The organism is Enterococcus sp. AMC1623, assembly GCF_058216495.1.
Genome location: NZ_CM177096.1, coordinates 3203358 through 3261028, shown reverse-complemented (window position 1 = coordinate 3261028; position 57671 = coordinate 3203358). Strand labels below are relative to the sequence as shown.

General features: G+C 37.3%; 59 protein-coding genes and 1 other annotated feature (1 of these 60 only partly in view). Of the genes, 19 read left to right on the top strand and 40 right to left on the bottom strand.

Features of this window, described 5'->3' with window-relative positions:
- Positions 1-67: 67 nt before the first annotated feature.
- A complete protein-coding gene (gene nrdD, locus AC4BC7_RS16000) occupies positions 68-2257 on the top strand; it encodes an anaerobic ribonucleoside-triphosphate reductase (RefSeq protein ID WP_490503377.1) in 2190 nt (729 codons plus the stop codon).
- A gap of 12 nt (positions 2258-2269) precedes the next feature.
- Complete coding sequence (gene nrdG, locus AC4BC7_RS15995) at positions 2270-2872, top strand: anaerobic ribonucleoside-triphosphate reductase activating protein (protein WP_490503376.1); 603 nt, start codon at positions 2270-2272, stop codon at positions 2870-2872.
- On the opposite strand, the gene dinB is transcribed toward nrdG, so the two are convergent.
- From dinB to dnaX, 10 genes are all read right to left on the bottom strand, one after another.
- Complete coding sequence (gene dinB / locus AC4BC7_RS15990) at positions 2869-4008, bottom strand: DNA polymerase IV (RefSeq protein WP_490503375.1); 1140 nt, start codon at positions 4006-4008, stop codon at positions 2869-2871. The two genes, nrdG and dinB, sit on opposite strands and share 4 nt — an antisense overlap.
- A gap of 95 nt (positions 4009-4103) precedes the next feature.
- Positions 4104-4973: a 16S rRNA (cytidine(1402)-2'-O)-methyltransferase gene (rsmI, locus tag AC4BC7_RS15985; RefSeq protein ID WP_490503374.1), complete on the bottom strand. Its 870-nt coding sequence runs from the start codon at positions 4971-4973 to the stop codon at positions 4104-4106.
- Between the two features lie 56 nt (positions 4974-5029).
- On the bottom strand, positions 5030-5389 hold the full coding sequence (locus AC4BC7_RS15980; RefSeq protein ID WP_490504445.1) for a DNA replication initiation control protein YabA: 360 nt from the start codon (positions 5387-5389) through the stop codon (positions 5030-5032).
- Positions 5382-6212, bottom strand: coding sequence for a PSP1 domain-containing protein (locus AC4BC7_RS15975; protein WP_207941651.1), 831 nt, complete (start codon positions 6210-6212; stop codon positions 5382-5384). Before AC4BC7_RS15975 ends, AC4BC7_RS15980 begins: the two co-directional genes overlap by 8 nt.
- Positions 6213-6240: 28 nt before the next feature.
- Positions 6241-7173, bottom strand: a complete 933-nt coding sequence (holB, locus tag AC4BC7_RS15970) for a DNA polymerase III subunit delta' (RefSeq protein WP_490503373.1) — start codon at positions 7171-7173, stop codon at positions 6241-6243.
- 11 nt (positions 7174-7184) lie between these two features.
- Positions 7185-7514, bottom strand: a complete 330-nt coding sequence (darA, locus tag AC4BC7_RS15965) for a cyclic di-AMP receptor DarA (protein ID WP_207941649.1) — start codon at positions 7512-7514, stop codon at positions 7185-7187.
- A 28-nt stretch (positions 7515-7542) separates the two neighbouring features.
- Positions 7543-8181 carry a dTMP kinase gene (gene tmk, locus AC4BC7_RS15960; protein WP_490503372.1) on the bottom strand — a complete coding sequence of 213 codons (639 nt, stop codon included), beginning with the start codon at positions 8179-8181 and terminating at the stop codon, positions 7543-7545.
- A 40-nt stretch (positions 8182-8221) separates the two neighbouring features.
- On the bottom strand, positions 8222-8818 hold the full coding sequence (gene recR / locus AC4BC7_RS15955; protein WP_207941647.1) for a recombination mediator RecR: 597 nt from the start codon (positions 8816-8818) through the stop codon (positions 8222-8224).
- Positions 8819-8835: 17 nt separating this feature from the next.
- Positions 8836-9150 carry a YbaB/EbfC family nucleoid-associated protein gene (locus AC4BC7_RS15950; RefSeq protein WP_207941646.1) on the bottom strand — a complete coding sequence of 105 codons (315 nt, stop codon included), beginning with the start codon at positions 9148-9150 and terminating at the stop codon, positions 8836-8838.
- A gap of 21 nt (positions 9151-9171) precedes the next feature.
- Positions 9172-10893, bottom strand: coding sequence for a DNA polymerase III subunit gamma/tau (gene dnaX, locus AC4BC7_RS15945; RefSeq protein WP_490503371.1), 1722 nt, complete (start codon positions 10891-10893; stop codon positions 9172-9174).
- 193 nt (positions 10894-11086) lie between these two features.
- Between dnaX and AC4BC7_RS15940 the strand changes: the two genes are divergently transcribed.
- From AC4BC7_RS15940 to AC4BC7_RS15915, 6 genes are all read left to right on the top strand, one after another.
- Entirely contained in the window at positions 11087-12304 is a 1218-nt protein-coding gene (locus AC4BC7_RS15940) for an SPFH domain-containing protein (protein WP_490503370.1), read from the top strand.
- Positions 12305-12322: 18 nt separating this feature from the next.
- Positions 12323-13411: a TFIIB-type zinc ribbon-containing protein gene (locus AC4BC7_RS15935; RefSeq protein ID WP_490503369.1), complete on the top strand. Its 1089-nt coding sequence runs from the start codon at positions 12323-12325 to the stop codon at positions 13409-13411.
- Complete coding sequence (locus AC4BC7_RS15930; RefSeq protein ID WP_207941642.1) at positions 13408-14214, top strand: TPM domain-containing protein; 807 nt, start codon at positions 13408-13410, stop codon at positions 14212-14214. Before AC4BC7_RS15935 ends, AC4BC7_RS15930 begins: the two co-directional genes overlap by 4 nt.
- Positions 14215-14408: 194 nt before the next feature.
- Entirely contained in the window at positions 14409-15422 is a 1014-nt protein-coding gene (locus tag AC4BC7_RS15925) for a branched-chain amino acid aminotransferase (RefSeq protein ID WP_490503368.1), read from the top strand.
- A gap of 99 nt (positions 15423-15521) precedes the next feature.
- Positions 15522-16913: a glycoside hydrolase family 1 protein gene (locus tag AC4BC7_RS15920; protein ID WP_490503367.1), complete on the top strand. Its 1392-nt coding sequence runs from the start codon at positions 15522-15524 to the stop codon at positions 16911-16913.
- 15 nt (positions 16914-16928) lie between these two features.
- A complete protein-coding gene (locus tag AC4BC7_RS15915) occupies positions 16929-18260 on the top strand; it encodes a PTS transporter subunit EIIC (protein WP_490503366.1) in 1332 nt (443 codons plus the stop codon).
- A gap of 9 nt (positions 18261-18269) precedes the next feature.
- On the opposite strand, the gene AC4BC7_RS15910 is transcribed toward AC4BC7_RS15915, so the two are convergent.
- Entirely contained in the window at positions 18270-18902 is a 633-nt protein-coding gene (locus AC4BC7_RS15910; RefSeq protein WP_207941638.1) for an SDR family oxidoreductase, read from the bottom strand.
- Between the two features lie 136 nt (positions 18903-19038).
- Here AC4BC7_RS15910 and AC4BC7_RS15905 point away from each other — a divergent pair, with 136 nt between their 5' ends.
- Entirely contained in the window at positions 19039-19365 is a 327-nt protein-coding gene (locus AC4BC7_RS15905; protein ID WP_490503365.1) for a winged helix-turn-helix transcriptional regulator, read from the top strand.
- Positions 19366-19373: 8 nt separating this feature from the next.
- Here AC4BC7_RS15905 and AC4BC7_RS15900 read toward each other — a convergent pair whose 3' ends face one another.
- On the bottom strand, positions 19374-20000 hold the full coding sequence (locus AC4BC7_RS15900; protein ID WP_490503364.1) for a response regulator transcription factor: 627 nt from the start codon (positions 19998-20000) through the stop codon (positions 19374-19376).
- Complete coding sequence (locus tag AC4BC7_RS15895) at positions 19997-21079, bottom strand: sensor histidine kinase (RefSeq protein WP_207941635.1); 1083 nt, start codon at positions 21077-21079, stop codon at positions 19997-19999. Before AC4BC7_RS15895 ends, AC4BC7_RS15900 begins: the two co-directional genes overlap by 4 nt.
- A 110-nt stretch (positions 21080-21189) precedes the next feature.
- Here AC4BC7_RS15895 and AC4BC7_RS15890 point away from each other — a divergent pair, with 110 nt between their 5' ends.
- The 3 genes from AC4BC7_RS15890 to AC4BC7_RS15880 are packed head-to-tail and all read left to right on the top strand — an operon-like array spanning position 21190 to position 24430.
- Positions 21190-22122: an ABC transporter ATP-binding protein gene (locus tag AC4BC7_RS15890; RefSeq protein WP_207941634.1), complete on the top strand. Its 933-nt coding sequence runs from the start codon at positions 21190-21192 to the stop codon at positions 22120-22122.
- A gap of 12 nt (positions 22123-22134) precedes the next feature.
- Complete coding sequence (locus tag AC4BC7_RS15885; protein ID WP_490503363.1) at positions 22135-23262, top strand: ABC transporter permease; 1128 nt, start codon at positions 22135-22137, stop codon at positions 23260-23262.
- Positions 23249-24430 (top strand): ABC transporter permease, encoded by a 1182-nt coding sequence (locus tag AC4BC7_RS15880; RefSeq protein WP_207941632.1) that lies wholly within the window; start codon positions 23249-23251, stop codon positions 24428-24430. The genes AC4BC7_RS15885 and AC4BC7_RS15880 overlap by 14 nt, the downstream gene beginning before the upstream one ends.
- Positions 24431-24540: 110 nt before the next feature.
- On the opposite strand, the gene ilvD is transcribed toward AC4BC7_RS15880, so the two are convergent.
- A complete protein-coding gene (gene ilvD / locus AC4BC7_RS15875) occupies positions 24541-26187 on the bottom strand; it encodes a dihydroxy-acid dehydratase (RefSeq protein WP_243430637.1) in 1647 nt (548 codons plus the stop codon).
- Between the two features lie 228 nt (positions 26188-26415).
- On the opposite strand from ilvD, the gene AC4BC7_RS15870 reads away from it, so the two are divergent.
- Positions 26416-26757 carry a metal-sulfur cluster assembly factor gene (locus AC4BC7_RS15870; protein WP_490503362.1) on the top strand — a complete coding sequence of 114 codons (342 nt, stop codon included), beginning with the start codon at positions 26416-26418 and terminating at the stop codon, positions 26755-26757.
- Between the two features lie 34 nt (positions 26758-26791).
- Here the strand turns inward: AC4BC7_RS15870 and AC4BC7_RS15865 are convergent, their stop codons facing one another.
- The 5 genes from AC4BC7_RS15865 to rplK form a co-directional block, all read right to left on the bottom strand.
- Entirely contained in the window at positions 26792-27214 is a 423-nt protein-coding gene (locus AC4BC7_RS15865) for a DUF1810 domain-containing protein (protein ID WP_490503361.1), read from the bottom strand.
- 83 nt (positions 27215-27297) lie between these two features.
- Positions 27298-27663 carry a 50S ribosomal protein L7/L12 gene (rplL, locus tag AC4BC7_RS15860; RefSeq protein ID WP_207941628.1) on the bottom strand — a complete coding sequence of 122 codons (366 nt, stop codon included), beginning with the start codon at positions 27661-27663 and terminating at the stop codon, positions 27298-27300.
- 61 nt (positions 27664-27724) lie between these two features.
- The gene (gene rplJ / locus AC4BC7_RS15855) at positions 27725-28228 is read right to left on the bottom strand and encodes a 50S ribosomal protein L10 (RefSeq protein WP_016175755.1); all 504 of its coding nucleotides are present in this window, start codon (positions 28226-28228) and stop codon (positions 27725-27727) included.
- A 45-nt stretch (positions 28229-28273) separates the two neighbouring features.
- Positions 28274-28398 (bottom strand) — a sequence feature (ribosomal protein L10 leader region).
- A 61-nt stretch (positions 28399-28459) separates the two neighbouring features.
- Positions 28460-29149: a 50S ribosomal protein L1 gene (gene rplA, locus AC4BC7_RS15850; RefSeq protein ID WP_207941627.1), complete on the bottom strand. Its 690-nt coding sequence runs from the start codon at positions 29147-29149 to the stop codon at positions 28460-28462.
- A gap of 109 nt (positions 29150-29258) precedes the next feature.
- Positions 29259-29681 carry a 50S ribosomal protein L11 gene (gene rplK, locus AC4BC7_RS15845; RefSeq protein ID WP_207941626.1) on the bottom strand — a complete coding sequence of 141 codons (423 nt, stop codon included), beginning with the start codon at positions 29679-29681 and terminating at the stop codon, positions 29259-29261.
- A gap of 222 nt (positions 29682-29903) precedes the next feature.
- On the opposite strand from rplK, the gene AC4BC7_RS15840 reads away from it, so the two are divergent.
- On the top strand, positions 29904-30749 hold the full coding sequence (locus AC4BC7_RS15840; RefSeq protein ID WP_490503360.1) for an alpha/beta fold hydrolase: 846 nt from the start codon (positions 29904-29906) through the stop codon (positions 30747-30749).
- 17 nt (positions 30750-30766) lie between these two features.
- The gene (locus AC4BC7_RS15835; protein ID WP_490503359.1) at positions 30767-31657 is read left to right on the top strand and encodes a ribokinase; all 891 of its coding nucleotides are present in this window, start codon (positions 30767-30769) and stop codon (positions 31655-31657) included.
- Positions 31658-31844: 187 nt separating this feature from the next.
- Here the strand turns inward: AC4BC7_RS15835 and sdaAA are convergent, their stop codons facing one another.
- The 8 genes from sdaAA to rpmG form a co-directional block, all read right to left on the bottom strand.
- The gene (sdaAA, locus tag AC4BC7_RS15830) at positions 31845-32717 is read right to left on the bottom strand and encodes an L-serine ammonia-lyase, iron-sulfur-dependent, subunit alpha (RefSeq protein ID WP_207941623.1); all 873 of its coding nucleotides are present in this window, start codon (positions 32715-32717) and stop codon (positions 31845-31847) included.
- A gap of 12 nt (positions 32718-32729) precedes the next feature.
- On the bottom strand, positions 32730-33395 hold the full coding sequence (gene sdaAB / locus AC4BC7_RS15825) for an L-serine ammonia-lyase, iron-sulfur-dependent subunit beta (protein WP_207941622.1): 666 nt from the start codon (positions 33393-33395) through the stop codon (positions 32730-32732).
- 44 nt (positions 33396-33439) lie between these two features.
- Entirely contained in the window at positions 33440-34873 is a 1434-nt protein-coding gene (locus tag AC4BC7_RS15820) for an amidohydrolase (RefSeq protein ID WP_207941621.1), read from the bottom strand.
- Positions 34873-36081 carry an MFS transporter gene (locus AC4BC7_RS15815; RefSeq protein ID WP_490503358.1) on the bottom strand — a complete coding sequence of 403 codons (1209 nt, stop codon included), beginning with the start codon at positions 36079-36081 and terminating at the stop codon, positions 34873-34875. Before AC4BC7_RS15815 ends, AC4BC7_RS15820 begins: the two co-directional genes overlap by 1 nt.
- Positions 36082-36226: 145 nt before the next feature.
- Positions 36227-38494, bottom strand: coding sequence for a helix-turn-helix domain-containing protein (locus AC4BC7_RS15810; protein WP_490503357.1), 2268 nt, complete (start codon positions 38492-38494; stop codon positions 36227-36229).
- A gap of 87 nt (positions 38495-38581) precedes the next feature.
- Complete coding sequence (nusG, locus tag AC4BC7_RS15805; RefSeq protein WP_207941619.1) at positions 38582-39127, bottom strand: transcription termination/antitermination protein NusG; 546 nt, start codon at positions 39125-39127, stop codon at positions 38582-38584.
- Positions 39128-39323: 196 nt separating this feature from the next.
- Complete coding sequence (secE, locus tag AC4BC7_RS15800; RefSeq protein ID WP_207941618.1) at positions 39324-39494, bottom strand: preprotein translocase subunit SecE; 171 nt, start codon at positions 39492-39494, stop codon at positions 39324-39326.
- Between the two features lie 10 nt (positions 39495-39504).
- Positions 39505-39657: a 50S ribosomal protein L33 gene (gene rpmG, locus AC4BC7_RS15795; RefSeq protein WP_207941617.1), complete on the bottom strand. Its 153-nt coding sequence runs from the start codon at positions 39655-39657 to the stop codon at positions 39505-39507.
- Between the two features lie 145 nt (positions 39658-39802).
- Between rpmG and cbpA the strand changes: the two genes are divergently transcribed.
- The gene (cbpA, locus tag AC4BC7_RS15790) at positions 39803-40438 is read left to right on the top strand and encodes a cyclic di-AMP binding protein CbpA (RefSeq protein ID WP_207941616.1); all 636 of its coding nucleotides are present in this window, start codon (positions 39803-39805) and stop codon (positions 40436-40438) included.
- Between the two features lie 154 nt (positions 40439-40592).
- Positions 40593-41090, top strand: a complete 498-nt coding sequence (locus tag AC4BC7_RS15785) for a QueT transporter family protein (RefSeq protein ID WP_490503356.1) — start codon at positions 40593-40595, stop codon at positions 41088-41090.
- A 54-nt stretch (positions 41091-41144) separates the two neighbouring features.
- Here the strand turns inward: AC4BC7_RS15785 and AC4BC7_RS15780 are convergent, their stop codons facing one another.
- Positions 41145-41393: a hypothetical protein gene (locus AC4BC7_RS15780; RefSeq protein WP_207941614.1), complete on the bottom strand. Its 249-nt coding sequence runs from the start codon at positions 41391-41393 to the stop codon at positions 41145-41147.
- Positions 41394-41850: 457 nt separating this feature from the next.
- Here AC4BC7_RS15780 and AC4BC7_RS15775 point away from each other — a divergent pair, with 457 nt between their 5' ends.
- Positions 41851-42810 carry a diacylglycerol/lipid kinase family protein gene (locus tag AC4BC7_RS15775; RefSeq protein WP_490503355.1) on the top strand — a complete coding sequence of 320 codons (960 nt, stop codon included), beginning with the start codon at positions 41851-41853 and terminating at the stop codon, positions 42808-42810.
- Positions 42811-42871: 61 nt separating this feature from the next.
- Here the strand turns inward: AC4BC7_RS15775 and recD2 are convergent, their stop codons facing one another.
- The 5 genes from recD2 to AC4BC7_RS15750 form a co-directional block, all read right to left on the bottom strand.
- Positions 42872-45382, bottom strand: a complete 2511-nt coding sequence (gene recD2 / locus AC4BC7_RS15770; RefSeq protein WP_490503354.1) for an SF1B family DNA helicase RecD2 — start codon at positions 45380-45382, stop codon at positions 42872-42874.
- A 24-nt stretch (positions 45383-45406) separates the two neighbouring features.
- A complete protein-coding gene (locus AC4BC7_RS15765; RefSeq protein ID WP_490503353.1) occupies positions 45407-46030 on the bottom strand; it encodes a histidine phosphatase family protein in 624 nt (207 codons plus the stop codon).
- Positions 46031-46039: 9 nt separating this feature from the next.
- A complete protein-coding gene (trmL, locus tag AC4BC7_RS15760; RefSeq protein ID WP_490503352.1) occupies positions 46040-46543 on the bottom strand; it encodes a tRNA (uridine(34)/cytosine(34)/5-carboxymethylaminomethyluridine(34)-2'-O)-methyltransferase TrmL in 504 nt (167 codons plus the stop codon).
- A gap of 128 nt (positions 46544-46671) precedes the next feature.
- Positions 46672-48699, bottom strand: a complete 2028-nt coding sequence (locus AC4BC7_RS15755; RefSeq protein ID WP_490503351.1) for an Ig-like domain-containing protein — start codon at positions 48697-48699, stop codon at positions 46672-46674.
- 272 nt (positions 48700-48971) lie between these two features.
- Positions 48972-49814: a methyltransferase domain-containing protein gene (locus AC4BC7_RS15750; protein ID WP_207941608.1), complete on the bottom strand. Its 843-nt coding sequence runs from the start codon at positions 49812-49814 to the stop codon at positions 48972-48974.
- A gap of 83 nt (positions 49815-49897) precedes the next feature.
- On the opposite strand from AC4BC7_RS15750, the gene AC4BC7_RS15745 reads away from it, so the two are divergent.
- Complete coding sequence (locus AC4BC7_RS15745) at positions 49898-50536, top strand: copper homeostasis protein CutC (protein WP_207941607.1); 639 nt, start codon at positions 49898-49900, stop codon at positions 50534-50536.
- A 156-nt stretch (positions 50537-50692) separates the two neighbouring features.
- Here AC4BC7_RS15745 and AC4BC7_RS15740 read toward each other — a convergent pair whose 3' ends face one another.
- The 7 genes from AC4BC7_RS15740 to AC4BC7_RS15710 form a co-directional block, all read right to left on the bottom strand.
- A complete protein-coding gene (locus AC4BC7_RS15740) occupies positions 50693-51637 on the bottom strand; it encodes a glycosylasparaginase (protein ID WP_490503350.1) in 945 nt (314 codons plus the stop codon).
- A gap of 12 nt (positions 51638-51649) precedes the next feature.
- Positions 51650-52981, bottom strand: coding sequence for a beta-N-acetylhexosaminidase (locus AC4BC7_RS15735; protein ID WP_490503349.1), 1332 nt, complete (start codon positions 52979-52981; stop codon positions 51650-51652).
- On the bottom strand, positions 52981-54372 hold the full coding sequence (locus tag AC4BC7_RS15730) for a glycoside hydrolase family 1 protein (protein ID WP_207941605.1): 1392 nt from the start codon (positions 54370-54372) through the stop codon (positions 52981-52983). Before AC4BC7_RS15730 ends, AC4BC7_RS15735 begins: the two co-directional genes overlap by 1 nt.
- A 92-nt stretch (positions 54373-54464) precedes the next feature.
- Positions 54465-55079, bottom strand: coding sequence for a YitT family protein (locus tag AC4BC7_RS15725; RefSeq protein ID WP_490503348.1), 615 nt, complete (start codon positions 55077-55079; stop codon positions 54465-54467).
- On the bottom strand, positions 55076-56389 hold the full coding sequence (locus tag AC4BC7_RS15720) for an alpha-L-fucosidase (protein ID WP_490503347.1): 1314 nt from the start codon (positions 56387-56389) through the stop codon (positions 55076-55078). The genes AC4BC7_RS15725 and AC4BC7_RS15720 overlap by 4 nt, the downstream gene beginning before the upstream one ends.
- On the bottom strand, positions 56353-57282 hold the full coding sequence (locus tag AC4BC7_RS15715; protein WP_490503346.1) for a metallophosphoesterase: 930 nt from the start codon (positions 57280-57282) through the stop codon (positions 56353-56355). Before AC4BC7_RS15715 ends, AC4BC7_RS15720 begins: the two co-directional genes overlap by 37 nt.
- A gap of 11 nt (positions 57283-57293) precedes the next feature.
- On the bottom strand, positions 57294-57671 hold the end of the coding sequence (locus AC4BC7_RS15710) for a DUF7916 family protein (protein WP_490503345.1). Its footprint extends 567 nt past the window's final position; the window shows 378 of its 945 coding nt (coding positions 568-945); its start codon lies beyond the right edge, outside the window — the gene reads right to left on this strand; it ends in the stop codon at positions 57294-57296.

Here is a 57671-nt window from a genome sequence, read left to right as displayed (position 1 = left end):
TATATAGTTGAAATCCTTCTTTTTTTATTTTATTATAGAGAAGAAGCAAACAAAGGAGTGACACAAAATGACGGCAACTAAATTAAAAGATGAACAATATTTCTCACCAGCAACTACGGTTGAAATACAAGTCATTAAACGCGATGGACGGACCGTAACGTTTGACGATCAAAAAATTTATAACGCCTTGGTCAAAGCCAAACAACAAGTGCAAGGGACTCTTTCACCCATGGACCATCAGCAAGTACATTATCTTGTAACTAAAATCAATCATGAAATTGAGGCGCGTTTTCAAAAAACGGTTAAAATTTATGAAATCCAAAATATCGTTGAACATATTCTGTTACAACAACATGATTATGCGCTCGCTGAAGAATACATTCGTTATCGGACACAACGTGATTTCGAACGAAGTCAGGCAACCGACATTAATTTTACAATTGAAAAGCTAATGAATAAGGAACAAAGTGTCGTCAATGAAAATGCCAATAAAGACAGTAATGTGTTTAACACACAACGTGATTTAACCGCAGGAATTGTTGGCAAATCAATTGGTTTAAAGATGTTACCTCCTCATGTCGCAAACGCACATCAAAAAGGCGATATTCATTATCATGACTTGGATTACCATCCTTATGCCCCAATGACAAATTGTTGCTTAATTGACTTTAAAAAAATGTTAAACGAAGGCTTCAAAATGGGCAACGCTGAAGTCGAAGCACCTAAATCTATTCAAACAGCAACTGCGCAAATTTCACAAATTATTGCTAACGTGGCTTCTAGTCAATATGGCGGTTGTTCTGCCGATCGAGTGGATGAACTTTTAGCGCCTTTTGCTGAGAAAAATTATGAAAAACATTTAGCAGATGCCCAAGAATGGATTGCAGGTGAAGAACGTCAAATAGCTTTTGCTCGTAAAAAAACTAAGAAAGACATTTTTGATGCCATGCAAAGTTTAGAATACGAAATCAATACGTTGTTTACATCAAACGGGCAAACACCCTTCACTTCCCTGGGGTTTGGTTTGGGGACAAATTGGTTTGAACGCGAAATTCAACGAGCTATTTTACAAAATCGAATCAATGGTTTAGGTAGCGAACATCGAACAGCTATTTTTCCTAAATTGATTTTCTCTATCAAAAAAGGCATAAATCTTCAACCACAAGACCCTAATTATGATATCAAGCAATTGGCGTTAGAATGTGCAACGAAACGGATGTATCCTGATATTTTAAATTACGATAAGATTGTGGAGTTAACAGGGAGCTTTAAGGTGCCTATGGGCTGCCGTTCTTTCTTACAAGGCTGGAAGGATGCAACTGGGCAAGAAATCAATGTTGGGCGGATGAATCTAGGTGTAGTCACCCTAAATTTGCCCCGAATTGCCCTTGAAGCACAACATGATCAAGCAAAATTTTGGCAGCTTCTAGAAGAACGCCTGCAAATTGTGAAAGATGCACTCGTATATCGAATTGAACGCTGTAAAGAAGCTACACCAACAAATGCACCTATCCTCTATATGCACGGCGCGTTTGGCAAGAAACTTGCACCCAATGATGCTGTAGATGAATTATTTAATCATCGTCGTGCGACGGTTTCTCTCGGATATATTGGATTATATGAAGTTGCTGCGGCATTTTATGATGGCGAATGGGAAGCTAATCCCCAAGCTAAAGAATTCACGTTAGCGATTTTACGTGCCTTAAAAGACCATGCAGATGATTGGGCTGAAGAATATGAGTATCATTTTAGTGTTTATTCGACACCAAGTGAAAGTTTAACCGATCGTTTTTGCCGTCTAGATACTGAAAAATTTGGCGTGATTGAAAATATTACTGACAAAGAATATTATACAAATAGCTTCCATTATGATGTTCGTAAAAATCCGACACCTTTTGAAAAACTAGATTTCGAAAAAGATTATCCGTACTATTGTAGCGGTGGCTTTATTCATTACTGTGAATACCCCATTCTACAACAAAATCCGAAAGCCTTAGAAGCGGTATGGGATTATTCTTATGATCGTGTTGGCTATTTGGGAACCAATACACCCATTGACCATTGCTATGAATGTGGGTATGAAGGAGATTTCAAACCAACCGAGCGTGGTTTTCAATGCCCGCAATGTGGCAATCATGATCCAAAAACCTGCGATGTAGTAAAACGAACATGCGGGTATCTAGGCAATCCACAAGCACGCCCAATGGTACATGGACGCCACAAAGAAATTTCTGCACGTGTTAAACACATGAAATAAGGACGTGATAATATGAGAAATCCACAGCCCAAAGAATGGTGCAGTGAAGACTATAGTCAACAACGGATTGCTGATTATAAGCCGTTTAATTTTGTCGATGGTGAGGGAGTTCGTAATAGTTTATACGTCAGCGGTTGTCTTTTTGCTTGTGAAGGTTGCTTCAATAAAGCCGTACAAAATTTCCGCTACGGTACACCGTATACTTTGGAATTAGAAAATCAAATTATTGCAGACCTCTCTCACGATTATGTTCAAGGACTTACTTTATTAGGTGGCGAACCTTTTTTAAATACGGCTGTTTGCCTCCAATTAGTTCAACGCGTTCGGGAAACGTTTGGAACGAAAAAAGATATTTGGAGTTGGTCAGGATATACATTTGAAGAACTTTTGCAAGAAACTGATGATAAATTGGCTCTATTGCAACAAATTGATATTTTAGTTGATGGTCGTTTTGAATTAAGTAAACGTAATCTCAATTTACAATTTCGTGGTAGCAGCAATCAACGAATTCTTGATGTTCCCAAATCATTAGCAGCTGGTAAAGCAGTGATTTGGGAAAAATGTATCGATGCCGAACAACAATATGAACAAATTAAAAAGCAAGCGCTCATTTAGTGCTTGCTTTTTTCATAAGGATCTCCAGTTTCCCACAGAGGTAACACGATATTTTCATAAGTCAATGGATCCAAGTTAGTGACTGTCACACCTAATAAACGAATCCCCTTTTCAACGCCCAGAATTTCTTCCCAAATTAAACTAGCTTGCGAAAAAATCTCTTCCTTGCGATAGACGTATTCACGCAAGGTAACCCGCTTAGTAATCGTGGTATAATCTGCATAGCGAATTTTCACAACAACCGTCTTGCCGTGTTTTTGTTCTTTTTTTAAGGATTCAGCTACTGCATTCGACAATTGGCGTAATTGAGCTAGACATTCGTCTTCTGTCGCTAAAGGTTGCCCATAGGTATTTTCTTTGCCTATCGATTTTCGTTCACGTGAAATATTTACCGGTGCATTGTGAATACCACGGACTTTGCGATACAAGGAATAACCCATTTTGCCAAAATGCTGCATCAGCTCTGCTTCACTACGTTCATATAAGTCTGCTCCTGTAAAAATACCTAATTCATGCATTCTAGGAACGGTCTTTTTCCCGACACCATGAAATTTTTCAATCGGTAATTTTTTTAGAAAAGTAACAGCATCTTGAGGCATTACAACGGTCAAGCCTCGTGGTTTTTCAAAATCTGAAGCTAATTTGGCTAAAAATTTATTGTAACTGACCCCTGCTGAACAAGTGAGCTGAACTTCTTGCCAAATATCATGCTGAATTAATTTGGCAATTTTAATAGCTGATGTACTTTGAATTTTATTTTCAGTCACATCCAAATACGCTTCATCAATCGAAACGATTTCGACTAAATCTGTATAACGGTAAAAAACCGCACGCACTTGCCGAGAAATTTCTCGATATTTTTGGTGATTTCCTGGAACAAATAGCGCATGTGGACACAGCTCATACGCTTTTTGCGCACTCATAGCCGAATGTATGCCATATTGGCGTGCTAAATAATTCGCTGTTGTAACCACACCACGTCCCCCGGTATCACTTGGATGACGAGCAATCACTAACGGATGCTTCGCCAGTTCCGGTTGGTCACGTTCTTCTACCGATGCAAAAAAAGCATCCATATCAATATGTATAATTTTACGGGATGTATCATTTTTTAATGGAAACTGCAATCCGGTCATTACGCTCACCTCTCTTCCATTATATACGAACGAACATTCCCCTGCAAATATCCTTACGTTGTTTGTTCCTAAAAAAATAGCCTAGGCATACTTGCCTAGACTTCATTTAATCCATGATAATCATTGTACACGACTTGCTTTTTCAAGCCATTTTTCTTGGCAATTTCTTTAATTGCTAGATTTGGTTTCATTCCATCAGCAATTAAAGCTTCGACTTGCTCGATAATGGTTCCAACAATTTCTTCTGCTGGCGCTTCTTCGGTTGCACCGGCAACCATCAAGCAACATTCGCCTTTGACAGGTGTCTCATCAAGATATTCTTTTAATTCTGCTAAGGTTCCTCGTAAATATTCTTCATGAATTTTGGTCAATTCACGACAAACAACTGCTTGACGATTCGGACCAAAAGCTTCCATCATGTTTTCGATAGTTGTTCCTAAACGATACGGCGATTCATAAAAAATCATGGTTGCTTTTTGATACGTGAGTGTTGCCAGTTCTGCTAGCTGTTCTTTCTTTTTACGTTTTAAAAAGCCATAAAAATAATTTGGCTGTGGCGTCAGTCCAGAAGCAATCAAAGCTGTCAAACCAGCAGTGGGACCAGGCAAAGCAACCACCGAAATTTCTTCTTCAATACATGCCAACACTAGTTCATGACCAGGATCACTAATCGAGGGCATGCCTGCATCACTAACTTGTGCGATGGATTTCCCCCCTTTTAAATATTCAACTAGTTGGGGAACCCGCTCTTTATAATTATGTTCATGTAAACTTTTTTGCGGTACTGTAATTTCAAAATGATTCAATAACTTTTGAGTATTACGAGTGTCTTCACTGGCAATTAAATCCACCGCTTGTAATGTTTTTACACTGCGAAAGGTCATATCTTCTAAATTGCCAATCGGTGTCGGAACCAAATATAGTATCCCGACTGTCTTATCTTTAAAACTCCGCTGTTTCTTCAACTTGTTCACTCCTTAAAATAAAAAGACTGAGCAAAAATTTCTGCCAGTCTCTTATCTTATTTGCCACTTTCGCGATAAATTACTTCTAAACAAAACGCACACGGTTCATCATGCTCACGTCTTGATCCATATAAATCATAACAAACGTGGAAACCTTCTTCGTAAATTTTTTCTAAATTCATGCGTGATTTTGATAATGCCGATGAATTTTCTTGTTTCGCCTTGCCTGACGGCTGCTCATTTGCTTGATTTAATTCACGGATATGTTCACGCAAACGCTGATTTTCTAACTCCAGTGTGGCATTTTTTTCCACAACTTCTTGTAGAGAATCTTTCATTTCCGCAAGATTTGTTAATAATTTTTGCAAATCACTCTCAAAATCATTCAATCCATCATATATCGAACGCTTATCCATTGACATTAGCTTCACCTGCTTTGGCAACTTCTTTTATCTCTTCGTAATCATATTCCACAGGCGTTTCTTTCCCGAATAGTCGCACTTTGATGACACGACTTAATAAATTTAAGCCGACTACACGACCTTTGCCGTCGGGGGTTACAATTTCAGTACCAAAATCAGGTAATTCTTTTTTCGCTGCTTCATATTCATCATTTTCATAGTTTAAACAACACATTAAACGACCACATAAACCAGAAATCTTTGTTGGATTTAAAGATAAGCCTTGGTCTTTAGCCATTTTAATGGACACTGGGACAAAATCGCCTAAAAAAGTTGAACAACATAATTGACGACCACAAGGACCAATTCCACCTAAGATTTTTGCTTCATCACGGACGCCGATTTGACGTAATTCAATTCGTGTACGGAAGATAGCGGCTAAATCTTTGACCAATTCTCTAAAATCAATTCGCCCGTCTGCAGTAAATTGGAAAATCATTTTGCTACGATCAAATGTATATTCGACATCGACCAATTTCATTTCTAATTTATGCTCACGAATTTTATTTTTACCAATTCGTAAAGCTTCTTTTGCATCTTGTTTATTCTTTTCATCTTGTTGCAACTCAGAAGCTGTTGCGCGATGGATGATTGGTTTAATGTCATCCGGCAAATCTTCTGCGGCCATCTCTTTATTAGGGATAGCAACAGTCGCTATATATTTCGCTTGCTGGGATTCCACCAAGACCTTATCGTTATATAAAAATTCAGTTTCACCAGGAGAAAAATAATAGATTCGTCCAGCTTGTCGGTAACGAACACCCACTACTTTAACCATGTGTCTCCTCCTTTCTTATGGACTTATTTCAGGTAATGATCCGCAATGCCAATTGTTCAGCGACACCTTGAAAAGAAACATTTGCTTCTAATTTTTGTTGAGCTTGTAAAATCAGCTCCAATTCACGATTCAATCCATCTACATGAAGTCCTTGAGTCAAAAATTGGTTGCGCTCACGTTGAAAATAAAACGACAATATCGCTAAAACTTGACGTTGTTGTGTTTTTTCTTTTGTGATTGCCAATAATTTTTTCTGTACAAAAACAAAACTTTGAGGATCTTTCTTTCGCAAGTAGTCAAACCACGTTGAAACAATGTCCTTAGCACCATTAAACCATTCATCTTGAGAGATTTCAACTGCTTTGTCGTAACTATTTGTCAGACTGGCAAGAAGTTCTGCCGTCTGTTGACCAATTCCATCATTTTGTAATTTTTCACGTAATTTTCCTTTTGGCAGTGGCGAAAAATGAATAATTTGGCAACGTGATTGAATCGTTGGCAAAATTCTGCCTAAACTATCCGTCTCTAAGATTGCTAAGAAACTACCAGGTGGCTCTTCTAAAAATTTAAGTAAACTATTCGCTGCACTCGTATTCATTTTTTCTGCTTGTTGAATAATAAATACTTGCTGACGTTGCTCAAAACCACTTTTGGAAAACTCCGCTTGTAATTGACGAATTTGATCGACTTTAATACTCTGACCATCAGGGGTAATCGTCTGAACATTTGGATGTTCATTCATCTCAATACGCAAACAATTAATACATTGGTTACACGGTTCATTGTCTTGTCGTTGTTCACAAAAAATGTATTTTGCTAGCCATGTACTCATTTCATGTTTGCCGGTCCCATTGTCCCCTTCAAAAAGATAAGCATGAGCCAAACGCTCATGCTCACCATTTTTTTTCATTTGAGAGTAGACAAGAGGTTGGTATTCGGCTAAAAACTTTCCTTCCTCCATACTAGCCCTCCTTAATATTGATGAAAACCTTCAACTGGTAAAACAAATACGGTTGAGCCACCAACTTCTACTTCAACTGGATATGGAACTTGTCCATCCAATGAAACATCTAAAGACATTGGTGTTGACACATATTGCTTTCTTGATTGGCATGTTTTCTTGATCAATTCTAGTGCTTCATCTACACGTTCATCTTCAATCCCGATAATAAAGGTGCTGTTACCTGCTTTCAAAAAACCACCTGTTGAAGATAGTTTTGTTGCACGAATATTCGCATCAATAAATTCGTTTGCTAAACGGTTGCTGTCTTTGTCTTGAACGATTGCCATAATTAGTTTCATGTTCTCATCTCCTTAGTTTTTATGATAATTAAAAATATTGTGGGTAAGCTTCGACAATAGCAGAATAACTTGTCTCGACCACATCAGGTAAACTCATACGTGCGTCCACTCGATGAATACGGAATGGATTTTCTTCCGCTAATTTTAAATAAGCATGACGAACCCTTTGATGAAATTCTAACCCTTCAGAGTCCAATCGGTCAATTTGGTCGGCTCTGTTTTGTTGAATTCTTCTTAACCCTGAATCAGAATCAATATCTAAATAAAGTGTAAAATCTGGCGTTGTCCCTTCTGCTGCAAATTCGTTAATTGCAGCAATTTCTTCCATGCCAATCCGACGTCCTGCTCCTTGATAAGCCAATGAACTATCCACAAAACGATCACAGATAACAATTTTACCAGCATTTAACGCAGGTAAAATTACTTCAACTAAATGTTGACGACGAGCCGCTGCATAAAGCAACGCTTCGGTACGTTCATCCATTTCATCATGTTCTGGATTGAGGATAATGTGACGAATTTTTTCCGAAATTCGGACACCTCCTGGTTCTCTTGTTTTTACAATACCTTTTTTAGCTATTAACTGTAAACGAGGGTACAGTTCATTGATGACGCTGGTTTTACCTGCGCCATCTGGTCCTTCAATTGTTATGAATAATCCATTCACTAGGGTTTCCTCCATCGATTCATTTTCTGAATAATCATTTCTATAATTCTCTTCTGCCTTCGACCGCTTTTAATAAAGTTACTTCGTCTGCATATTCAATGTCACTACCCACCGATAGCCCATGTGCCAGGCGTGTTACTTTGATGCCAGCCGGTTTGATTAAACGAGAAAGATACATCGCAGTTGCTTCTCCTTCAGTCGTTGCATTCGTTGCTAAGATAACTTCAGTCACCTCATCGTTATGCAAGCGTTGAATCAAACTGGGAATGTTGATATCTTCTGGTCCGGTTCCTTCCATTGGAGAAAGCACACCATGTAAGACGTGATATAGACCTCGATACTCGCGCATTTTCTCCAAAGCCATCACATCTTTTGGTTCCTCTACAACCAAAATCGTGCTACGATCACGGGTTGTATCTGAACAAATGCTACAAGGATCTTCTTCTGTAATATTCCCACATACACTACAAAAGGTCAAATCACGCTTGACACTTAATAATGATTTCGCAAATTCGTTGACGACTTCATCTTTCATATCAATCGTATGAAAAGCCAATCGAGTCGCAGTTTTTTGACCAATCCCTGGTAAATTCATATAACTAGCAATTAATCTTGCAATTGGTTCTGGATATTGCACAAGTCAAGACTCCTTTTTTAGAATCCTGGGATTCCTTTTGTATATTTACCGATTGTTGCTTCGGTTTCTTTTTCAACCTTCGTTAGCACGTCATTAACTGCCATTACAACTAAATCTTGTAACATTTCGGCATCTTCTGCGTCAATGATTGCTGGATCAATCACGATATCTTTAATTTTGCGGTCACCAGTTGCGGTAACTTTTACATAGCCGTTAGTAGCTTCCCCTTTAAATTCTGTGGCATTTAACACTTCTTGTTCTTCTGCCATTTTCTTTTGCATTTTTTGTACTTGTTTCATCATGCCTTGCATATTTCCCATGCCTCGCATCATTAGTCATCGCTCCATTTCTCATTAATCTTCTTCAATTGTTGCTAAATCACCAAATAACTCTTGAGCTTTGGTCACTATTGTTTCATCTTCAGGTTCCTCTGGTACTAACGAAATATCCCCTGCTTCTTCAAATACTTCTTCCACTTCAATTTCGTGATCGCTGGATAGAAATTCTTGCCGTAGTTCTGGCCAACTATCAACCGTAATAAAAATTGGATCCGGTGCATAATCTGGAATCATTCGACTCAAATTATTATGCACGGCTAACCCAAATTCTGGGTCGTTCGCAGCTTTTTGGCAAATAATTTCATAGTCAAATGCAATCACTAACCCAGTTGGACTAGCTGCTTTGGGTTCACTTGCACGCAAGATGGCTTTTTGAGTAATCGTCAAACTGGATAGCAAGTCTTCCCAAACCATTTTCACATTCACTAAATTTTGTTTGGTGGCTTCTTTTAACACACTAAAGACACGCTCTTTGGGAATACGATAGCCATTCATTTGCGGTTTTCGCTTAGGTGCTTTTGGTGTTTCCGGTTGTGCCGTTACGCCATTTTGCTTGAGTTGCTGTAGTTCTTGTCGTAAGCCTTGCAATTCTTTTTTTAATTGTTGGACTTCTTGATTATCAACGACTGCTTCCGCAGAGACGACACTAGCTGGTGTACCACCACTGGCTAATTTAACTGTCGCCACTTCTAAATAAATAGTTGAATTTGTCGTAAACCGTACATCATTTTGTGTATCATTTAAAATATCAATCCATTGGTACAATTGTGGTGGTGCTGTGTCTTTCGCAAGTTGCTGAAACTCTTCCGTTAGATACCCCGTTTTTTCGTTTAGCAACTGTGGGGCTTGTTGATAAATCAATAAATCACGACAATAGACTAAAAGATTTTCCAATAAACGTCGAGCTTCTTTACCAGAGGCTAACATGTCACCTAACATTTCTAAAGCGCCAGCTACATTGTTTTGTGCACAGTACTGGATAAACTGATCCATCATTTCAAAGGTTAAACTTCCAGTTACCTCCATCGCATTTTGCATTGTAATTTTACCATCGCTAAAGGAAATTGCTTGGTCTAAAATACTCAATGCATCACGCATACCACCTTCAGCCGAACGAGCAATCACTTGCAACGCCTGATCTTCATAATCAATGTTGCTTTCAGCTAAAATATGTGCCAAATGCTCAACAATATCTTCTGTCCGAATTCGTTTAAAATCAAAACGTTGCGTCCGTGAGATAATTGTTGCTGGAATTTTATGAGGCTCAGTTGTTGCTAAGATAAAAATCACATTTTTTCGCGGTTCTTCCAACGTTTTTAACAAAGCATTAAACGCACCTGTCGAAAGCATGTGGACTTCATCGATGATATACACTTTATATTTCGCTTGCGTCGGTGCATAATTTGCCCGATCACGAATAAAGCGAATCTCTTCTACACCATTATTACTCGCAGCATCAATTTCAATAACGTCTTCTTGACTACCTGCTGTAATCGAACGACACATTTCACATTCATTACACGGTTCGCCATCTTGACTGTGCGGACAATTGACTGCTTTGGCAAGAATTTTTGCGGCACTGGTCTTTCCCGTTCCTCGTGGGCCTGTAAATAAATAGGCGTGAGAAATCTGATTTTGGATAATCGCATTTTTCAACGTTTGGGTAATTGCTTGTTGCCCGACAACATCGTCAAAGCGTTGCGAACGCCAGACGCGATAAAGTGCTTGATAAGCCAAACTTGCCCACCTCTTTTCAAAATTCGCTATCTATCATTATACGAAACTTTTGCAAAAAAAACTACCAACACGAAGGAACTCTCATTAACTTTTTTTACGACTTACGGCGGATACAAGAAATAATTCGTCTTGTGGTATAATTTGGTTATAGATGTTTAATAATAATTTTTAACTCACTAAAGGAGGAAACATCATGGGATTAATTAAAGCAGCAACAAGTACAATTGGTGGCGGTCTTGCTGACCAATGGCTAGAGATTATCGAACCAGATGATATGGGCGACACAACAGTAATGACAAAAGGTGTCAAAGTTAGAAAAGATAGTAAACGTGGATCCAACCGTAAAGGAACCGATGACGTAATTACGGATGGTTCAGTTGTTCATGTATATCCAAATATGATGATGCTTTTAGTTGATGGTGGAAAAATTATCGATTATACCGCAGAAGAAGGATATTATACTGTTCAAAATAATTCTGCACCATCCATGTTTAACGGTTCATTAAAAGCAGCAATTTCAGAAACATTTGACCGTTTCAAATTTGGTGGTGTGACCCCGCAAAAACAACAAGTTTTCTATATTAATTTACAAGAAATTAAAGGCATTCGTTTTGGTACGTCTTCTCCGTTAAATTATTTTGATAATTTTTACAATGCGGAGTTATTTTTACGAACACATGGTACGTATTCTATTAAAGTAACTGATCCAATTTTATTTTACACAAATGCGATTCCGCGCAATAAAACACAAGTCGAAATTAATGATATTAACGAGCAATATCTAGCTGAATTTTTAACAGCCTTACAAGCAACTATCAACAAAATGTCTGCTGATGGCGAACGTATTTCTTATGTCCCTTCTAAAAGTATGGAACTAAGCAAATATATGAGTGATGTTTTAGATGATAGTTGGCGTGATTTACGTGGAATGGAAATTGTCGCTGTAGCAGTGGCAAGCATTTCTTACACAGATGATTCAGTTAAATTAATCAACATGCGTAACCAAGGTGCAATGTTAGGTGATGCCAACATTCGTGAAGGATTTGTACAAGGATCAATTGCTAAAGGAATGGAAGCAGCAGGAAACAATCCTGGAGGCGCAGCACAAAGCTTTATGGGCATGGGTGTTGGGATGAATGCTGCTGGAGGTTTCTTTAATCAAGCTTCTCAAACGAATCAACAACAAATGCAACAGCAAGCAGCTAAACAAGAAAACACTTGGACTTGCCCAGATTGCGGTACTGAAAATACTGGAAAATTCTGTAGCAACTGTGGGACTGCAAAACCTGAAGCTAAAGCAGTGAGTGTAAAAATGAAATGTGCTTCTTGTGACGCAGTCGTTGATTTAACAAATGGCGTACCAAAATTCTGTCCAGAGTGTGGCAAACCATTCCAAGGAGTACCAATCTAAATTTAGGAGGTTGTTGGTATGGAAGTAATTACACATAAATGTCCGAACTGTGATGGTGCCTTAACTTTTGATCCTAGCGATCAAAAGTTTCACTGTCCCTATTGTTTAAGCGTATTCACAGAAGCAGAAGTGACGGCTTTTGAAGCTAGTCAAAAAGAAGCTCGTCTTGCAGATACAGATGATGTGACGGCATCCATTGAAGAAGAGCAAGAAGCCACCGATGACAGTGCTATGGATTTATTTCTCTGTCCAAGTTGTGGCGCAGAAATTGTAACGGATTCGACGACTGCTGCAACCTATTGTTATTTCTGCCACAATCCAGTCGTTCTTTCGGGGCGTTTGAGCGGAAAATTTTTACCGAATAAAGTCTTACCTTTTGTAGTAGAAAAAGAAGTTGCAACGGAAAATTTCTTAAAATGGGCACAGAAAAAATGGTTTGTTCCACGAGATTTTTTCAACAAAGATCAAGTAGAAAAATTAACAGGGGTTTATTTCCCTTATTGGGCGGTTGATGCAGAAGCAGACGGTGAACTTTCAGGAACGGCCACTTCCATACGAGTATGGCGAGTGGGCGATTTAGAATATACCGAAACCAAACAATATGATGTCTTGCGCAAAGGAAAATTATCTTTTAAAGAGTTAATTAAAAACGCCTTATCTAAAAATACGCAACAAAAAATGGTTGAAGGTGTTCAACCGTTTCAATTAGAAAAAGCCATAGAGTTTAAAAATCAATATCTCGCAGGCTTTCAAGCAGAAAAACGAGATATTGAATACCCTGATATTGAAAATTCGGTACGGAATGAATTGTCAAATTATGGTGAAAATTTGTTAAGTAATTCCGTCAGTGGTTACACCAGCTTTAGACGAACCCATCAAAATTTTCAATTAACAAAAGAAGACAATCAGTATGTTTTACTTCCTGTTTGGTTAGTCACTTATCGTAGCAATGATCGCTCAAAAAAAGTTTTCTATTATGCGATGAATGGCCAAACTGGAAAAGTCAGTGGTGTCTTGCCAATTAGTTATAAAAAATTAGGTTTCACTACCGTGGGAATTTTTGCAGTGTTAGCTTCACTCTTTATGATTGCGGGGTATCTGATATGAAAAAATTCTTTTATCTCTTCACCCTATTTTTAGGTCTGTTTGTCTTTGTTGCTCCAAGTTATGCTGCAGAAGCAGTGAACGATGAAGCGGGATTATTTACTGAGCAAGAAATTCAAGAATTAAATCAATTAGCAGAAGAACTCAACGATAAAATTAAAGGCGAAGTTTTCATTCTTACCACTAATCGTAGCTATAGCGATCCAGAAGAATTCACCGATTTGTACCTAAGTAGCCAAATTGGAAATGACAATAATGGAATGGCCTTAATGGTCAATATGACTTATCGTGATTATCATATCTCTACTTCGGGAAACATGATTGATTATCTTACCGATCGACGAATTGAGAATATGAAAGAATCTATCCAAGAGTCTCTTTCAGCAGGAGATTACTTTACTGCTGCAAAAAATTATTTATCCGAAGCCAGTCAATACGTTTCTGATGGCGTACCTAGAGGCCATTATCGGATAGATCGTGAAACAGGTAAAATTACGTACTATAAAACTATAACCTTTTGGGAAGCTTTTTTTGCCTTACTTGCAGCAGCCATTCTTAGCACTGTATTCTTCTTTGTCATTAAGTCGAGATATCAATTAAAAATGGGTGGTTACCGCTATCCATACAATGAAAAATCTTCTTTAAAACTTAGTCAAAAAGAAGACCGTTTAACCAATTCTTTTGTCACTACCAGACGTATTCCTCGCAATACTTCAAGTGGTGGTGGCTCTGGTGGTGGCGGCGGTGGCAGCACGACTCATTCAACTGGTGGTGGTTCATTCGGTGGTGGCGGAGGAAAATTCTAAGAGAAGTCACATAGCCTTTCAAATATAATCCGAATTATCCATTAGCAATGCTAATTTTATAATAATTAGCATTGCTATATTAGTGATAGTTCGGTTATTTTTATTGATTATGATTGGCTTTTTTTGTAAATTTTCAGAATAATGACAATACTTAGAATTAGTGATATACTATCAAAAAATAAAGGAGTGGTCTTATGACAATTGATTGGAATAATTTAGGATTTGATTATATAAAAACACCTTGGCGCTTCATTGCTACTTGGCAAGATGGCACTTGGAATGAAGGCGAACTAACAGAAGATAATATCTTACATATTAGCGAATCTTCTCCAGCCTTGCATTATGGTCAACAATGTTTTGAAGGCTTAAAAGCATATGGTCGTAAAGATGGCGGCGTTAATTTGTTTCGCCCGGATGAAAATAGCAAACGTCTAAATCGTAGTGCGACACGTTTACGTATGCCACAAGTTCCAGAAGAATTATTTTTACAAGCAGTAAAAAAAGTTGTAAAAGCTAACCGCGAATTTGTTCCGCCATATGGAACAGGAGCTTCATTATATATTCGTCCCTTACTAATTGGAGTTGGAGATATTATTGGTGTAAGACCCGCGGATAAATTTATTTTCACTGTTTTTTGTATGCCAGTTGGCCCATACTTTAAGGGTGGTTTAGCGCCCACAAACTTTATCGTTTCAGATTACGATCGTGCTGCGCCAAATGGTACTGGTGCAGCTAAAGTTGGTGGCAATTACGCTGCAAGTCTCCTTCCTGGTGAGGAAGCCCATGAAAAGAATTTTTCAGATTGTATCTATTTAGATCCGGAGACACATACTAAAATTGAAGAAGTTGGTTCAGCAAACTTCTTCGGTATTACAAAAAACAATGAATTTATTACGCCAAAATCCCCTTCCATTCTGCCAAGTATTACTAAATATTCACTTTTATATTTAGCAGAACATACGTTAGGTTTGAAAGCTATTGAAGGTGATGTGCGTTTAGATGAATTAGATAAATTTGTCGAAGCAGGTGCGTGCGGAACCGCGGCTGTTATTTCACCAATTGGTGGGATTCAAACCCATGATGAGTTCCATGTTTTTTATAGTGAAACCGAAGTAGGACCTGTGACGAAAAAATTATATGAAGAATTAGTAGGCATTCAATATGGTGATCGTCCAGCTCCAGAAGGTTGGATTTTTGAAGTAGAATAATCATTAGGACACTGTTATTTCAGTGTCCTTTTTTTGCTTACTACCAACAACTCTTGTTATACTAGGTTGTATTTAATTTATTTTGAAAGGATGAACGCTATGTCACATACATTTCCCAAGGATTTTTTATGGGGTGCGTCTATTAGTGCGCATCAAACAGAAGGTGCCTATCTTGAAGATGGCAAAGGTTTAAGCGTCCAAGATACCCGACCACGCGACAATCACGAAATTGCAGATTTTACTGTTGCTTCAGATCATTATCACCATTATAAAGAAGATATTCGTTTATTAGCTGATCTAGGTTTAGACGTCTTTCGTTTTTCGATTGCTTGGACGAGAATTTTTCCAAATGGACGTGGTGAAATAAATCAAGCCGGAATCGACCATTACAACGATGTAATTAACGAATGTCTAAAATACAACATCCAGCCTTTTATTACGTTGAATCATTTTGACTTACCACAAGCATTAGAAGATGAAGGTGGTTGGGCTGTTCGCAGTACTGTCGAAGCTTTTGCAACGTACGCTCAAACTCTTTTTGAAGCATATGGCGACCGCGTGAAAAATTGGCTAACGATTAATGAACCGAACATCATGTTGTTGGTGGACCAAAAAATTCTTGGAAAAGAAATTCCTTTACAAGAAAAATATCAACAATTTCATCATTTAATGATGGCCGAAAAATATGCATTCAAACTTTGCCATGAATTAGTTCCTGAAGGTAAAATTGGGCCTGTTCCTAATATCTCCTTGGTTTATCCAGCAACAAGCAAACCCACAGATAATCAAGCGGCACTTTATTTCAATAGTGTGCGTAACTGGGCTTATCTTGATTTTTCTTGTTTCGGTCGTTACAACGCTGTCTTTAAAGATTATTTAAACCAAAAAGGAGTAACAATTAGTTTTGCTAAAGAGGATGAAGAAATGATGCAGACGCATTTTCCCGATTTCGTGGCAATGAACTTTTATACTACGGTTACTGTAGAAAAACCTGTCAAAAAAGAGGGCATGTCTGATGGCATTAGCGATCAACAAAGTGAAGATATTATGGAATGGGGCTTTTATAAAGGTTACACTAATCCGTTTTTACAAAAAAATGAATTCAATTGGACGATTGATCCAGACGGCTTGAAGACAACGTTACAAACCTTATATGACCGCTATCATTTACCAATCATCATTACTGAAAATGGCCTAGGTGCTCGTGATGAATTAACCGCCGATGGAAAAATTCACGATAGCTATCGTATCAATTATTTAGAGCAACATATCGGACAATGTCTCCAAGCAATCGAAGCTGGTGTTGATTTATTTGGTTATAGTCCGTGGTCAGCAGTTGATTTAGTAAGCGTTCATGAAGGAATCAGTAAACGCTATGGCTTTATTTATGTGGATCGTACCGAAGATGATGAAAAGCAATTAGCTCGTTATAAGAAAGACAGTTTTTATTGGTATCAACAATTAATTCAAACAAAGCAAATCCCCTCATAGAAAGGAGTATTTCTAATGAATCGTGTTTTTCAGTTTTTAGAAACTAAATTAATGCCACCACTGAATAAATTAGCCAATTTAAGATTTATTCGTGCCATTATGCAATCTGGGATTATTACCGTCCCTTTTACCATTGTAGGATCAATCTTTTTAATCATTAACAATTTACCGCAAATTATTCCTCCATTGGCGCCATTTTTTGAACAGACGCTTTTAAGATTCTCACCTTTATATAGTGTGATTACCACGATGTCGATTGGTTCGTTAGCCATCTTTTATGCTTTAGCCACAGCCTATTATTTAACTGAAAGCTATCGTCAAGAAGACAAGGAACTGAGCAGTTTTGTTGGGGCTATTTTAGGGTTATTTGCCTTCTTATTAACAATCATTCAAGTAGATATTACCAGCGATGGAGCGCAACTCATTCAACAAACGTCAGAGACTGCCATTATTTATAATGGGGTAGCTATGGGCGCTTGGATTACTCGCTTTGGTGGTATCGGAATTTTTATTGGTATTTTAACAGCCATTTTAGCCACGCAAATCTATCGGTTCTGCCTTCGTAAAAAACTAACTATTCGAATGCCAGAAGGAGTTCCTGATGGGGTTAGTAAAGCTTTTGCTTCATTAATTCCAGCGATTTTCATCGCTTTTACGATGCTAATAATTAATGGTATTTTAGCTACTTTCCACACAGATTTGCATGGTTTATTATCTAAACCATTTGAATTTGTAAAAGAACTAACGGGTTCATGGCTAGGGATTGTAGTAATTATGCTTTTAATCCACTTACTGTGGGCAGTCGGTGTACATGGTACAGCGATTATTAAAAACAGTTTTATTAATCCAATTTTATTAGTCTCATTAACAGAAAATATTAATGGCGGTAACAATATTTTTGCTGGTGACTTTACCAACATGTATATTTTCTTAGGTGGGGCTGGAAGTACTTTAGGTTTAGTTTTATTGATGATGTTTGTCGCAAAATCAGATCAATTGAAGATTTTAGGTCGAGCAGCGATTTTGCCAGGATTATTTAATATTAATGAACCGGTGATTTTTGGGGCACCGATCGTTTACAACCCCTACTTGATTATTCCATTTGTAGTGACACCAATTGTGAATGTCTCCGTTGCCTATTTTGCCACAGCTTTTGGTTTCGTTAATAAAATCATCTCTGGGATTCCTTGGATTTCACCGATTGGGATTGGCGCTTTTCTAGGAACTGGTGGTGATTATCGCGCAGTTTTAATTGCGTTTATTAATCTCGCTATTTCGATTATTATTTATTATCCATTTTTCAAAATGTATGACGGTAAATTATATGCAGAACAACAAAAAAACTAGTGGTAACCACTAGTTTTTTTGATAGACTGAAATACGTTCTTGATTGTGTGTGCCTGTTTCAATTTCATCGACCACAGCAATTGCATAATCCGCATAACTGATATAACTTGCTCCTTCGGCATTTGCTGTAAATTCTTCTCCCGCTAATGCGTATTCGCCAGTTCGACTTCCTTCTGCTTGGAAATCAGCTGCTGGACTAATATAAACCCACTGTACATCGTCTCTTTTTCTCAATTCATCCAAAGCAATCGACATTTGTTCAGCTAATGGGAAAAACATTTCTGGAAAATCCGACGTATCTTTTAATTGAATCTTATGAGCAGCATCCATATACAGGCTACCTGCGCCCCCTACCACTATTAAACGGGTTTTCGTATGGCTTAAAACATCGGCTAAATGGATTAATGATGTTGTATGTTCGTTTAATTTTTCTGGATTCCAAACACCAAAAGCATCCACAACTGCATCAAATCCTTGTAAGTCCTCAGCTGTTAGTTCATAAAGATCTTTTTTCAATTCATGTTGTGCCTTTGTTTGATTGTCATGACGAACAACGGCAGTTACTTCAAATCCTCGATTAACTGCTTCTGTCACTACTTGGCTTCCTGTTTTTCCATTTGCTGCAATAACGGCAATTTTCATCTACTATTCCTCCAATAAAATTGTATTTTTTATTTCCTAACGTTATAATAACTCTAATAGTTACTAAAAGAAAGTAAGCACTTTGAAGTAACCTAGTTACTTTTCAGAAACTATTTTGAAAGGACGCTAAAAAATTATGGAAAAAAATTTACCTAACTGCCCTGTAGAAACCACGCTCCTACTTATAAGTAACCGTTGGAAAGTGTTAATTTTACGAGATTTAATGGATGGAAAAAAACGATTTGGTGAATTAAAAAAATCAGTAGACGGTATCTCACAAAAAGTACTAACAACCAATTTACGTTCAATGGAAGAACAAGGCTTAGTTTCCAGACAAGTATTTGCAGAAGTTCCTCCCCGTGTTGAATATGAACTTACACAAACGGGTTATAGTTTGCAGTCAGTTTTAGATAGCTTGTCTGACTGGGGCAGTAATTATCAAAGACAGTGCCAAAAAAATTAAGGCCCTGTCTATTTTTTATACTCTCGATAATAAAAAATCGCTAGTTGCGTACGGTCTCTAACAGCCACTTTATCGAGGAGTTGGCTGATATAGTTTCTGACTGTGCCTTCACTTAAAAAAAGCATTTGCGCAATTTCTTTATTATTTCTACCATTAGCAATTTGTATTAAAATATCTTCTTCTCTGTCTGTTAATTCAATAGATGACTTTCTTTCAGACGTTTCTTTTAAAATTGCGGATAATTTTCCGATCACTTCCGTACCAAAAACAGATTGCCCACTCATGACTGCTTGAATTGCAGGTACAATTGTTGCTAAATTTTGCTTAATGAGGTACCCTTTGACACCTATCTGAAGTGCTTCACTGATATATTCTTCATCAGAAAAAGTCGTTAATAACAAAATTTTGGCTTGCGGGTCAGCGTTTAAAATTAATTTAGCCGCATCAATTCCTGTTTTTTCTCCCATACGAATATCCATTAATACAACATCTGGCTGTATTTCTTGATAGAAACAAACAGCTTCTTCAGCAGAATGTCCCGTTTTAGGCACCTCAATCTCTTGAGTACTTTCCAGAATGGTTTTGAGCGATTCGGTCACTAAACGGTCATCATCAATCACCACCACACGAATCATGTTGTTCCCTCCTTAGGCAATATAATTGTTATCATAAATCCAGCATTACTGGCATTAATATGCAACTGACCACCAATTTCTTTTACTCGTTGTTGCATGCTTACCAAGCCTAAGCCTTTTGACATTTTATTCGTAACTTTTTGGCCATTATCTTTGATTCGGAAACGATAAAACGCTGGTAGGTCAGTTTCTTCAATAATAATGTGTGTGGCATTACTATGTTTCATGACGTTAGCTAAAGCTTCTTTAGTCACCAGTAACAGAACTCGGCTTTGTTGATTTGTTAATTGTTTCGATAAATTCCCTTGAATCGTAATTGGACAAAACTGAAACGCTTCTACTAACCGTTGCAAATTCTCTTGAAAGCCTAGCGAAGACTCATGCAAATCATGGACACTTTCGCGAACTTTATCCATCCCTGTATGAATGGTCTCTTTTAAAGAATGCAGTGGTTTTTTCAAGTCGTCCTCTTGAGCTAAGACTTCTAACGCCCCCATTTGTATAATAGCACTTGATAACAAATGACCCACATTGTCATGAATATCACGAGCAATACGATTACGTTCTTCCGCAATTTCTAATTGAATCATCGCTTGTTGCGTTGCTTGCAATTCTTCGTTTTTTTGTCGTAGAAGTTGTTCTTGCTCCCAGCTATCATCTTGTAAAACTAAATGATTTTGCATCAATTTCTCTTTATCCAAACAAATGGCATTAAAGAAATAAACGAAAATAAGCATGGTAATTACAAAGATTTTGGCAATTCCGCTATCTGCTATTAAAAAAACGGAACCACTACATAACACTAGCCAGGGTATTCCCAATAAGTGTGAACGATTCACCATACACCATGCTCCAGGTAAAAAATAGCTAAATTCTGGCCATTTAAAGCTCAAAAGATAGAACAGAGCCAGAGTCAAACCATGACCAAGCCAATTTTGTGATAGCAAAGTAGGTACTAATAAGATTACACTCACTAATAAAAATAAAACATCTATCGGTTGGAAATGTTCATAACTTAAAAATAAAAAACTAATAATTTGTAAAAAGAGATACAGCCCCCATACATTTCGATTATTCATACTATCCTCCTAAGAGATGACATTTGTCATATTCATTTTAGCATGTAGACACTGTTCCTTCTATGTTATTTCCTTTATAGTTACAGTAAAAAGAAAAGGAGTTTTTGCTGATGATTATCGAAATTCAAAATCTAGTCAAACGCTACGGCGATTTCGTTGCTCTCAATCATTTTAACTTGTCGGTAAAGCAAGGCACCATTTTAGGCTTATTAGGGCCCAATGGTAGTGGAAAATCAACAGCGATTCATTGTATGCTAAGTCTCTTAACCTATGATCGGGGGACCGTTAAATTATTCGATGAAGACATGAATCCTACCAAATATGATATCAAACGACGAATTGGAATTGTCCCTCAAGAAATTGCCGTATTCGCTGAATTATCGGTTGTTGAAAATATTGATTATTACTGTGGACTTTATGTGAAAGATAAAAAACAACGAAAACAATATGTCGAAGAAGTTATTCAATTAGTGGGCTTAGAAAAGTTCAAAAAATTTCATCCGCATCAGTTAAGTGGTGGGTTAAAAAGGCGTTTAAATATTGCTTGTGGTATTTCCCATAAACCAGAATTAATTTTTTTGGATGAGCCTACAGTTGCCGTTGATCCTCAAAGCCGCAACAAGATTCTTAGTAGTATTAAAGAATTAAATCATCAAGGCGCTACGATTGTTTATACGACACATTATATGGAAGAAGTTGAAATTCTTTGTGATCGCGTTGTAATTATCGATCAAGGTCAAGTAATTGCAGAAGGCACAAAAGAAGAGTTAAAAAATATGATTCGGACTGGCGAAAAGCTATTATTAGAAATCCCTTCGTTATCGCAACAACAAAAAACAGCTCTCGCAGCTATTCCTGGTGTACTAGACGTTGATTACGATCAAGTGACCTTAACATTAAATGTTGCCAACACCAAAGACACCCTTTTACCCATCTTAACTTATTTGGAAAATGAACAAGTTCCTTATGCAAATTTACACACGCAAGAAGCTACATTGAACGATGTTTTCTTAGAAATTACTGGAAAAGAATTACGAGACTAGGGAGGTGATTGCATGTTTTGGCATTTGTTTTACTATCGCTTAAAAATACTCATTACAAATTTACCACTTATTTTTTGGACGATGGTTTTTCCTATTTTATTAGGCTTACTTTTTATGGCTGCTTTTAGTAACTTAGATCAAGCAAATTTGCTCAATCAATCTGCTATCGGGATTGTCAGCGAAGAAGATACTTCTGAATTTGAAACTATGCTTAACTCCTTACAAACCGACGAGGGTGAATTATTCACCGTTTCGCATCTTTCAAAACAAGAAGCAACGACACAATTAACGAATGATAAAATAATCGGTTATTATGAATTTGATAAAGCAGACATTCAATTATTTATCAATCAAAATCATATAGAACAAACTGTTCTATCCGAATTTTTAAGTCAATACTTACAAATTCAAGACAAAGTTACTGTCTTGTTAAATGCAGGTGTGAATCCAGAAGAAATTCATGCACAACTTGTAGCCAATGAGGATTTTATTACGGAATCTAAAGAACGTTCCTTTAGTCAAAGTAACTTCTATTTCTTCGCTTTACTTGGTATGACCATCTTAAATGGCTTCATTTGGGGGCTAGGCAATACCAATGATCAACAAGCGAATCAATCAGCAAATGGCATTCGAATTTGTCTCTCACCTCGCAATAAATTTGTCGTTTCTTTCGCTAATTTACTTGCTAGCTTTGTTTTATTTTATTTGCAATCTCTGGTAGTACTTGGTGTCTTCCACTTTATTTATCGGGTTGATTTTGGTAATAATTGGGGATGGATTTTCTTATTAATTGCGATTGGTTCATTGAATGCCTTGAGTTTTGGTACGTTAATGGGTAATTTTTCTTCTAAAATTTCATTTGACCAGAAAATTACGATTGGAACGACACTGACGATGGCGATGAGTTTTCTTGCCGGAATGATGGGTACCGAATCTATCAAATACTGGATTAGCCAAAATCTTCCATTACTAGGTAAAATTAATTTGGTGAATTTAATTAGTGAAGGATTTTATCAATTGTATTATTACCAATCTTTACAACCCTTTTATCATAACCTGTTGTGGTTAGCTGGATTTACTATCGTCTTCTTTCTGAGCAATGTCTATTTTGAAAGGAGAGTTTCTTATGATCATCTATAAAACGATTATTAAACTGTTAAAAGCAAATAAAGGCGCATTATTGTTAGGTATCGCGATTACGATGTTTATTACCTTTACTCAATCTGGACAAATCCGTGACGAACAAACGACCCTGCAAACAGCGAAAATTGTGATTCTATCCCAGGATGACTCACCACTCACACAATCTTTAATTGACTATTTAAAAGAAGAACAACGAGTCGTTACACTGGAAGATACTTCTCAACGGGCGTTAGATGATGCTCTTTATTTTGGAAAAACAGATTATATTTTGACAATTCCCGACTCTTTTACAACGTCTTTAACAAATGGTAAAAAACCACATGTAACGATTCAAACTAAACCCGGAACCTATACTAAAACCTTGGTTAATACAACAATCAATCAGTTTTTAAACACCTATTTACTTTATCAGAAAGCTCAACCTGCACTTTCTCAACAAACAGTGTTAGAGCAAACAACCCAGACATTAAGTCAAAAATCAACAGTGACATTAGATCCTACCTATACTCAAAAAGTGAATCAAAGTATCGGTGCTCGTTTTATTAATCTATTGGCTTACGGTTTGTTTTCAACTATTTTCTCTGCTTATGGTCTCGTTAATTTGGCCTTTAATCGACCAGAAGTAAAAATGAGAAACAGCTGTTCACCCGTTTCACGAAGAAGTTTTTCTCGAAAAATTTCTTTAGCTACAATTAGTTATTCCTTTCTCGCAACTATTGGTTTTAGTAGTTTTATTATCTATATTTCAAAATTAAGAGATCCTCAGATTATTGGTTTATTCAGTATCAGTATCTTTGCCTTCTTTTTAGCAATGGTTACTTTTTCAACACTAATCACAAATCTTGTTAAAAGTAGCGAAACTATCAGTGGTGTGAATAATGTGTTTATTCTTGGTAGTTGTTTTATTAGTGGTGTCTTTGTTCCGTCTGAATTTTTACCAGATATCGTCAATAAAATTGCGGCCTTTACTCCAACTTATTGGTTTGTGCAAAGTAATATGTTAATTGGCGAATCGATTACTTACAATCAGAAATTTTTTGAAGCAATCGGATTGAATCTTCTGGTATTATTTGCTTTTTCAGCAGTTTTTATGGTACTTAACTTAATGAATATGCGAGAAAAAAGTTTGACTTCACTTATCTCCCATAAACGAACCACACGCTAAACGAAAAAACTCCAAACTAGTGAGAAATAACGTCTATCCACAACCAAATAGTTGGTGGATGTCTTCTCATATAGTTTGGAGTTTTTTATTTGTATTGAAAGGTTACATTATTATTCGCCTTTTTTCCAAAAGTCAGTGATGGCACCTTTGGCTGAACTAGACACGATATGTGCATATTTACCAAGCGCTCCACGAGAATGCAATGGCGGAATCACTACTGTTTCACGACGTTTAGCTAATTCTTCATCAGAAACTTTCATGGTAAGTTCTTTGGTATCTTGGTCAACGACAACGATATCTCCCGTTTGTAGAAGTGAAATTGGTCCGCCATCTTGAGCTTCAGGAGCAATATGTCCTACAACCAAGCCATACGTTCCACCAGAGAAACGACCATCTGTTAATAAGGCAACTGTTTCGCCTTGTCCCTTCCCAACGATCATACTAGATAGAGACAACATCTCTGGCATACCAGGTCCACCTTTTGGTCCTACGTAACGTACCACAACTACATCTCCATCGACAATTTCATCAGTTAATACTGCTTGAATCGCTTCTTCTTCTGTATTAAATACTTTGGCAGGTCCTTCATGACGACGAACTTTTACCCCAGATACTTTCGCAACTGCGCCATCAGGAGCTAAGTTACCGTGAAGGACGATTAATGGACCATCTTTACGTTTTGGATTTTCTAATGGCATGATTACTTTTTGACCTTCTTTTAATGAAGGAACTTCTGCTAAGTTTTCAGCAATTGTTTTACCAGTTACCGTTAAGCAATCGCCATGTAAGAAACCATTCTCATATAGATATTTCATAACTGCTGGTACGCCACCAACTTCATATAAATCTTGGAATACATATTGTCCACTTGGTTTTAAGTCTGCTAAATGTGGTACTTTTTCTTGGAAATCATTAAAGTCATCTAAAGTTAAATCAACATTCGCTGCATGTGCCATTGCCATTAAGTGCAAAATTGCATTTGTTGAGCCACCTAATGCCATAACAACAGTAATTGCATTTTCAAATGATTTACGAGTCATGATATCTTTTGGATAAATTCCTTTTTCTAATAATTTTAAAACGGCTTCTCCAGCTGCTTCAACGTCACGTAATTTTTCTTCGGTTGTTGCTGGATGAGAAGAAGATCCCGGTAAACTCATGCCCATTGCTTCGATTGCAGATGCCATGGTATTTGCTGTATACATACCGCCACATCCACCAGGTCCAGGACACGCATTACATTCAATACGACGAACTTCTTCAGCAGTCATATCGTTATGGTTCCATTTACCAATCGCTTCAAATACTGATACTAAGTCAATATCTTTACCATCTAAATTTCCTGGTGCAATCGTACCTCCATAAACGAAGATAGAAGGGATTTCAGTGTTAGCAATGGCAATCATACAACCTGGCATGTTTTTATCACAGCCGCCAATTGCAACAAAGGCATCACAGTTATGACCACTAATCGCCGTTTCAACTGAATCTGCAATAATATCACGTGAAGGTAGCGAATAACGCATACCTGGTGTTCCCATCGCAATCCCATCGGCAACTGTAATCGTGCCAAATTGTACTGGCCAACCACCAGCGGTAATAACTCCTTTGCGTGCTAATTTTCCTAAATCATGGAGATGAATATTACAAGGAGTGTTTTCTGCCCATGTACTAATAACGCCTACTATTGGTTTTTTAAATTCCTCATCGTTCATTCCTGTTGCTCGTAGCATAGCACGGTTCGGTGACTTGACCATACTATCATACACATTACTTCTAATTCTAATATCTTTTTTTTCTTCACTAGACACGTTAAAACGCTCCTTTCGAGATGCTCTCTAATGGTTTTATTATATTCTAACATAAATATTAAATTCTACTATAAATAAAGTAAAAAAACAATGAATAATTTACTTGCCAAAAATAGATTTTCATGAAAAAATAAGCATTGTATTAAATTTTCAAAATCGAAAGGAATAATCGTTATGCGAGAAGACATTAAAATAAACGACCACGCTGCAATTATCGGCGACAAAATCATTGAACAACTTCAAACTGTCCATGATCATGAGATTGGATTAGATATTTATAATTTAGGTTTCATTTATGAAATTAATTTAGACGAAAGTGGACACTGTGAAGTCGTTGTAACATTTACAGGAATTGGTTGTGACTGTATTGAAGCAGTCCCTGAAGAAATCAAATGGGCACTAATGCAGCTTGATGAAATCAATGACGTTACAGTTAAGATTGTTTGGTCTCCTGCTTGGAAAATGACTCGTATCAGCCGGTTCGGTCGTATTGCTCTAGGTATTAATCCTAAATAAAAAAACAGATTGAGAAAATTCTCAATCTGTTTTTTTAACGAATCTCCAACAATTGTAACGTCCGTTCATCATATTTCCCATCAAAAAATTTATCCAATACTTCTTGAAAAAGCGAATCATCATCCACTAAAGCAAAAAGTGTCATCGAAGAATGTAGTTTACGATCATCTGGTTTGCCAAAAATTTCTCTAGCAGATGCAATTTGTGGTAATAAGGCTCTGGTAATTTCTTTTAAATTTTTTCCGAGTAGTGGATGGTTCAAAAAGGCAACTGCTTCTGGTAAAGAAGCCATTCCGTAATACTCGGCCATCGTACTTTTTCCGAGGCCTTTTAATTGTGGAAAAATATACCACATCCAATGGCTCTGTTTTTTCCCATTTTGGATTTCTGACAAGGCATTAGCATAGTCTTCCTGATGCTTCGTAACAAACCGATTCAAATTGTACGTATCAGACATCTTCTTTCCTCCTTCGTATGAAACAAAAAAACCTAGAAAACTTGAATATTCAAGCATCCTAGGTTTAAAATCATTGACAATGATTATTTTACAGTTACAGAAGCGCCAACTTCTTCTAAAGTAGCTTTTAATGCTTCAGCTTCGTCTTTAGATACGCCTTCTTTAACAGCTGATGGAGCACCATCAACTACAGCTTTAGCTTCTTTCAAGCCTAAGCCAGTTGCTTCACGAACTGCTTTGATAACTTTAACTTTTTGATCGCCAGCTGCAGTTAATTCAACAGTAAATTCTGTTTGTTCTTCTTCAGCAGCGCCACCAGCAGCAGCTACAGCTACAGGAGCAGCAGCAGATACGCCAAATTCTTCTTCGATAGCTTTAACTAAGTCGTTTAATTCTAAGATTGTCGCGCCTTTTAGCTCTTCGACAATGTTTTCAATGTTCAATGCCATTTTTGTTTTCCTCCATTATAGGTAAGTTTTATAGTTTAATTAATTGTGGATCATGCGGCAATTAAGCTGCATCTCCGTCTTCTTTTTCTGCGACTGCATTGATAGCGTAAGCCACGTTGCGGACTGGCGCTTGTAATACAGATAAAAGCATAGATAAAAGACCTTCGCGGTTTGGCAATTTCGCCAATGCAGTAATTTCTTCCAATGAAGATACTTTGCCTTCGATGATACCGCCTTTGATTTCTAATGCTTTTGCGTCTTTCGCAAATTCATCGATGATTTTCGCAGGTGCGACTACATCGTCGTTACTGAAAGCGACTGCTGTTGGGCCAGTGAATACTTCATTCATGCCTTCTAGACCAGCTGCTTCAGCGGCACGTGAAAGGATAGAGTTTTTGATAACTTTCATTTCCACGTTAGCTTCACGCAATTGTTTACGTAAACGAGTTACTTCATCAACAGTTAATCCACGGTAGTCTACAACTACTACAGAAGCTGCTGCTTTGAATTTTTCACTCACTTCTTCAACAATCGCTGCTTTTTTAGCGATAGCTGCTTCACTCATTATTTAAATTCACCTCCTGGTTTTGATGGAAGAGTTTTTCTTCTCAAAAGACAATAAAAAACTCTATGCCACCGTAGACATAGAGGGACAATTGAAGTTTCTCAATAAAGTCCTCGGTAGGAATTATGACTGACGTCACCTACTGTCTTCGGTACAGTTAATTATTAACCTCAAACACCTTACCATAAGAAAGGTGTTTGAGTCAACTATTTTTATTTATTTTCTAATTTTTTAGAAAGAAGCTGAATCTACATGTACACCAGGACCAAACGTAGTTGTCACTGTAATGTTTTTCATGTAAGTTCCTTTAGCTGCTGATGGTTTAGCTTTCACTAATACATCATGGATAGTTTTAAAATTTTCAACAAGTTTTTCGTTGTCGAATGATACTTTACCGATTGGAACATGAATGTTTCCGTTACGGTCTACACGGTAAGTTACTTTACCAGCTTTTACTTCGTTAATTGCTTTAGTAACGTCCATTGTAACAGTACCAGTTTTAGGGTTAGGCATTAAACCTTTAGGGCCTAATACGCGTCCTAATTTACCAACTTCAGCCATCATATCAGGTGTTGCTACTACAACGTCAAAGTCGAACCAGCCACCTTGAATTTTTTGAGCTAAGTCAGCTTCGCCTACGTAATCAGCTCCAGCAGCTTCTGCTTCTTTTGCTTTTTCGCCTTTAGCGAATACTAAAACTTTTTGAGTTTTACCAGTTCCGTTTGGTAGAACCACCGCGCCACGGATTTGTTGATCCGCTTTTTTAGGGTCTACATTTAGACGGTAAGCAACTTCAACAGTTGCGTCGAATTTTGCAATATTTGTGTCTTTTGCTAATGCTACTGCTTCTTCAACTGAGTAAGCTTTTGTTGCATCAACTTTTTTTAATGCATCTTGCATTTTTTTGCTTTTTTTAGCCATTTTGTGTTTCCTCCTTGATGTGGTTATAACGGTAGAACCTCCCACGTGTTCTCTATCTTTCAATACAGAGCCAACTGAGAAGCTACTTCCTTAGGTTTCAGTGCAAAAATTATTCTACAGTGATTCCCATGCTTCGTGCAGTTCCTTCAACCATGCGCATAGCTGCTTCAACGCTAGCTGCGTTTAGGTCTTCCATTTTCAACTCAGCGATTTCTTTGATTTGATCGCTAGTAACTTTAGCAACTTTATTTTTGTTTGGTTCACCTGAACCTTTGTCAATTTTTGCAGCTTTTTTCAATAATACTGCTGCTGGCGGTGTTTTTGTAACGAATGTGAATGAACGGTCTTCGTATACAGAAATAACAACCGGAATAATTAAACCTGCTTGATCAGCTGTACGAGCGTTGAATTCTTTCGTGAATCCCATAATGTTCACACCCGCTTGACCTAATGCAGGACCTACTGGTGGAGCTGGTGTTGCTTTACCTGCAGGAATTTGCAATTTAACTAGTTTTTCTACTTTTTTTGCCACGAGACATACCTCCTTGAGTCCGTGATGTGGTTAATTGGAGATCCAAATTTCTCCTCCCACTTGTTTCAGCGCACACAAAACAATGCGTCTTAATGCACACTTGAACATTATAGCAAAGACCTAAAAAATAGCAAGGATTTTGATGCACTTTTTTCATTTTTTTCATAGAGACTTTCTTTTTTATTTTTCGAAGCATATACTAAATACAAAAAGAGGTGCTACATGAAACGATTATTTTTAATAGTAAGTTTATTTTTGTTGTCTGCTTGTAGCCAAAAAATGCCCACCGCTACAGTATCTTCTATTGAAGAAACACAAACAACCTCCAGTGTTGAAACAAAAACCGCAACCCCTACCCTATTTATTCATGGTTACGCGGGGGGACCTTCTTCATTTGGACACTTAATCCAACGTATGGAAGACAATCAAATCGCTAAAAAAGAAATGATTTTAACCATTACCAGTGAAGGAACGGTTGAAGTTGAGGGAGAATTATCAGGAAAAGAAACAAATCCGATGATTCAAGTCTTATTCGAAGATAATGAAAGCCATGAATGGAACCAAGCGGAATGGATTCGAATAGCCTTAGCCTATTTAAAAGAAACTTATGCTATTGAGCGTGTTAATTTAGTTGGCCATTCAATGGGTGGTGTTAGTAGTCTACGTTATTTAGGAACTTATGGCAGTGATATGTCCGTGCCTCAGGTGGAAAAATTTTCGGCGATTGGTGCGCCATTTAATGATTTTATCGATACTAGCAGTATTCAGACAATCGATGATTTATTGGAAAATGGACCTACGGAATTTTCCACACGTTATCAAGATTATCAAGCGATGATGGCAACGATGCCTCAATTTTCTACCCAACTCATTGGTGGTCAACTTAGCGAGACTGATTTTAGTGATGGGACCGTTCCTTTAACTAGTGCATTAGCGGTTTATTCGTTATTGAAAGAACAGCAAACGTCTGTTGATTACACCGTCATTACAACAAATGCGCAACACAGTCAATTGCATGAAAATACCGAAGTCGATCAATTGTTGCAACAATTTCTATGGAATGATTAATAATTAGGAGGGAAAAAATGTCTGTCATTGTTTTAGGTAGTTTAAATATGGATATTGTCATGAAAACCAATCAGTTACCTGTGATTGGCGAAACCTTATTAGGAGAGCATGTTGACTATTTTATTGGTGGAAAAGGTGCCAATCAAGCTGTTGCGGCAGCACGCACGAATACTGCGACAACTTTAATTGGGCAAGTCGGTACAGATGCTTTCGGTGAAAAAATTTTAACAGTATTAAAACGAGAAAATCTACATTTACAAGTGACTCAAACAGCAATCCCCACAGGAATTGCAGCGATTTTCAAATTACCAAACGATAATGCGATCGTGGTTCTGCCAGGAGCAAATGCTGATTTTACAATTGATGCGAAAGCGACAAATGCTTGGGATGATGCATCTATTTTTCTGACACAATTAGAAATTTCTTTAGCTACGGTTCAAGAAGGCCTGCAATTAGCTAAAGCAAAAGGCTTAACTACGATTGTTAATCCTGCGCCTTTTCATTCGGCTATTGTCGAGATGTTGCCTCTAATTGATATCATTACACCCAATGAAACCGAATTCGCCCAATTAATCGGGCAAGAATTAACTTCTGACAAAGAGTTAGAAGCAGCGATGTTAACGTGGAGTGCTCAACATGCCACACGTTTAATTGTTACACGTGGCAGTCAGGGAACGTCATTTGTAGCCGACAATGCTATCCAAACAGTGCCCGCATTATCAGTTGCAGTCGTCGATACAACGGGAGCGGGCGATACCTTTAACGGTTTATTCGCAGCTGAATTAGCAACAGGAAGCACTTTCGCTCAAGCTGTTCGCTTTGCTACGATTGGTGCCTCTTTATCTGTACAAAAATTAGGCGCTCAAAGTGGTATGCCGTCTCGAGAAACAATTCTTCAACATATGTAACATAAAAAGGCAAGTTTCTCCAATGAGAAACTTGCCTTTTGTGTTTGTTTACGCACGAATTATCTCTTCTGGTTTTTTTGAAGAGATAAAAATCATTTAATTTTGAGTTTTCATTGTAGCACAGTCCCACTATAAAAGAAATATTTTTCAAAATAGTAGCAAAATAGTTTCATGAAAACGAAATTTTTTACGATTGTTTTGCTAGAATTTTTTCTGTTAAGCGTTTAGCAGTTGGTGTAACAGCTAAACCGCCTTCTGCTGTTTCACGAAAAGTAGCTGGCATTTGGCGTCCTACTTGATACATCGCTTCAACAACTTCATCTGGTGGAATCACACTTTCAATCCCTGCTAACGCCATATCTGCTGAAATGAACGCTTGCGAAGACCCTAGCGCATTTCTTTTCACACAGGGTACTTCTACTAAACCTGCTACTGGATCACAAATGAGCCCCATCATATTCTTTAGCGTAATCGCAACAGCCTGTGCGGATTGATGGGCGTTTCCACCTTTTGCTGCCACTAAAGCAGCGGATGCCATAGCACTGGCTGAACCTACTTCTGCTTGACAGCCACCTTCTGCACCCGATATTGACGCATTATTCGCCATCACTAACCCAAATGCACCGGCAGTAAATAAGAAATCTAATTGTTGTTGACGAGACATCATTAATTTTTCACGACACGCCATCAACACTCCTGGCACAACACCGGCGCTTCCAGCAGTTGGCGTTGCACAAATCAACCCCATTTTAGCATTGACTTCATTGACGGCAATGGCATTCCGAACTGCCATTAAAATAGTTTCACCGCTTAAAAAGTCCCCTGCTTCAATATACGCATTCATTTTAGGAGAATCGCCACCAGTTAGTCCCGTAACAGAAGTAACACCAGCTACCCCCTCTTCCACAGAACGCTCCATCACTTGTAAATTGCGTTCCATTAATTCGATGATTTGTTCACGTGTCCGTCCAGACATTTCAATTTCTGTCACAATCATTAACTCTGCAACAGACGGATACTCATAACTTTGTTGCACTAATTCTTCAATTGAAAAAAACATGGTTTTGCTCCTTTATCCAAAATATGAGGCATTATAAATAGAATCCAAGGCACGAATCTGTTCTAAAATTGCTTCATTACGTTCATCTACTTCAATAATCATAATCGCTTTTTCACCTTTTGACTCACGTGTAACTGTCATGGTTCCGATATTAACCCCCGCACTTGATAACAACTGACTAACTTTAGCAATCATCCCTGGCACATCTTGATGCACAATGATAAAAGTCGGTACACCTAAAGAAAGAGATAGCTTAAAGCCATTTAATTCAGAAATTTGGATATTGCCACCACCGATTGATTTTCCAGTAACGGTTAATTTGCGATCACCTTTCGTAATTTTCATTTGGACCATATTCGGATGCTCTGCTTTTTCTTGTTTTGGTACAAATAATACTTCCATGCCATTCTCATGGGCAATTTTTAATGAATCAGCTAACTGGGGATCATCGGGTTCCATACCCAATAACCCACCCACTAACGCAATATCTGTTCCATGTCCACGATACGTTTTTGCAAATGATTCATATAAATAAATATCTACGGTATCTGGTTGTTCACCAAAAATTTTACGGACAACCTTGCCAATTCGTGCTGCACCTGCTGTATGCGAGCTACTCGGGCCAACCATGATGGGCCCAATAATATCAAAGACACTGCGATATTTTAATTGTTCCATGTTTCCACCTCATCTATTTCATTGAAATTAAGCCGCAAATTCGATTAACGAGGCATAACATCTGCTGGAATAGCAGATTGATACCCTTTGTTGCCGACTGTTTGTTTGTGCTCTTTTTTTGCTTGTTCAATTAATTCTGGTTTTGTTAATAAATCATACGCTGTGGTTGCAATAACTTTACCCGCTGCAAGCAATCCTTTATGTGCAACAGATGATTTCCCATTAGCCACCCATTGCCAACAATGTGGTGGTGTTCCCTGAGGTTCACAGCCAATAAATACTTGTGCTGTGGGACACACCCAGCTGACATCTCCTACATCAGTTGAACCCGATGTTGCTTCTGAAAAAGCTAATGGCTGAATCTGTTCGCTCACAGGTAATGAACCTAAATATTCCGCTTCCTCTTCAGATAACTTTGGATCAATCGTTTTTGCTCGTGCAATTAATGCTGCTTTAGCAGGTTCTGTTAAGGTGTCGTAATACCGTTTCGCGTATGCTTGATCTTCTTTCGTTAAATCAAGCGAACCATATTGCTCCAAATTTTCTTGCATAACAGTTGTCACTGCTTGATTAGGCAAATAGTTATAACAAGCTGAATCAAAAACCATTTCTAATTCTGTTTCAGTCATTAAGGCCGCTCCTTGCGCAATTTTATTGACGCGTTGATAAATTTCATGTGCTTGTTCAATTTTTGGGGCCCGAATAAAATAATACAAACTAGCTGACGGCTGTACAACGTTCGCTGATTCGCCTCCCGCATCCATAAAGGCATAATGAACACGTCCTTCATCAATGATATGCTCACGTAAAAATTGGATGCCGATATTCATCAACTCAGCCGCATCTAATGCACTACGGCCATGTTCAGGAGCGGCGGCGGCATGGGCAGAAATCCCTTTAAAATTATAATATATTTGATAGACAGCTAAACTACTGATCGCCCATGCTCCACTAATATCCATTGGGTGCCAAGATAACGCCACATCGACTTCATCAAACAAGCCATCTCTTGCCATAAAGGCTTTTCCATATCCACTTTCTTCTGCAGGGCAACCAAATAATTTAATGGTACCTGACAATTGATTTTCTTCCATATAATCTTTAATACCTACTGCACCCGCTAATGCACCTGTACCTAATAAATTATGACCACAACCATGGCCATTGCCACCTTGCACTTCGGGTTTTGGCTCAGCTAAATCAGCGACTTGACTCAAATTACCTAATGCATCGTATTCTGCTAAAATGCCAATCACCGGTTTACCTGAACCATACGTTGCCACAAAGCAATGTTCCATATTGGCTAAACCTTTTTCAATTGAAAAGCCTTCTTCTGCCAACACTTCATAAAATGGCTGTACAGATTTTTCTACAGCGAATCGTGTTTCTGGCGTTCCCCAGATTGTATCTGCTGCATTTGTAAATAGTTGTTTTTTTTCTTCAATTAATTCACTAATTCGTTCTTTTGCTTCGACCATTATTCTGCTCCTTTGTTCAATCCAAAGACAACTGTTAATCCACATAATACACTTGCTAACGCCATAAAGCCAAATGACATGGTAAATGAACCACCACCTATTTTAATCAGCTGACCTAATATTAAGGGTGCTAAGAAACCACCTAATGTTCCACCAGTATTAATAATGCCAATTGAAGAACCGATAATAGACGCATCCATCAGCTTATGTGGTAGGGTAAAAATTGCTGTAAACGCACTAACAGAAATCATACTGACTAAAATTAACGCCACCATCGATAAAATCAAATTTGTTGATAAAACAAATCCTATTACTAAACCAGCTGATAAAAGAGTAGCACTTAATATAAAGATTCGCTCTTTGCCCAAAAATAATTTGGATAGCAAGACACCTGCAAACATCGTAGCAATTGTTTGAAAAATCGCATTAAATGCTAATAAATAGCCAATTTGTGTAATCGATAGTCCAAATTTTTGTGCTAAAATAGTTGGCAACCATGACATATTTCCGTAAAGCAAAAAGTTTAATAATAACATCGCTACAAATAATACAATTACGTTTCGATCTGAAATAACTTGAGAAAAAGGAATTTTTTTACTACTTACTGTGACATTACTCGTTGCATCTTTTGGTACAAAAATACCTACTAAAATCATAGACACGAGAAATAGTCCCCCTAAACCGAGATAGCCGTAACGCCAATTAGCATTAATCAAATTGGTTCCTAATGTAAAAGCTAAAATTCCTCCAATACCAGAAGTTGATAAGATAATCGATTGAATAAATGTTCTTTTATCTGGTTGAAAATTACTTGCTACAGCTTTCGTCACACTGGGTGGATAACCACCATGACCAATTCCTGCAAAAAAGCGAATTGCTACAAATAACATTAAGCTACTCACCGCACCAAAAGCAAATGAAAATAAAGAAATAACACCTAAAGAAAGCATCAATACTTTTTTTGCCCCGATTTTGTCTGCTAACCACCCTCCAGGAATTTGCATCAACGAATAACCTAAAAAGAAAAAGGACATGATTAAACCTGTTTGACCAGCATCTAAATTGAAGTCTTGAGCCATGGGGATAACGGCTGTAGAAATCATACTTTTATCCATATAAACCATTGAATAACCTGCCATTAATGCCAATACGATTCCTAAACTACTTTTTTTCTCCACGGTTTGATTCATCGTTTTTTCTACTTCCATCGTTTCACTTCCTCCGTTTCTATTCTGATACTTCATTTTACAGAAAACGTATCCAACGATATAAGTTCTTTTTTATTATTTTAAGCCTTTTTTTATACGTTAATTTATTCACAATAAAACATATCATAAAAAAAGCCGTCACTTTTCAATCGAAAGTGAACGGCTTAAAGCATAATAGGCGACACGCATTAAACGAAAGCGCTTCTTTGATGGCAGATTCTTCCGTCATTTCTTTAATTTCTGCTTCAAAACGCAGCATAATTTTCTTTTTCAAATACGCAACCATTTCTTCATCCATTTCGGACAGCCCACCTAAGCGAAGCCAATCATTATAAATTCCCCCATGGTCTTTATCTAACGAATAACTTTTTACTAAATAAGTCATGGGTTTGATCGCTTGCATAGTTAAAACAAGTTCAATTGCTTGATACTGTAAATAATTCGCATTAATCGACATGGTAGGATTAATATAGGAAGGATTTGTTAATAAAACGCGTAGTTCATCACCTTTTTTACAAACAAAAACTTGCTCATTTTGATAGATAATCTCTCCTTGTAGTTTATCTAATAATTGAAGTGCTAGATAGACCGGTCGCTTCAATGAATAGACCAAATACAAAGACAAGCTATTGCCTTGTTTCTTAGGATAATAAGATTCACTATTTAACCAAACACTGATACCATCTACTTTATTTGCCAATCCGAACCACTCTTTCATAAACAGCGCCGCTCGGAAAAAGGTACCTGCAAAAATTTCCCCTTCACCTACTAAGGTATCCCAATCCGTTAAATAAATTTCTCCTGTTAAATGATACGTGGATAATAACTGTTGTAGCAGCTGCAAATTGTGCTTTTGATAATCTTGAATAGATAATTGCTCTTCATTTCCCACTACTGCAGTTGGATTAGCATGATAGCTAAAAAAGGTTATCGAAAAAGCTTCGGAAACGAGATGAGAAAAAAACTTTGCTGTTGACTGATACCTTTCAGGAAAATATAAATCTCCTACACACAGACCGATTTTAGCCTGTGATAGCTGTGCGTTAAGTTCTTGATAAAAACGTTTAAACCAGTAATTCTGATCAGAATTACTCGTAATAGTCCATTCAAAATACCATTTTGAGAGTTCTTTCGTTCCGAATTTTTTCACCAATTGACGGATAAATAAACATTGCTGCTGATACCAGGCTGCCACTTCATCTTCTAATGTAGGTAGCTCAAAAACAATTATCGGGGTTTTCCCTTGCTTCATAATATATTCAAACAATAGATTATTCTGCTGATAATCTGAAAAAACGGTTAAATATTCGGTCCCTCTTTGCTCATAACAAAAACCATCGACTCGAATAAAATCAAACATTAGTTCATTTAAAGCTTCTGCTAGATCATTTTGACATTCTGCTCTTAACCAATTCGTCGCTTTTCCCATATTTAATATTCGTTTGGGTGAAACAAAAGGATTGGTGGGTTCTGCTAAAGAAAAAGTATGCTGTCGTTCTTTTTTTATTTCGAATTCATCACTATCGTTCTCAATCAAATATTTCGCTAACACATCTATGGTCGTTTCTCGATCCAATACACTCCATTGCTCTTTTGCTTTCGGTTGTTCTACCGCATGTTTTTGCATACGAAACTGTTTAGGAGTCATTCCGTAACGTTCTTTAAATGATTTATGGAATGATTTACTACTTGAAAACCCATTGTTTAGTGCCACCTTTAAAACAGATGTCGTACTATAACGCAATTCTTCTGCCGCATGTTCCAAACGAATAGCCTTAACATACTCTCGAAAAACGACGCCCGTTTCATCTTTAAATTTTTTTGATAGATAATTATAAGACAAATACGATTCTTTGGCTAATTGCTCTAATGACAACGGTTGAGTATACTCGCGTTTCACCGTTTCAACGATAACCTGAATATCTTCATTGATAATTTCTTTTAACGGTTGATCTTCTTGTTGGAACTGGCTACGTAAATAAGCAAGCAATGTAAAAAATTTCTCACAAATTATAAATTCTTGGTTTTCTGTTGGATTAAAATAGGTACTGACTAATGCCATCAAATGGGCCCGTATTTTCGCAAATTGACGATCTTGGTAAACTGGATGTTCTGAAGCCATCGTATTACAAATAAAAACTGGTACCCACTGTATTCCAAATTGTCGCTCAATTTCTTTGCGATGAATTTCTAAAACTACGACAAGTGATTCCTCTTTAAAAGAAATTTCACAGGACTCAAACGCATTGATAATCAGTAAATCTTCTGCTCGCATCGTATAGTCTAATCCATTTTTACGTACGACTATTTCTCCATGTAAACCTAATAAAAGTTTGATAGTATCTTCTTTTTTCACTACCCAATAATGTCCTTTAACTAACTTTACTGTAAAAGGAAACGTTGCTGTCGACATTTTCTCACCCTATTCCAAGTCGTTTTCTTTAAGCATAGCGAAATTTAAACAAGAAAAAAAGAGCAAATATTACTTTGCTCTTGAGAATTAATCAATCGTGTCGACTTGTTCAAAGTCTAATTCTGTACTTGTTTCACGACCAAACATATTGATATTTACTTTTAGTTTTTCTTTTTCAGCATCTACTTCAGTAACATGTCCTTCTAAACCAGCGAAGGCCCCTTCAATAATTTTGACAGTGTCGCCTACTTGTACTTCTAAATCAACTGAACGTGTACTCATACCTAATGAGCGCAAGATTGAATTGATTTCTTCTTGTAATAATGGTGCTGGTTTACTACCTGCGCCATGTGAGCCTACAAATCCTGTTACGCCTGGTGTATTACGAACAACATACCATGATTCATCTGTCATCATCATCTCAACTAATACATAACCTGGGAAAGTTTTATGAACGATTTCTTTTTCTTTTCCATTTTTTACTTCTACTTCTGTTTCTTCTGGAACGACTACACGAAAAATAAAATCACCCATACCCATGCTTTGTGCACGAGATTCAATATTTGCTTTTACTCTGTTTTCATAACCTGAATATGTGTGCAGTACGTACCAACTTTTTTCAAAAGACTCCATTATTTTGGCTCCCTATCTTTTTATAAATTGAACCCCTGAAATTATCGGGTGGGATTCAACCCGAATAGTGTTCGAACAAATCAGTTATTTGTTTTCACGGAAAAATAAAAAAACCCCAGATGCTTCCGAAGTTTTCCACTCATCACACAGTATAACACCCTTAGGCTAATTTCGCTAGTCTGACATTATCAAACAATTAGTTTAGAATCCAACTAAATACGGATTGGATGCCTGTATCCATAAGATAAAATAAAGCCGCAAAAATCAATGACGTTTCAATAACTACGATTACGTCTTTACGTAATTTTTTTCCTGTTGGCCAAGTAACTTTTTTCATTTCGTCTTTGACGCTACGTAAAAAATTCATGATGTTCCTCCTATTTCGTTTCTCTATGTAGTGTATATTGATTACAATATTTACAGAATTTATTAATTTCTAAGCGTTCGCCTTTTTTGCCTTCACTGACTGATTTTGTGTAGTTACGAGAACCACAAACAGAACATGCTAACGCTGCTTTTTTTCCAGCCATTCCTTTGCCTCCTGCTCATTTTTCAAAATGATTTCATACTTAGTAAAGTTACCATGATTTTTAAATACTGTCAATTCTCCGACTAGTTTTCTGTGGTTTTGTGGTATGATAAGATTGTCAAAAAATCTCAAATGGAGGAAGAAAAATGTTATTAAAAACAATGGTATATAAAAAACAAAATTTAACAACAGTCAGCGAAACAAACACGCTTGCAGAAGCACTAGAAATTTTAGAAGACTCTGGTTATCGTTGCGTGCCAATTTTAGATGAATCATCCAAGATTTTCCGTGGAAATATCTACAAAATGCACATTTATCGCCATAAAGCAAACGGCGGCGATATGAATTTGCCCGTTACGCATCTTTTAAAAAATGCGACTAAATTCATTCATGTAACTGATTCATTCTTTCATGTGTTCTTTACCATTAAAGAATTACCTTATATTGCCGTCTTAGATCACGACAATCAATTCTATGGTATTTTAACACATAGCTCGTTATTAAATATGCTTGCTCAATCGTGGAGTATTGAAGATGGTAGTTATGTTTTAACTATTGCTTCTACTGGCAAACAAGGCGACCTTGCTGCCATCTCTAAGATTATTTCGAAGTATAGTAATATTGCCAGCTGCATCACATTGGATGTAGGAAAAGATGAATTTATTCGCCGCACGTTAATCACTTTACCTGCTGGAACCACTCTTGAATTACGCGATAAAATTATCGCACAACTAGAAAACAAACAATTTAAAGTTGTGGAAATTGAAGATTTAAATCCTTAATCCAAAAGGTCATTTCTCCTCAATGCTTGAGGAGAAATGACCTTTTTATTGACTTTTTTTATAAAAAAATTTAAGATATAAGCTATTGTGTTTTATATACCGCGGTTCATCAACCATCCCGCGTAATCAAAACTCGGAGAAAGAAGGAAAAACAATGTCAACTCATCGCAACAACAAGTTATATCTTATTAGTGTCAACGCCATTATTATGGGATTATATGTCGTCTTAAGCTTTATTTTACCTTTTTCATCAGGTGCTATTCAGTTTCGTTTATCTGAAAGCTTAAATCATTTAGTCGTATTCAATCGTAAATTAATGTGGGGCGTTTTTGGTGGTGTTCTCGTCTACAATTTATTTTTCGGCTTTGGTATTCTCGATGTTCTTTTTGGTGGTGGTCAAACGTTATTAGCCTTAACCCTGACTGCCCTTTTACAAAACATCATTAAAAACGTAAAGCTACGAATGGTTTTAAACACCTTGTTCTTTACAGCGAGTATGTTTTTAATTGCTTTAATGTTAAATATTACTTTAGACCTACCATTTTGGCCAACTTATGGTACAACAGCTTTAAGCGAATTAATCATCATGACTATTTCAGCACCAGTTATGTATTATATTAATAGTAAGCTACACTTTGCTGAAAAAGTGTAGTTCATGAGACAAAACAGTATGTTTTGTCTTTTTTTATAAAAAAAAAGCCTTGGATTAGGCTTTATGAAAATTATTTAAAGAAACTTGTCGTGCCTCTTTTTGCTTCTTAAATGTTCTTTTTTGTCGTTTAGAAGTTAATAAAAGTATTAACAACAATAAAGCATAAGCAATAAAAATAATTAACTGCAACATAAAAAAAAGAACGCTAATCCATGGAGCAAGCGATAACTGCAAAATATTTTGTAATACATATTGAACACCCAACAACATCATCGATAAACTAATAAGATGATAATATTTCATTCATTCACTTCCCTTAGCAATGAATTATAGCAGATTGAAGTAATCCTTGTAAACTTTTTCGTAATAAAAATCAAGTAACCACGGAGTGTAATCGCTTGCAAAAATACGTGGTTCATGGTATAAAATAAGTGTAAGGAGTCATAGTAATTCCCAGTAGTGCAGCCGATGTAGGAGCTGTTGAAAAGAATTGTTGTGAGTCTTCGAGTAAACGAAAAGGATGTGGGAATTTGAATAACTCCTTACTAACTGAATAGGAATCCGATGAGACCAAACAAGACGAAGTGGACATTAGAACCTTCCTTTGTTATCAAACCTAATCTATACAGATAGATTAACTACCTTCTCTCATCGGATTCTATTTTTTTGCGCTTTTTTATCGAAAATCTCTTTTTTATACACTCTGATTCATTCCATGTTATAATATTTAGCAGAAAAATTTTTGGGAGATAACAATTATATGACATTCCATTACTATCTTCTTGTCAATCCGGCAGCTGGCGGAGGCAACGGAAAAAGAATTAGTGAACAACTTGTTTCATTAATGAATAAACATAACTATCTATTTACAACCTATCTCACACAATATCCCAACCACGAGTTAGAAATTGTTGCTGATTTGGCAATAAATAGTTTACGACCTTTTGAATCAGAGGACTCAAACGAGCCTTTTCCTTTGTTAATTGTAGTAGGAGGGGACGGCACACTTCATCAAGTAATTAATCAGTTGAAAATGATGGCGATTGAGCTTCCAATTGCGTATATTCCTGCTGGTTCAGGCAATGATTTTGCCCGTGGCATTGGTTTGTCAAGAGATGCAGAGCAAGCTTTTCAACGAATCATTCAAACGACTCAACCACGTGAAATTAATATTTTGACTTATGAAGAAGCTATTCAAGAACAAATGGGCATTAGTGTAAATAATGTGGGGATTGGCTTAGATGCGGCGATTGTTCACCGAACGAATCATTCTACTACAAAAGAAAATTTAAACAAATATAATCTCGGTTCACTTTCTTATATCGCCTCTGTTCTTCACGTATTATTTAAACAAAAGGGCTTTCCAATTTTAGTGGAAGCTAATGGACAGACCTATCAGTATGATAAAGCTTTTTTATGTACCATTACGAATCATCCCTATTTTGGTGGAGGTGTCCCAATTGCTCCTATGGCAGCGATTGAAAAAGCAACTTTAGATTTTGTTGTTATTGAACGAATTCCTTTATACAAAATTTTTTGGTTAATTTTCTTGTTGTTTCGGAAAAAACATCATCTATCCAAATATTACCACCATCTTTCTTGCACGAAATTACGAATTGTTTCACCAACACCGCAATTCTCACAAGCTGACGGCGAAGAATTAGGTAAAGGACCTTATGATATATCTTTGACGTTGACACAGCAACTTTTTTGGGCATAAATAAACGAACCAACTGAACTAGAATAGCAAGGCTATCTTTCGTTCAGTCGGTTCATCTTATTTATGTGATATTTAGTTCGTTCATTTGAAAATCATAAGGTGAAATACCTTCCATCCCAATCATCGGATCGATTTGTCCCGTGCGAACGATATCCTCAGTCAAATATTCCGGTAATGCTTCTTTTTCCTCTTCCACAAATAAAGACAAAGATGTCTGGTCTTCTTTTATAGTTTCAACTACAGGTTCAACAGCTTCAATTTCTTCGACAAATGGCTCTTCATCCGCTTCTTCATATTGATTAATTCGTTGTCGCATCGTCGTTGATAAAGTATCAATTCCTAAAATGCGCTCTTTTAATGTCGTATAGCGTAAATTCGATTCATTTTCAACGCATTGTTGATACGCCGGTAATTCCCCTAATAAAATAAGCAGTTCTTTACTGCGAGTAATTGCCGTATACAATAAATTCCGCTGTAACATTCGCTGATATTGATGAACCATGGGTAAAATAACCATTTTGAATTCACTACCCTGTGATTTATGAATCGAACAACAATACGACAAGGTAATTTTATTCCATTCATTGCGTTTATACGTCACTTCATTGGCATCAAATTGGATCGTCAATTCGTCTACTTTATCTTCTGAATTTTTTGCATACGTAATTCCAACAATTTGCCCCATATCACCATTAAATACATTATCTTCTGGAGAATTAACTAGCTGCAATACCTTATCACCAATCCGATAGACCGTTTCATTCCAATGCACTTCTTTTTTCTTACCATCAGGATTGGGATTAAAGATTTCTTGCATCATTTTATTTAGGGCATCAATTCCTGCGGCACCTCGATACATGGGCGCTAAGACTTGGATGTCTTGCGGGGTAAAACCACGATCTTTGGCACGTTGAACAATTTGAGCAATTAAAGGTTCAATTTTATACGCATCACAAGCAAAAAAAGAACGATCTTTTTGATTTTGAGTAAAATTTTGTGGGAGACGTCCAGTTTTAATTTCATGAGCTAAGGGAATAATACTGGAGCCATCCCCTTGACGATAAATCTCATTTAATTCTTGCTTGGGAATAGCGTCAATTTCTAATAAATCATGCAACACTTGTCCGGGACCAACCGATGGTAACTGGTCTTTATCACCTACAAAGATAACTTGCATATTGTTAGAAATTGATTTAAACAGGGTATTGGCTAACCAAGTATCCACCATAGACATTTCATCAACAATCAACAACCCACCTTCTAGTTCTTTCGGTGTCATCGCTGTTGCTTTTTCTCGCCCATTTAATCCTAATAAACGATGAATCGTCCCACTTGGCAAGCCTGTTGTTTCGTTCATCCGTTTAGCCGCTCGACCAGTGGGTGCTGCTAGCAAAATGGGAAACGTCTCTTCGGTATATTTACTAGGTTCTAAATCCACATCATTCAGTTCAGCAAACAATTGCACAATGCCATTGATAACGGTGGTTTTCCCTGTCCCTGGTCCTCCAGTCAAGATAAATAATGGCGCACGAATCGCTTGCTTGATGGCTTCTTCTTGAGAAGAGCCATACACAATCCCTAAGCGTTTTTCCAGCTTACGCAGTGCTTTTTCCACAGTTTTTTCTGGGTAATGGATTTCTTTTTTTCGTTGCAATAAACGCTGAATGGACGTAGCAATTCCCCATTCCGAGAAGAATAAACTGTTTTCGTATAAATTCGTACCTTCTTGCTGAATCTTCCCTTGATCCACCAATTGAATCACTACCTCAGCCACGCGTTCGGGATGAATTTCAATTGGTCGACTGGTTTCGAGTAATCGAATGGTTTGATCCAATAAATCTTGTGCCGGCACATAGGTATTACCTGTTTGAATTGACTGTTGGAAAATTTGATGTAAAATGGCCGCACGAATTCGTTTTGGTGAAGTTGCTTCGATGCCTAATTGTTCAGCAATATTATCGGCTTTTTTAAACCCAATTCCTTCAATATCTTCTACTAAACGATACGGATTTTCTTCAATCATCTCAATGGCAGCATTTTTGTACGCTTGATAGATAGCAAAAGATAATTGGCTTCCAAAACCAAAACGATTTAAACCAACAATCACTTGATCCATTCCATAATTTAAACGAATGGTTTCTAACATCATTCGCTGTTTTTTTTCTGTCAATCCTGGGACTTTGGCTAACAGTTCTGGCTCTTCAATCATCCGATCAATTGCTTGCTCACCTAATAATTCTACAATTCGCTCAGCAGTTTTTTTACCAATTCCAGGAAATTTTTCACTAGAAAGATACTGAATTAACCCATTTTCTGAAGTTGGTTGTTCTTTTTGATAAGTATCTGCTTTTAATTGCTCCCCGTATTTGGGATGTGCCACCATTTCACCAAAGAAACGATAACTCTCTTCTTCTTGAACTTCGCCAAAACTTCCAGTTACCACTATTTCTTTTTCACGATACACTGCATTGGTTTCTTCAATGCGAATGAGTAATACTTTAAAAAAATTACTTGGATTTTGAAAAAAAATAGCGGCAACCTTGCCGACAACATACGTTTTTTCTGGCAACATGGTTCCCGCTCCTTCCTTAAAAAATTACGCTAGAAAACTCACATCATTCCATTGACACATTTGATAGGGACTTTGTTTGTTTTCTGTTTCTAAAATCGTTAAGCTATTGTTTAGCAAACCACCCATTGCCCGCAGTTCAGAAGTATCTTTTCCGACTAAATGCTGTAAGGTAGCAGTAAATGACGCCCCATGGCCAACAAATAATAGTGGCCCTTCGTGTAACGTCACTGCTTCAAAAATAACTTTTGATACTCGCTGTAGCATTGCTTCGGTCGTTTCTCCTTTAAAAGCAGAGGGGTTATAGCGATCTAAATGATGACGTAAGTTTGTCAAATCTTCTCTATATTTCGCATACATTTCATCAATACTTTGCCCTTCTAATTCGCCATAGCCCATTTCACGCAAATCGTCGTTATAAATAATTTCCGTTGGATGCAATAATTCTCGTTGAATCCCTAGCGTTGTATCACGTGCCCGTTTTGATGGACTTGAATAGATGGCTTCAAAAGGAATTTCTTTGAGATGTTGCCCTAATAAGTAAATTTGTTCATAACTTGTTGGTAACAATGGTGAATCCCCATTCATCCCTTGAAAACGGCGTGCTTGATTCCACTCTGTTTTACCATGTCGTGTAAAATAAAGTTTCATATTAAACTCCTAATCAATTTTATCGTTTTCGTAATGATGCGTTAATTCTAAATTCGGAAAATCTTGTTGACGTAACGCTTCATAAACAATTAAAGCAGCTGTATTAGATAAATTCAAAGAGCGAACATGCTCGTCGTTCATTGGAATACGCAGACATTTCTCCGGATTTTCACGCATAAATTCTTCAGGCAATCCCGTCGTCTCTTTCCCAAATAAGAAATAATGGTCACGACCATCGGCAAAGTTCTCTTCGCTATACACTTTATTGGCAAATTTCGAGATTAAATGGACAGGCTGATTACCTACACTCGCCATAAAATCTGCTAGACTCTTATGATACGTAATATTCACATCATGCCAATAATCTAAACCAGCACGTTTTAATTGTTTATCATCTGTGGAAAAGCCTAATGGTTCAATTAAATGTAATGGGGTATTGGTTGCTGCACAAGTACGAGCAATATTTCCAGTATTTGCTGGAATCTGTGGTTCAAATAAAACAATATGATTCACAAAAAATCCTCTTTTCTTTTTCAATAGTTCATCTATATTCTTATCAATGATAACGCAATTTTTTATTTTTTGCCATCTTCTTTTATTTTTCAAAAAAAGCCTGAGAGATTTTTCTCCCAGGCTGTTAATTAATTTGTTTTGTTTTTTCTACGTCTAATATAAACAATGACTCCTGCAACTATCAGTACTCCACCAATGATTGGCAAGTATGCTGAGAATTGTTCTCCAGTACGTGGTAAAAATGAATGCTTGCGATACGTAGTTGGATAAGTGGTACTTGTTCTCTTAGGCAAACGGAACGTACTCGTTCTACGATTGGTTGAAGAAGTTCTTGTCAAATTATTTCTGGCACGATTGGTTGTATTGGTATTTCGGGCAGCTTTTAGAGCAGCGATGTCGGCTTTTAATTTTTTGAAACTTTCAGCAATGTCATTCACTGTAGCTTTCGCATCTCCAAATATTGCTTGGGCTTCTTCTAAAGAATTTTGCAAGTTAGCCCATGTTTTCGTATCAAAATCACTTGCTTTTAGTTTAAGAGCTTTATCAATTAAATCACCCAATGCTTCTTTATCGATAGCTGCAATTAAATCTTTTTGAGCGGTGGTTAACTCTTTCAAAGCCTTATCGATTTTTTGTTGTGTCGCATTTACATCAGCTGCTACTTTTTTTGCGGTAGCCAATTTTTCAGAAAAGACTTTCCAGGTTTCCTCGGTATAATGTTCTTCGACTAGTTTTTCCGCTTTTTTGATAGCTTCTGTGAGTTTTTGCTTTTCAGTTTTTGACGACGTGTCTTTATTCTCTAATTTTTTGATGGCTGTATTTAACGTTTCTGTTGCTTCATTGATTGCTGTTTGGGTCGCATTTTCATCAGTGGCAACTTTTTTTGCTTGCTTCAATGCATCCACAACAGTTGTCCATGTTTTTTCTGTATAGTCTTTTTTCACTAACTCTTCTGCTTGATTGATAGCCGTGACTAATTTTGTTTTATCTTGGGTTTTCAAGTTATTTTGAGCCTCTTGCAAGTACTTAAGCGCCTGTTCAATTTCTTGTTTGGTCGCGTTCTCGTCAGTTAAAACAGTTGCTGCTTGGGTTAATTTTTCTTGAAAGGTTTGCCAAGAGCTGGCTTGGTAATTGTCTTTTTTTAACTTTTGCCCCTTCGTAACAGCTTGCTGTAGGGCTGCTTTGTCAGGTTTTCTTTCCAACGTATTTAACGCTTGATTCAAGTCGTTCGTTGCTTGATCGACTGTCGCCTGACTTTGTGCGTTTTCTACAGCATCTTGAGCAACACCTAACGCGTTCGTTACTATTGTCCAGCTATCTTTTGTATAGTCAGTTTGTGACAAAGCAGTTGCTTTTTGAATAGCCTCTGTCAATGCTTGTGTATCCACTTCTTCAACTAATGCATAATAAGAAAAGTGAGTCGTTTCAAACGTATAATATGCTCCTTCGATAGAACCTTTGACTTCAGTCAATTTGTTCATTTTATCATCATAGGTATACACGTTCACTTTTTCTTGCTGATAATCTTTTGGAATAGGAAGCTGTACTTTAACGGTGCCATTTGGCTGCATGCTTTCCCCTAATTTATTTAAAAGTTGAATATCTACTAAAAGAAACTGTCCGTTTGTTGCTTCTTTGACGCGCTTGTAGATTTCTGTGTCTTCTTTCATTGTTTCAACTTTTAGGGTTGCTTCTTTTGTAAGGACACTGGTTGCGCCAGATACCCGAATGGTAGACTGTTGATCTGTTAATTCAATCACTGGGTCAGTTACGGTCACTTGAACAGTTTCAGTGATGCCATTTACGGTTGCAGTAATTGTGGTTGTTCCAGCTTTAATCCCTTCAACAAGACCATTCGTCACGCTAGCAACTTGTTCATTCGCAGATGTCCAAGAAATTTGTTGATTGTCTGCATCTTCTGGTGATACGGTAGCTTGAATTTGTTGCGTTTCATTGAGTCTAATAGTTAATGCATGCGTCGATAATTTGAATGCAGTGGGTGCGCTCGTTTTCTGTTCAACTAGCTCTTCAGTTGTAGTGTCGACTGCTGAAGTAGTGTCTTCCTCTGCTAGTGCTATGGAACCAGCGAATAATAAAGGCACGAATAATGTAAATAAGGACGCTTTGAATACTAATTGATAGGATAACTTTTTCATTGTGTTCACTCCTCCATTTGAAAAGCTTTCATCTGTCTTAATTAAACACCATCTATCGGAATTTATCAAAAGATAACCAGTTTAAAAGTGCATAAAAAAAAACGTACCAACTCGGTGTCCAGCACTGCGAGTTGTTACGTTAGTGAAGCTCTTTTCACTAACTTTTATCAGAACAGGATGCTGATAAAAACCAATGAAAAATGACTTGAAATTAATATATCATTCTTACCTGATGATTGCAAGGGATTAATCTAGAAAAATTCAAAAAAACTTCAATTTTTTTTGCTAACTAGAACATCTAAATCAATCGTAATTTTTGTCAATGGATTTTCTTGAACTTTTGCTTTTCTTTCTGGCGAAACACCCCACTCTAATGGCGACATTTCTAATAAAGATAGGCGATTTTTTTCGGGAATATCAAATACATACGAAACTTGTTGTTGCATCATTTCAGGATAAATTTGTCTAAATTTATCCACGACTTGTTGATTTGAATAACTTTGTTTTTGTTCATCTTCTGGATAAAAAGCTGCCCGTAACTCTTTTAAGTATCCACTACGCGGTACTACTTTGATAACCTGTCCAGCCTTTTTTAAAATGCGATTGAACTCTTGATAGTTAGAAGGCGAAAAAATATTTAAAATAGTTGAAAATGATTCATTGGCAAAAGGTAAATTTGTCAAATCAGCCACACACCAAAACAAGTTGGCAGGTTGACTCGTCGCCAAATAAATCCCCTCTTTCGAAATATCAAAACCTACACTTGGCCCTAGCGTAGTTTGATTGGCTAAGTTATTTAAAAAGCTTCCTTCCCCACATCCCACATCAAGAATTTGTTCATTTTCACAAAGTGGCGCTATTTTATCTAAGAGTGGTTGATACATCCCGCTTTGAATCATTGCGCCTCGATGGAAAAACATTTCATGGTCATATTCTGTTTTAATTTGGTGGTCTAAAAAATAGAGTGTTCCCTTTTTCGATAAATCAAAGCGATGATGATTCCTACAAATCAAACCTTTTTCCAAGGCAGACATTGCTTCATGACACAAGGGACATTGAAATAAAGGCGCATTTTCTTTTAAAAATAATGCACTGCGGTCAATTTTTTTTAACATCTTGATTCCTCATCTTTCCTTCATTACTTTAGCACATTCTTATGCTAAAATGCTAGATATACAAAAGGAAAAGAGGCAAAAAGATGTTAAGAGAGTTTTGTGCAGAAAATTATACGGATTTACCTCAAGCGATTGCGAAAGGTGCCAAACGAATTGAACTTTGCGATAATCTAGCAGTTGGTGGAACTACTCCAAGTACGGGTGTCATTGAAGAAGCCTTGAGTTATGCCGATGATAAAGGCGTGACTGTCATGACAATGATTCGTCCACGTGGTGGTGACTTTATCTATAATGATATCGAATTAAAAATCATGCACACTGATTTAATCGAAGCAAAAAAATTAGGTTCTGACGGCGTCGTATTTGGTTGTTTAACTCCTAATAATTGGTTGGATGAAGAAGCATTGGAAATGTTGATTGACAATGCTGAAGGCTTACAAATCACTTTTCATATGGCCTTTGATGCGATTCCTACAGAACGCCAATTTGAAGCAATTGATTGGTTAGCGGCACGTGGTGTGACACGTATTTTAACGCATGGTGGAGCCAGTGGCACGCCGATTGCTGAAAACTATGAACATTTAAAAGCCTTAATTGCTCATGCAGATAATCGGATTATTATTTTACCTGGTGGCGGCATCTCATTTGAAAATGCTCAAGAAGTAGTGGATACATTAGGTGTTACTGAAGTTCATGGCACAAAAATTGTCCCGTTCGACTAATTCAATTTTCAGCATACGTATTTATTAAGATATCCTTCCTTGTAACGATGCACGTTTTATCAAGGAGGATATCTTTTTATGGATTATAGCAAAAAAAGTGTGGAGAGAAGCCTTTCAGATTTCTCTCCACACTACTCATCAAGAGCTGCCCATTTTTTAATCGACTGTTGGATTTTTACGTTGCTGTTCCAACCATTCTTCGGTAATTGGTTCAATGTTCGTTTGGTTATCTTCTGCTGGTGTTGCGACATACATAGTTGGTCTTTGGTTTTCAGTCGCCACTACAAAGGTAAATTCAACATTTGTAGCAACGCCCCATGCCCCGTTGCAATCCATCGCAATTAATGAGAAGGCACCTGCTTTTTCATTTCGTTTCGTCAAGCGTGCATCAAAGTCATAGACTGCTTGATTACATGCTTCTTGTGGTGTATATCCTGCTTTCATCAGACGAACAATTTCGTAGGACAAACAGCCTTTCATTAAATCCTCACCTAAACCAGTTGCCGCAGCACCACCAATTTCACTGTCCACATAAAAGCCAGAACCACTTAAAGGTGAATCACCCACACGACCTGGTTGTTTCAAAAACAAACCTGAACTAGACGTACCTGTCGCCATACTACCGCTAACATCAAGCCCCACCATACTGACGGTATCATGGCCATCGTAAGGGTTGAGTTGATTTTTTTGCACTTCTTTCAAACGTTTTTCCCACTCAGCTTTTGCACGATCTGTTAACATATTTTGAATATCAAAACCATTAAGAACTGCATAATCACGCGCACCTTCGCCAACTAAAAAACTATTAAAGCGTTCCTTACTCAACTGCTTCGCTACAGAGATAGGATTTTTCACATACGATATTCCGGCAACGCCACCAATTTGATACGTGTCACCATCCATATAAGCAGCATCCAATTGAACAGTCCCTTGAATGTTAGGTAGACCGCCATAACCAACCGATTTATAGACAGGATTATCTTCGACTAAGCGCACCGCCGATTCAATAGCATCTCCGACTGTGACGCCTTCTTTTAATAATTGACTCGCAACTGTCACTCCATCAAATGCCATTCGCCAAGTTGCAATAATTCCCCACATAGGACTTCCTCCTTAATGAAAATATGTTTTGATAATCGTTTCGATTTGTTTTTGATCTGCAAAGACTGTTGTCAATTTTTGCATCGCTGCAAATAATAGATACGACATATTCTCCCAAACGACTTGTGTATCTTGCGCTTCTGGTCGATCGCACCAAATAGCCAATGCTACACCAGGTAATTGCGACGTAAGCTGTGTCATCACTTGTTGTTGTGCATACATTTCTGGCGTCCAACCATCCAAGATTTTGTCGTAGGTTGGATAGGAATAACCAGCATTTTCACCTAAAACATAATAGAAGTAATTATCATTAAAATTAATAATCGTATAGTCTTTTTCTAAGAAAGTGGCTACCGAAGCCATGTGTTGATTCCATTTCGTCCAATACGTAATTTCCACATTTGTTGCTAAATTTATTTGTTCGCTACGATTTAGTCGGAAAAAACCGTCGTTCCAAATACGCGGAACAAAGCCCCATTGACTAATCGTTTCAATGACTTGATTAACGTAAGAAACAAATGTATCAATGCCTTCTGCAGCTTCCCCATAGTTTGCTTTTGCATAAGCACGCAATTCAGGGTACGCTTCAATTTGATCAAAATCGACAAACTCATCGCCACCGATATGGAAATACGTACTATCCGCAAATAATTCGGCATATTCTTGATAAATCGACAGAATAAATGCAATCGCTTCTGGGTCACAAATATTTAAGGCAGCTGGATCACGTTCCAGCGTTCCATCTTCTTGTTTTTTTTGTAATTGCCATTCTGGATGTGTTCGTAAAATTTGTTTTAAATGTCCCGGGCTATCAAAATCTGGAATAATTTCAATTCCGGCTTGTTGGGCATATAAAATAATTTCCCGTATTTCATTTTTTGTAAGATATTCATCCGAAACGATTTCAGGTGCTACTTCTGATTCAATACGAAAGCCTTCATTTTCTGAGAAATGTAATTGCAAATAATTAAATTGCGCCAATGCCATACTATCAATGAATTGCAATAAAATTTCTTTAGAAAAATATTTTCGTGCCATATCAATCATTAAAATTCGTTGTTCTTGTTGATAGGTGACCACTGTCTCACCTAAAGGCAACTCACCTAAAAACTCCCGAATTAAGGCATGCGAGGCAACCGCCAATAATTCATTTTTATCAGCAACTACTTTAATCCCACGATCTTTATAGATGACAGAAGTATTTGCTTGTTGTACAAGATGCAAATCGCCTACTTCATGTTGGGTAATACTTACCGCTTGTTTAAATAAACGTTCCACGACCATTTTTAAACGTCGTGCAATTGTTAAACTACTGATTTCTGTAACAGAAATTGTATAACTCATTACTTCCCTCCGCACTCAAATCCTGATTGTTCAATCACTTGTTTCATCCAATAACTACTTGCTTTATCTGAACGAGCATAGTTTTGGTCACGATTTAATCGATAAAATCCATAACGGTTTTTATAGGCATTTAACCATGACCAGCAATCAACAAACGTCCACATATGATAACCAAAACATTGACTACCTTCATCCATTGCTTTTGCCAACATTGATAAATGATCTTCTAAAAATTCAATGCGATAGTCATCTTGAATAACACCATGCTCATCTAAAAATTGTTCTTCTCCTTCCACACCCATTCCATTTTCAGAGACATACCAAGGAATATTGCTGTAATCATTTTTTAGACGCATCGCAATATCGTACATCCCTTCTGGATAGATTTCCCAGCCGCGATGTGGATTAATTCGTTTTTCTGGCCAATCGTAATAACGAGCAAAATCACCCGGAGATTGTGCAGGAAAACGTGGATTTTCTACTGCTTGTACCCGTAATGGTTGGTAGTAATTTACGCCTAAAAAATCAATGGTATTTTCTTCAAAAATTGTTCGATCACCTGCTTGTGTCTCTGGCAATAAGTGGTTTTCAGCCAAAATAGTAATCAATTCTTCTGGGAAATAACCGTTAACGACCGTGTCAACAAAACTGCGAATATAAATTAAATCGGCCTTATGTCGTGCTTCTTGATCAGTCGGAGCCTCACTTTTAGCATAAACAGGTGACAGATTTAAAATAATACCAATCTCTCCATCATTGTGTGAGGATTCTTTATATGCTTTAACAGCTGCCGCATGTGCTAATAATGTATGATAGCCTACTTGAATGGCACGTTTAAAATCATGGACTTTAGGATAATGTGCATCTCCTAAATAACCACATTCAATATGCACTAAAGGCTCATTAAACGTTGCCCATTTTTTGACGATATCACCAAATTGTTCAAAAGCCGTTTTTGCATAAAAGGCAAAATGATCCACTGACTCACGTGCTTCCCAACCACCTTTTTCCATCAACCACCACGGCATATCAAAATGGAAGAGATTGATAATTGGTTCCACTCCATTTTTAATCATCTCTTCAAAATAATCGCGATAAAAAGCCACTGCTTTTGGATTCAGCGTTTTGCCATCAGGTAATAAACGTGTCCAAGCAATTGATGTTCGATACGAATTCATCGACATTTTTTTCATTAACGCCACATCTTCTTTATATTGAAAATAGACATTTGATGTATCATTAGGACCTACACCATCGAAGAATAACTCTGGTTCCATTTCAAACCATTTGTCCCAAGTAGAAGGACTTTTGCCATCAATGAATGCCGCTCCTTCTGTTTGTGGTGCCGAGGTTGCCGCACCCCATAAAAAATCTTTTGGAAATGTAATCATTGTTTCTCCTCCTCAATCTCTTTTCTTCACTCTACTAAGAAAACGAATACAAAACAATATGTGGATTTTTCGCTCATAAAATTACGCAATAGTTACATACTCTCTTGCTGTAAAAAGCGTTCTAACAGCCATGAATAGACAAAACTAAATAACAGACCTATGACTATTGATTGCCAACCATACGTAAAGAAACCTAAAACTAAAATCGTATAATTTAGCCAGCGAATTGCTTTTGCCAAAGAAATCGCCGGTCGTTTTTGATGGATAATCAAAGCAATGACATCCACTCCGACTGCAGAAGAACCAGCGGACAAGCAAAAATAATAGCCTGCTGCAATCAATAACGAAGCCAACAAAAAATCAATCGGCAAATGAAGCACAATCGAAAATTCCCATCGATGGAACAACGTAAAGAAAAATAAATATGACACACTACTGACAATTGATTTAAGAAAGCGTCCACGACCTAAAAATAGCCAGCAAACAATTAATAATCCAATCGTTATGATATTTGTCAAATAAGCAACGTCACTATTCAAGACTTTGCTTAACACTAAAGACAAACTAGTGACGCCACCATTAATAATCGCATGGGGAACCATCCACTTGGCATAAGCAAAGCCAAGTAGAATATTCCCAAAAATGATTTTTAAAATAGCGTCTCGTTCCGATTGTTTTTTGATTGTTTGTGGCTGTTTTGTTTTCATTGTTCTCTCGTTTTCTTTGTTAATTCGATTTTATAAACCTGGTAAAGCTCTTTACCTGTAGATAATTCATCCATTGGGTCACTGATAACTTCACCTGTATTCAATAACGTAATTCTCTCAATTGCTCCAAATAACTGGCAAGATAAATCTGGTGCGTTTTTTTCACCAAATGCATAAATGACAGTACCTTTTTGTGTGAATGACCAGCCGTGAGGTGCTTTATACGTGCTTGGTCGTGTTTCATAAATACCTTCACCAAATTGTGTTAACCATTCGCCTAAAGGTTCCAAAATTGCTAAGGCTTCTCTAGGTAAGGTTCCATCTGGTTTTGGCCCAACACCTAAAATAATATTTCCACCCATGGCAACGACTTGAACGACACTGGTTAGAATTTCTTCAAATGATTTGTACGTATCATTCGGACAAAAGCCCCAGTTTTTCGCCAATGGGATGTTACTTTCCCATGCTTTAGTTGGCGGAATCTCTGGAATTTTTCGTTCCGGAGTGACATAGTTTTCATATTTCCCACCGATACTGCGATCGACAATTAGTAAATCCTGTTGTTGCGTGCGAACTGCTTGAGTAATTCGGTCCATATCCAGTAATTCGTGACGACTATTGACCCAACCGCCGTCTAACCAAAGAATATCTAATTCACCATAATTAGTTGTAATTTCAACTAATTGGTCATGGACAAACTGGTTATATTGCGCCCAACGTTCAGGAAATTCATGCGGATCATAACTAGCATAACGTCCTTTTGGTCTTTCTCCTGGTACCCAATAGAGCGGGGAATGCCAGTCTGGTTTTGAATAATACGCACCTACACTTAATCCTACTTCGCGAAAGGCTTCTGCCACTGCACCAAAAACATCAGCTTGTGGATTTTCGGCAAAAGGACAAGGCGTTTGTGTTACTTTGTACTCACTATAAGCGGTATCATACATATTAAAACCATCATGATGTTTTGTCGTAAAAAGCATATATCGAAAACCGGCATCTTTGCACGCTTGGGCCCATGCGGTTGGATTGAACTGGTACGGATTAAATGAATGATTTAATCCCCAGTAGTCCGCACGTAATTCATCAATATCATTACGCCAAGGATTTTTTCTAGCCCAGTCATCTTCTTCAGACATTTGCCAAGATTCGACAATCCCTGCTACTGCATACAGCCCCCAGTGAAAAATCACACCAATTTTTTGATCTTTAAACCACTCTAATTTTTCTTGAATAACTTCGGGGAGTTCTTCATAAGCTTCATAATCAGTCGTTAGATTTTCTTCAATGTCTTGTCTAATTTTTGCCATGATTTACCTTCCTTGTGTTCATCATATGAAATAATTGTTGTTGCTAATGCGTTTTGCTCATGAAGGATAATTTGACGATACCCTCTAGCAAATTGTCCATAAACATTGTAGCCACTAATGCGACTATAATGTAAGCCGACACCTAACCACTCAGCTGTAAAATCATTGTCATGGTCGTGTCCACAAAAAACATTCACTGCTTGCTCGTGTTCAACCAAGGTAGCAAACAATCCCGTATTAATTTCCGGACTACAAATTGCCTCTAGGCATTGTCCCGTTTCGATGAAGGCTTTTGCCTCTTGATATTCCACCAATGGAATATGCAAAAAAATGGCTGTTTCTACTGGTTGTAAAGTTTGTTCCAGCCAACGAACTTGTTCAGTATATAAATACGCATAACAATTGTCGGCATTTTTATCAGTTAATTGTTGCGCTATTTTTTCAGAAACATAATCGCCAGAATCAAACACCACGCATTGTTTCACCACATGTTGGCCTGTCGAATCATAAATGTAAAACAGTTCCGATAAACGTTCTTTGGTCAAGATTCGTTGCTCACCGAAAACACGATTTTTTAACCCTTGTTCCATTTGGCGCAGCGCTTCACGTGTGATTTTCCCATGTTCTGAATCATGATTCCCGTAAGTGATAACTACGGGAATCTCACTAGTATTAATACAATCAACAACCTGTTGAAATCCTTGCTGGGGATTATTGTCGCCATAACACCAAATTTGGTCCCCTGTAAACATTAGTAAATCAGCATCCAACGTTTCAAGACACGTTCTTAAATCTTGCAGTGTCCGTCGATCTGCCTCATTGTTGGGATACCCCACATGTAAATCTGTAAAATGAGCGATAATAAAACTTCCATCTGGTCGACATCGTAACATGAAAACTCTCCTTAACGATTAATTGAACGCGCCATAATTTGAATGGTATGTTTCATTCCACGAATCGCCAATGACATATGATAAATATTTTCAGCTGGGGCAACACCGCTATAACCAGCATCACCAATATGTTGCATATCCACCCCACACATTTTATTCCATAAAGCGATTTGGCGAATTGTTTCTGGCGAAGCACTTTCTTGGCTTGTACCAATCGCCGACATTGTAAGCATGCCTAAACTTTTTGCCATTTTAACGGCTTCTTTTAATTCTTGTTGGTCAAAACCAGGAACTGTACCGACAGCTGGTAACAAGAGTATATCTGCGCCTGCATCTGCAAATTGTTGAATGGCTTCTTTGGTCATAATCGGTTCATCGACACCTGCACT

Excerpts from the sequence above, each read along its gene's own strand:
- rplL (WP_207941628.1), bottom strand. The coding sequence starts at position 27,663 with ATGGCATTGAACATTGAAAACATTGTCGAAGAGCTAAAAGGCGCGACA.
- rplA (WP_207941627.1), bottom strand. The coding sequence starts at position 29,149 with ATGGCTAAAAAAAGCAAAAAAATGCAAGATGCATTAAAAAAAGTTGAT.
- holB (WP_490503373.1), bottom strand. The coding sequence starts at position 7,173 with ATGGAGGAAGGAAAGTTTTTAGCCGAATACCAACCTCTTGTCTACTCT.
- ilvD (WP_243430637.1), bottom strand. The coding sequence starts at position 26,187 with ATGGTCAAGTCACCGAACCGTGCTATGCTACGAGCAACAGGAATGAAC.
- rplJ (WP_016175755.1), bottom strand. The coding sequence starts at position 28,228 with ATGAGTGAAGCAGCTATCGCTAAAAAAGCAGCGATTGTTGAAGAAGTG.
- AC4BC7_RS15925 (WP_490503368.1), top strand. The coding sequence starts at position 14,409 with ATGACAATTGATTGGAATAATTTAGGATTTGATTATATAAAAACACCT.
- AC4BC7_RS15915 (WP_490503366.1), top strand. The coding sequence starts at position 16,929 with ATGAATCGTGTTTTTCAGTTTTTAGAAACTAAATTAATGCCACCACTG.
- AC4BC7_RS15900 (WP_490503364.1), bottom strand. The coding sequence starts at position 20,000 with ATGATTCGTGTGGTGGTGATTGATGATGACCGTTTAGTGACCGAATCG.
- AC4BC7_RS15725 (WP_490503348.1), bottom strand. The coding sequence starts at position 55,079 with ATGAAAACAAAACAGCCACAAACAATCAAAAAACAATCGGAACGAGAC.
- AC4BC7_RS15835 (WP_490503359.1), top strand. The coding sequence starts at position 30,767 with ATGTCTGTCATTGTTTTAGGTAGTTTAAATATGGATATTGTCATGAAA.
- AC4BC7_RS15810 (WP_490503357.1), bottom strand. The coding sequence starts at position 38,494 with ATGTCGACAGCAACGTTTCCTTTTACAGTAAAGTTAGTTAAAGGACAT.
- AC4BC7_RS15750 (WP_207941608.1), bottom strand. The coding sequence starts at position 49,814 with ATGTTAAAAAAAATTGACCGCAGTGCATTATTTTTAAAAGAAAATGCG.
- AC4BC7_RS15745 (WP_207941607.1), top strand. The coding sequence starts at position 49,898 with ATGTTAAGAGAGTTTTGTGCAGAAAATTATACGGATTTACCTCAAGCG.
- AC4BC7_RS15865 (WP_490503361.1), bottom strand. The coding sequence starts at position 27,214 with ATGTCTGATACGTACAATTTGAATCGGTTTGTTACGAAGCATCAGGAA.
- AC4BC7_RS15940 (WP_490503370.1), top strand. The coding sequence starts at position 11,087 with ATGGGATTAATTAAAGCAGCAACAAGTACAATTGGTGGCGGTCTTGCT.
- AC4BC7_RS15905 (WP_490503365.1), top strand. The coding sequence starts at position 19,039 with ATGGAAAAAAATTTACCTAACTGCCCTGTAGAAACCACGCTCCTACTT.
- cbpA (WP_207941616.1), top strand. The coding sequence starts at position 39,803 with ATGTTATTAAAAACAATGGTATATAAAAAACAAAATTTAACAACAGTC.
- AC4BC7_RS15815 (WP_490503358.1), bottom strand. The coding sequence starts at position 36,081 with ATGGAAGTAGAAAAAACGATGAATCAAACCGTGGAGAAAAAAAGTAGT.
- AC4BC7_RS15730 (WP_207941605.1), bottom strand. The coding sequence starts at position 54,372 with ATGATTACATTTCCAAAAGATTTTTTATGGGGTGCGGCAACCTCGGCA.
- secE (WP_207941618.1), bottom strand. The coding sequence starts at position 39,494 with ATGAATTTTTTACGTAGCGTCAAAGACGAAATGAAAAAAGTTACTTGG.
- AC4BC7_RS15885 (WP_490503363.1), top strand. The coding sequence starts at position 22,135 with ATGTTTTGGCATTTGTTTTACTATCGCTTAAAAATACTCATTACAAAT.
- AC4BC7_RS15780 (WP_207941614.1), bottom strand. The coding sequence starts at position 41,393 with ATGAAATATTATCATCTTATTAGTTTATCGATGATGTTGTTGGGTGTT.
- AC4BC7_RS15975 (WP_207941651.1), bottom strand. The coding sequence starts at position 6,212 with ATGGTTAAAGTAGTGGGTGTTCGTTACCGACAAGCTGGACGAATCTAT.
- AC4BC7_RS15930 (WP_207941642.1), top strand. The coding sequence starts at position 13,408 with ATGAAAAAATTCTTTTATCTCTTCACCCTATTTTTAGGTCTGTTTGTC.
- recD2 (WP_490503354.1), bottom strand. The coding sequence starts at position 45,382 with ATGTTGCCAGAAAAAACGTATGTTGTCGGCAAGGTTGCCGCTATTTTT.
- AC4BC7_RS15880 (WP_207941632.1), top strand. The coding sequence starts at position 23,249 with ATGATCATCTATAAAACGATTATTAAACTGTTAAAAGCAAATAAAGGC.
- dinB (WP_490503375.1), bottom strand. The coding sequence starts at position 4,008 with ATGACCGGATTGCAGTTTCCATTAAAAAATGATACATCCCGTAAAATT.
- AC4BC7_RS15890 (WP_207941634.1), top strand. The coding sequence starts at position 21,190 with ATGATTATCGAAATTCAAAATCTAGTCAAACGCTACGGCGATTTCGTT.
- rpmG (WP_207941617.1), bottom strand. The coding sequence starts at position 39,657 with ATGGCTGGAAAAAAAGCAGCGTTAGCATGTTCTGTTTGTGGTTCTCGT.
- darA (WP_207941649.1), bottom strand. The coding sequence starts at position 7,514 with ATGAAACTAATTATGGCAATCGTTCAAGACAAAGACAGCAACCGTTTA.
- AC4BC7_RS15715 (WP_490503346.1), bottom strand. The coding sequence starts at position 57,282 with ATGTTACGATGTCGACCAGATGGAAGTTTTATTATCGCTCATTTTACA.
- AC4BC7_RS15820 (WP_207941621.1), bottom strand. The coding sequence starts at position 34,873 with ATGGTCGAAGCAAAAGAACGAATTAGTGAATTAATTGAAGAAAAAAAA.
- AC4BC7_RS15785 (WP_490503356.1), top strand. The coding sequence starts at position 40,593 with ATGTCAACTCATCGCAACAACAAGTTATATCTTATTAGTGTCAACGCC.
- AC4BC7_RS15765 (WP_490503353.1), bottom strand. The coding sequence starts at position 46,030 with ATGAAACTTTATTTTACACGACATGGTAAAACAGAGTGGAATCAAGCA.
- AC4BC7_RS15920 (WP_490503367.1), top strand. The coding sequence starts at position 15,522 with ATGTCACATACATTTCCCAAGGATTTTTTATGGGGTGCGTCTATTAGT.
- AC4BC7_RS15775 (WP_490503355.1), top strand. The coding sequence starts at position 41,851 with ATGACATTCCATTACTATCTTCTTGTCAATCCGGCAGCTGGCGGAGGC.
- sdaAB (WP_207941622.1), bottom strand. The coding sequence starts at position 33,395 with ATGGAACAATTAAAATATCGCAGTGTCTTTGATATTATTGGGCCCATC.
- AC4BC7_RS15870 (WP_490503362.1), top strand. The coding sequence starts at position 26,416 with ATGCGAGAAGACATTAAAATAAACGACCACGCTGCAATTATCGGCGAC.
- AC4BC7_RS15740 (WP_490503350.1), bottom strand. The coding sequence starts at position 51,637 with ATGTGGGGAATTATTGCAACTTGGCGAATGGCATTTGATGGAGTGACA.
- AC4BC7_RS15895 (WP_207941635.1), bottom strand. The coding sequence starts at position 21,079 with ATGAATAATCGAAATGTATGGGGGCTGTATCTCTTTTTACAAATTATT.
- AC4BC7_RS15720 (WP_490503347.1), bottom strand. The coding sequence starts at position 56,389 with ATGGCAAAAATTAGACAAGACATTGAAGAAAATCTAACGACTGATTAT.
- AC4BC7_RS15910 (WP_207941638.1), bottom strand. The coding sequence starts at position 18,902 with ATGAAAATTGCCGTTATTGCAGCAAATGGAAAAACAGGAAGCCAAGTA.
- AC4BC7_RS15980 (WP_490504445.1), bottom strand. The coding sequence starts at position 5,389 with ATGGATAAGCGTTCGATATATGATGGATTGAATGATTTTGAGAGTGAT.
- AC4BC7_RS15735 (WP_490503349.1), bottom strand. The coding sequence starts at position 52,981 with ATGAGTTATACAATTTCTGTTACAGAAATCAGTAGTTTAACAATTGCA.
- nrdD (WP_490503377.1), top strand. The coding sequence starts at position 68 with ATGACGGCAACTAAATTAAAAGATGAACAATATTTCTCACCAGCAACT.
- sdaAA (WP_207941623.1), bottom strand. The coding sequence starts at position 32,717 with ATGTTTTTTTCAATTGAAGAATTAGTGCAACAAAGTTATGAGTATCCG.
- AC4BC7_RS15755 (WP_490503351.1), bottom strand. The coding sequence starts at position 48,699 with ATGAAAAAGTTATCCTATCAATTAGTATTCAAAGCGTCCTTATTTACA.
- AC4BC7_RS15840 (WP_490503360.1), top strand. The coding sequence starts at position 29,904 with ATGAAACGATTATTTTTAATAGTAAGTTTATTTTTGTTGTCTGCTTGT.
- nrdG (WP_490503376.1), top strand. The coding sequence starts at position 2,270 with ATGAGAAATCCACAGCCCAAAGAATGGTGCAGTGAAGACTATAGTCAA.
- nusG (WP_207941619.1), bottom strand. The coding sequence starts at position 39,127 with ATGGAGTCTTTTGAAAAAAGTTGGTACGTACTGCACACATATTCAGGT.
- AC4BC7_RS15950 (WP_207941646.1), bottom strand. The coding sequence starts at position 9,150 with ATGATGCGAGGCATGGGAAATATGCAAGGCATGATGAAACAAGTACAA.
- AC4BC7_RS15935 (WP_490503369.1), top strand. The coding sequence starts at position 12,323 with ATGGAAGTAATTACACATAAATGTCCGAACTGTGATGGTGCCTTAACT.